Annotated in this window: 51 protein-coding genes and 1 rRNA gene; 27 read left to right on the top strand and 25 right to left on the bottom strand. The window is 75.2% G+C overall.

What is annotated here, in order from left to right; all coding sequences use genetic code 11:
• A partial coding sequence (locus tag BUB17_RS18025) for an acyl carrier protein (RefSeq protein ID WP_175561405.1) occupies positions 1-221 on the bottom strand: 221 nt, incomplete at its 3' end.
• A gap of 1 nt (position 222) precedes the next feature.
• Complete coding sequence (gene sbnA / locus BUB17_RS18020) at positions 223-1,314, bottom strand: 2,3-diaminopropionate biosynthesis protein SbnA (RefSeq protein WP_083606412.1); 1,092 nt, start codon at positions 1,312-1,314, stop codon at positions 223-225.
• A gap of 633 nt (positions 1,315-1,947) precedes the next feature.
• Here sbnA and BUB17_RS28285 point away from each other — a divergent pair.
• Positions 1,948-2,475, top strand: coding sequence for a hypothetical protein (locus BUB17_RS28285; RefSeq protein ID WP_072920082.1), 528 nt, complete (start codon positions 1,948-1,950; stop codon positions 2,473-2,475).
• A 78-nt stretch (positions 2,476-2,553) separates the two neighbouring features.
• Here BUB17_RS28285 and BUB17_RS18010 read toward each other — a convergent pair whose 3' ends face one another.
• The 5 genes from BUB17_RS18010 to BUB17_RS17990 all read right to left on the bottom strand — a co-directional run bounded on the left by BUB17_RS18010 (position 2,554) and on the right by BUB17_RS17990 (position 8,395).
• Positions 2,554-3,330 carry a sulfite exporter TauE/SafE family protein gene (locus BUB17_RS18010; RefSeq protein ID WP_072920058.1) on the bottom strand — a complete coding sequence of 259 codons (777 nt, stop codon included), beginning with the start codon at positions 3,328-3,330 and terminating at the stop codon, positions 2,554-2,556.
• The gene (locus tag BUB17_RS18005; protein WP_072920057.1) at positions 3,327-4,073 is read right to left on the bottom strand and encodes a hypothetical protein; all 747 of its coding nucleotides are present in this window, start codon (positions 4,071-4,073) and stop codon (positions 3,327-3,329) included. The genes BUB17_RS18010 and BUB17_RS18005 overlap by 4 nt, the downstream gene beginning before the upstream one ends.
• A 54-nt stretch (positions 4,074-4,127) precedes the next feature.
• Entirely contained in the window at positions 4,128-4,907 is a 780-nt protein-coding gene (locus BUB17_RS18000; RefSeq protein ID WP_072920056.1) for a sulfite exporter TauE/SafE family protein, read from the bottom strand.
• Between the two features lie 197 nt (positions 4,908-5,104).
• Positions 5,105-5,590 carry a hypothetical protein gene (locus BUB17_RS17995; RefSeq protein ID WP_072920055.1) on the bottom strand — a complete coding sequence of 162 codons (486 nt, stop codon included), beginning with the start codon at positions 5,588-5,590 and terminating at the stop codon, positions 5,105-5,107.
• A gap of 228 nt (positions 5,591-5,818) precedes the next feature.
• Complete coding sequence (locus tag BUB17_RS17990) at positions 5,819-8,395, bottom strand: DEAD/DEAH box helicase (RefSeq protein WP_072920054.1); 2,577 nt, start codon at positions 8,393-8,395, stop codon at positions 5,819-5,821.
• 159 nt (positions 8,396-8,554) lie between these two features.
• On the opposite strand from BUB17_RS17990, the gene BUB17_RS17985 reads away from it, so the two are divergent.
• The gene (locus tag BUB17_RS17985) at positions 8,555-9,412 is read left to right on the top strand and encodes a glucose 1-dehydrogenase (RefSeq protein WP_175561404.1); all 858 of its coding nucleotides are present in this window, start codon (positions 8,555-8,557) and stop codon (positions 9,410-9,412) included.
• 41 nt (positions 9,413-9,453) lie between these two features.
• On the opposite strand, the gene BUB17_RS17980 is transcribed toward BUB17_RS17985, so the two are convergent.
• The 3 genes from BUB17_RS17980 to mmuM form a co-directional block, all read right to left on the bottom strand.
• The gene (locus BUB17_RS17980) at positions 9,454-9,948 is read right to left on the bottom strand and encodes a hypothetical protein (protein ID WP_141243080.1); all 495 of its coding nucleotides are present in this window, start codon (positions 9,946-9,948) and stop codon (positions 9,454-9,456) included.
• Positions 9,945-11,213 (bottom strand): LbetaH domain-containing protein, encoded by a 1,269-nt coding sequence (locus BUB17_RS17975; RefSeq protein ID WP_072920080.1) that lies wholly within the window; start codon positions 11,211-11,213, stop codon positions 9,945-9,947. Before BUB17_RS17975 ends, BUB17_RS17980 begins: the two co-directional genes overlap by 4 nt.
• Before the next feature lie 76 nt (positions 11,214-11,289).
• Positions 11,290-12,234 (bottom strand): homocysteine S-methyltransferase, encoded by a 945-nt coding sequence (gene mmuM, locus BUB17_RS17970; RefSeq protein WP_072920052.1) that lies wholly within the window; start codon positions 12,232-12,234, stop codon positions 11,290-11,292.
• A gap of 62 nt (positions 12,235-12,296) precedes the next feature.
• Between mmuM and yidD the strand changes: the two genes are divergently transcribed.
• Positions 12,297-12,800 carry a membrane protein insertion efficiency factor YidD gene (yidD, locus tag BUB17_RS27900; protein ID WP_244277348.1) on the top strand — a complete coding sequence of 168 codons (504 nt, stop codon included), beginning with the start codon at positions 12,297-12,299 and terminating at the stop codon, positions 12,798-12,800.
• Between the two features lie 23 nt (positions 12,801-12,823).
• On the top strand, positions 12,824-13,264 hold the full coding sequence (gene arfB, locus BUB17_RS17960) for an alternative ribosome rescue aminoacyl-tRNA hydrolase ArfB (RefSeq protein WP_072920051.1): 441 nt from the start codon (positions 12,824-12,826) through the stop codon (positions 13,262-13,264).
• Between the two features lie 85 nt (positions 13,265-13,349).
• Here arfB and BUB17_RS17955 read toward each other — a convergent pair whose 3' ends face one another.
• The 3 genes from BUB17_RS17955 to BUB17_RS17945 all read right to left on the bottom strand — a co-directional run bounded on the left by BUB17_RS17955 (position 13,350) and on the right by BUB17_RS17945 (position 15,667).
• On the bottom strand, positions 13,350-14,576 hold the full coding sequence (locus BUB17_RS17955) for an RNA polymerase sigma factor (RefSeq protein WP_072920050.1): 1,227 nt from the start codon (positions 14,574-14,576) through the stop codon (positions 13,350-13,352).
• Between the two features lie 4 nt (positions 14,577-14,580).
• Complete coding sequence (locus tag BUB17_RS17950; RefSeq protein ID WP_072920049.1) at positions 14,581-14,931, bottom strand: YciI family protein; 351 nt, start codon at positions 14,929-14,931, stop codon at positions 14,581-14,583.
• A 97-nt stretch (positions 14,932-15,028) separates the two neighbouring features.
• Positions 15,029-15,667 carry a GNAT family N-acetyltransferase gene (locus tag BUB17_RS17945; protein ID WP_244277346.1) on the bottom strand — a complete coding sequence of 213 codons (639 nt, stop codon included), beginning with the start codon at positions 15,665-15,667 and terminating at the stop codon, positions 15,029-15,031.
• 115 nt (positions 15,668-15,782) lie between these two features.
• Between BUB17_RS17945 and BUB17_RS17940 the strand changes: the two genes are divergently transcribed.
• The 3 genes from BUB17_RS17940 to BUB17_RS17930 are packed head-to-tail and all read left to right on the top strand — an operon-like array spanning position 15,783 to position 21,348.
• Positions 15,783-18,377, top strand: a complete 2,595-nt coding sequence (locus BUB17_RS17940) for a molybdopterin oxidoreductase family protein (RefSeq protein ID WP_072920048.1) — start codon at positions 15,783-15,785, stop codon at positions 18,375-18,377.
• Positions 18,377-20,932 (top strand): nitrite reductase large subunit NirB, encoded by a 2,556-nt coding sequence (nirB, locus tag BUB17_RS17935; RefSeq protein WP_072920047.1) that lies wholly within the window; start codon positions 18,377-18,379, stop codon positions 20,930-20,932. Before BUB17_RS17940 ends, nirB begins: the two co-directional genes overlap by 1 nt.
• Positions 20,929-21,348 carry a Rieske (2Fe-2S) protein gene (locus BUB17_RS17930; RefSeq protein WP_083606410.1) on the top strand — a complete coding sequence of 140 codons (420 nt, stop codon included), beginning with the start codon at positions 20,929-20,931 and terminating at the stop codon, positions 21,346-21,348. The genes nirB and BUB17_RS17930 overlap by 4 nt, the downstream gene beginning before the upstream one ends.
• A gap of 172 nt (positions 21,349-21,520) precedes the next feature.
• Here BUB17_RS17930 and BUB17_RS17925 read toward each other — a convergent pair whose 3' ends face one another.
• Both BUB17_RS17925 and BUB17_RS17920 read right to left on the bottom strand, forming a co-directional pair.
• Positions 21,521-22,495 (bottom strand): methyltransferase, encoded by a 975-nt coding sequence (locus tag BUB17_RS17925; RefSeq protein WP_072920046.1) that lies wholly within the window; start codon positions 22,493-22,495, stop codon positions 21,521-21,523.
• Positions 22,496-22,536: 41 nt separating this feature from the next.
• Positions 22,537-23,139 (bottom strand): helix-turn-helix domain-containing protein, encoded by a 603-nt coding sequence (locus BUB17_RS17920; RefSeq protein ID WP_072920045.1) that lies wholly within the window; start codon positions 23,137-23,139, stop codon positions 22,537-22,539.
• Between the two features lie 58 nt (positions 23,140-23,197).
• Here BUB17_RS17920 and BUB17_RS17915 point away from each other — a divergent pair, with 58 nt between their 5' ends.
• Positions 23,198-23,839, top strand: coding sequence for a class I SAM-dependent methyltransferase (locus BUB17_RS17915; RefSeq protein ID WP_141243079.1), 642 nt, complete (start codon positions 23,198-23,200; stop codon positions 23,837-23,839).
• Positions 23,840-23,841: 2 nt separating this feature from the next.
• Here the strand turns inward: BUB17_RS17915 and BUB17_RS17910 are convergent, their stop codons facing one another.
• From BUB17_RS17910 to BUB17_RS17895, 4 genes are all read right to left on the bottom strand, one after another.
• Complete coding sequence (locus BUB17_RS17910) at positions 23,842-24,249, bottom strand: hypothetical protein (RefSeq protein ID WP_072920044.1); 408 nt, start codon at positions 24,247-24,249, stop codon at positions 23,842-23,844.
• The gene (locus BUB17_RS17905; protein WP_072920043.1) at positions 24,246-25,055 is read right to left on the bottom strand and encodes a hypothetical protein; all 810 of its coding nucleotides are present in this window, start codon (positions 25,053-25,055) and stop codon (positions 24,246-24,248) included. Before BUB17_RS17905 ends, BUB17_RS17910 begins: the two co-directional genes overlap by 4 nt.
• Positions 25,052-25,552, bottom strand: a complete 501-nt coding sequence (locus BUB17_RS17900; protein ID WP_072920042.1) for a SigE family RNA polymerase sigma factor — start codon at positions 25,550-25,552, stop codon at positions 25,052-25,054. Before BUB17_RS17900 ends, BUB17_RS17905 begins: the two co-directional genes overlap by 4 nt.
• 110 nt (positions 25,553-25,662) lie before the next feature.
• The gene (locus tag BUB17_RS17895) at positions 25,663-26,460 is read right to left on the bottom strand and encodes a hypothetical protein (RefSeq protein ID WP_072920041.1); all 798 of its coding nucleotides are present in this window, start codon (positions 26,458-26,460) and stop codon (positions 25,663-25,665) included.
• A gap of 149 nt (positions 26,461-26,609) precedes the next feature.
• Here BUB17_RS17895 and BUB17_RS17890 point away from each other — a divergent pair, with 149 nt between their 5' ends.
• Positions 26,610-27,995 (top strand): nitrate/nitrite transporter, encoded by a 1,386-nt coding sequence (locus BUB17_RS17890; RefSeq protein ID WP_072920040.1) that lies wholly within the window; start codon positions 26,610-26,612, stop codon positions 27,993-27,995.
• Positions 27,996-28,073: 78 nt separating this feature from the next.
• On the opposite strand, the gene BUB17_RS17885 is transcribed toward BUB17_RS17890, so the two are convergent.
• The 3 genes from BUB17_RS17885 to BUB17_RS17875 all read right to left on the bottom strand — a co-directional run bounded on the left by BUB17_RS17885 (position 28,074) and on the right by BUB17_RS17875 (position 31,535).
• Positions 28,074-29,204, bottom strand: a complete 1,131-nt coding sequence (locus tag BUB17_RS17885) for a uroporphyrinogen-III synthase (RefSeq protein ID WP_083606409.1) — start codon at positions 29,202-29,204, stop codon at positions 28,074-28,076.
• Between the two features lie 94 nt (positions 29,205-29,298).
• Positions 29,299-30,777: a PP2C family protein-serine/threonine phosphatase gene (locus BUB17_RS17880; RefSeq protein WP_083606408.1), complete on the bottom strand. Its 1,479-nt coding sequence runs from the start codon at positions 30,775-30,777 to the stop codon at positions 29,299-29,301.
• Positions 30,774-31,535, bottom strand: a complete 762-nt coding sequence (locus BUB17_RS17875) for a GAF and ANTAR domain-containing protein (protein ID WP_072920073.1) — start codon at positions 31,533-31,535, stop codon at positions 30,774-30,776. Before BUB17_RS17875 ends, BUB17_RS17880 begins: the two co-directional genes overlap by 4 nt.
• A gap of 149 nt (positions 31,536-31,684) precedes the next feature.
• Here BUB17_RS17875 and BUB17_RS17870 point away from each other — a divergent pair, with 149 nt between their 5' ends.
• From BUB17_RS17870 to BUB17_RS17850, 5 genes are all read left to right on the top strand, one after another.
• Entirely contained in the window at positions 31,685-32,170 is a 486-nt protein-coding gene (locus BUB17_RS17870) for a PH domain-containing protein (RefSeq protein WP_083606407.1), read from the top strand.
• A gap of 401 nt (positions 32,171-32,571) precedes the next feature.
• Positions 32,572-33,195, top strand: a complete 624-nt coding sequence (gene infC / locus BUB17_RS17865) for a translation initiation factor IF-3 (RefSeq protein WP_072920039.1) — start codon at positions 32,572-32,574, stop codon at positions 33,193-33,195.
• A 175-nt stretch (positions 33,196-33,370) separates the two neighbouring features.
• Positions 33,371-33,565, top strand: a complete 195-nt coding sequence (rpmI, locus tag BUB17_RS17860) for a 50S ribosomal protein L35 (protein WP_072920038.1) — start codon at positions 33,371-33,373, stop codon at positions 33,563-33,565.
• 29 nt (positions 33,566-33,594) lie between these two features.
• Positions 33,595-33,978: a 50S ribosomal protein L20 gene (gene rplT, locus BUB17_RS17855; protein ID WP_072920037.1), complete on the top strand. Its 384-nt coding sequence runs from the start codon at positions 33,595-33,597 to the stop codon at positions 33,976-33,978.
• Positions 33,979-34,137: 159 nt separating this feature from the next.
• Positions 34,138-34,923 (top strand): TrmH family RNA methyltransferase, encoded by a 786-nt coding sequence (locus BUB17_RS17850; RefSeq protein ID WP_072920036.1) that lies wholly within the window; start codon positions 34,138-34,140, stop codon positions 34,921-34,923.
• 18 nt (positions 34,924-34,941) lie between these two features.
• Here the strand turns inward: BUB17_RS17850 and BUB17_RS17845 are convergent, their stop codons facing one another.
• A complete protein-coding gene (locus BUB17_RS17845; RefSeq protein WP_072920035.1) occupies positions 34,942-35,325 on the bottom strand; it encodes a cupin domain-containing protein in 384 nt (127 codons plus the stop codon).
• Between the two features lie 124 nt (positions 35,326-35,449).
• Positions 35,450-37,711, bottom strand: coding sequence for a diguanylate cyclase domain-containing protein (locus tag BUB17_RS17840; protein WP_244277344.1), 2,262 nt, complete (start codon positions 37,709-37,711; stop codon positions 35,450-35,452).
• A gap of 241 nt (positions 37,712-37,952) precedes the next feature.
• Between BUB17_RS17840 and BUB17_RS17835 the strand changes: the two genes are divergently transcribed.
• The 3 genes from BUB17_RS17835 (at position 37,953) to BUB17_RS17825 (ending at position 42,362) form a co-directional block, all read left to right on the top strand.
• Positions 37,953-39,020: a phenylalanine--tRNA ligase subunit alpha gene (locus BUB17_RS17835; protein ID WP_072920034.1), complete on the top strand. Its 1,068-nt coding sequence runs from the start codon at positions 37,953-37,955 to the stop codon at positions 39,018-39,020.
• Positions 39,020-41,506 (top strand): phenylalanine--tRNA ligase subunit beta, encoded by a 2,487-nt coding sequence (pheT, locus tag BUB17_RS17830; RefSeq protein ID WP_072920033.1) that lies wholly within the window; start codon positions 39,020-39,022, stop codon positions 41,504-41,506. The genes BUB17_RS17835 and pheT overlap by 1 nt, the downstream gene beginning before the upstream one ends.
• A 79-nt stretch (positions 41,507-41,585) precedes the next feature.
• A complete protein-coding gene (locus BUB17_RS17825) occupies positions 41,586-42,362 on the top strand; it encodes an SDR family NAD(P)-dependent oxidoreductase (protein ID WP_244277343.1) in 777 nt (258 codons plus the stop codon).
• Positions 42,363-42,368: 6 nt separating this feature from the next.
• Here BUB17_RS17825 and BUB17_RS17820 read toward each other — a convergent pair whose 3' ends face one another.
• Positions 42,369-43,250 (bottom strand): diacylglycerol/lipid kinase family protein, encoded by an 882-nt coding sequence (locus tag BUB17_RS17820; protein WP_072920032.1) that lies wholly within the window; start codon positions 43,248-43,250, stop codon positions 42,369-42,371.
• A gap of 247 nt (positions 43,251-43,497) precedes the next feature.
• Here BUB17_RS17820 and argC point away from each other — a divergent pair, with 247 nt between their 5' ends.
• The 10 genes from argC to BUB17_RS17770 form a co-directional block, all read left to right on the top strand.
• Positions 43,498-44,538, top strand: coding sequence for an N-acetyl-gamma-glutamyl-phosphate reductase (argC, locus tag BUB17_RS17815; protein WP_244277341.1), 1,041 nt, complete (start codon positions 43,498-43,500; stop codon positions 44,536-44,538).
• A 25-nt stretch (positions 44,539-44,563) separates the two neighbouring features.
• Positions 44,564-45,727, top strand: a complete 1,164-nt coding sequence (gene argJ / locus BUB17_RS17810; RefSeq protein ID WP_072920030.1) for a bifunctional glutamate N-acetyltransferase/amino-acid acetyltransferase ArgJ — start codon at positions 44,564-44,566, stop codon at positions 45,725-45,727.
• Positions 45,724-46,785 carry an acetylglutamate kinase gene (gene argB, locus BUB17_RS17805; RefSeq protein WP_244277339.1) on the top strand — a complete coding sequence of 354 codons (1,062 nt, stop codon included), beginning with the start codon at positions 45,724-45,726 and terminating at the stop codon, positions 46,783-46,785. The genes argJ and argB overlap by 4 nt, the downstream gene beginning before the upstream one ends.
• Complete coding sequence (locus BUB17_RS17800) at positions 46,782-47,969, top strand: acetylornithine transaminase (RefSeq protein ID WP_072920029.1); 1,188 nt, start codon at positions 46,782-46,784, stop codon at positions 47,967-47,969. The genes argB and BUB17_RS17800 overlap by 4 nt, the downstream gene beginning before the upstream one ends.
• Positions 47,966-48,910 (top strand): ornithine carbamoyltransferase, encoded by a 945-nt coding sequence (gene argF, locus BUB17_RS17795; protein WP_072920028.1) that lies wholly within the window; start codon positions 47,966-47,968, stop codon positions 48,908-48,910. The genes BUB17_RS17800 and argF overlap by 4 nt, the downstream gene beginning before the upstream one ends.
• Positions 48,911-48,974: 64 nt before the next feature.
• Positions 48,975-49,511, top strand: coding sequence for an arginine repressor (locus BUB17_RS17790; RefSeq protein ID WP_072920027.1), 537 nt, complete (start codon positions 48,975-48,977; stop codon positions 49,509-49,511).
• A complete protein-coding gene (argH, locus tag BUB17_RS17785) occupies positions 49,508-50,965 on the top strand; it encodes an argininosuccinate lyase (protein WP_072920026.1) in 1,458 nt (485 codons plus the stop codon). Before BUB17_RS17790 ends, argH begins: the two co-directional genes overlap by 4 nt.
• Positions 50,929-51,609, top strand: a complete 681-nt coding sequence (locus BUB17_RS17780) for a DNA-3-methyladenine glycosylase (protein ID WP_244277337.1) — start codon at positions 50,929-50,931, stop codon at positions 51,607-51,609. Before argH ends, BUB17_RS17780 begins: the two co-directional genes overlap by 37 nt.
• 229 nt (positions 51,610-51,838) lie before the next feature.
• Positions 51,839-53,122 carry a tyrosine--tRNA ligase gene (tyrS, locus tag BUB17_RS17775; protein ID WP_072920025.1) on the top strand — a complete coding sequence of 428 codons (1,284 nt, stop codon included), beginning with the start codon at positions 51,839-51,841 and terminating at the stop codon, positions 53,120-53,122.
• 475 nt (positions 53,123-53,597) lie between these two features.
• Positions 53,598-53,827 (top strand): 16S ribosomal RNA (locus tag BUB17_RS17770); the annotation flags it as partial.

Here is a 53,827-nt window from a genome sequence, read left to right as displayed (position 1 = left end):
GAGACCGCGGGCAGGTCGGCCTGCTTGCGGACGCGGGCGCAGAAGCGGGCCATGACCATGGAGTCCGCGCCGAGGTCGTCGAAGACGTGGGCGTCCGGGTCCACGGAGCCCACCTGCAGCACCTCGGCGAGCACCGCGGCGTAGCCGGTGAGCACCGGGTCGACCGCCGGCGCGCGGGCGGCCGCGCCGGCGGAGACCAGGTCCACGGGGCGTCCCAGCACGTCAGTTCCCCGACCGCGGCAGAGGCAGCGGAACGACGTCGGCGTCCGGCCGGGAGGTGACCAGGGTGCCGCGACCCGGATCGGCGCCCGCGTCGGTCGGCCGTGACAGGCTCTCCGAGAACGGGTGGGCGGCCTGGACCGGGTCCAGCACGTCCTTGCCGAAGAGGTCCTCGAGCCAGTTGGTCTGGTAGACGGTGTCCAGGTAGCGCTCGCCCAGGTCGGGGGCGATGGCCACGGCGGTGATGCCCGGGCTGCCGTGGCGGTCCAGCCAGCTCTTGGCGCCGCTGACCACCGTGCCGGTGGAGCCGCCGAACAGGAAGCCCCGGTGGGCCAGCCGGTGGCAGGCGCGGAGGGTGTCGGCCTCCTCGACCAGCACGACCTCGTCGATGTAGGACTCGTCGAGCAGCGCGGGACGGACCCCGCTGCCCAGCCCGGGGATCATCCGCCGCGCCTGCGGTCCGCCGAAGGTCACCGAGCCGACGGCGTCGACCGCGACGACGTGCACGGGGCGGTGCCACTCGCGGAAGAAGCGCGCGCAGCCCATGAGGGTCCCGGTGGTGCCGGCGCCCACGAACAGCACGTCGAGACCGGGGAAGTCGCGGGCGATCGCCGGTGCGGTCCGCTTCAGGTGGGCCCGCCAGTTGCCCGGGTTGCGGTACTGGTTCAGCCAGACGAAGCGGCTGTCGGAGGCGCACATCGCCTCGACGTAGTCGATCCGGGCACCCAGGAAGCCGCCCACCGGGTCGGCCTCGGTGATGATGTGCACCTGGCTGCCCAGCGCCTCCATCAGCCGCCGGGTGGAGAGGTTGCAGCGCGAGTCGGTGACGCACAGGAAGCGGTAACCGCGGCTGGCCGCGATCATCGCGAGGGCGACACCGAGGTTGCCGGACGAGGACTCGATGAGCACCGAGTCCCGGGTCAGCACGCCGTCCCGCTCGGCGGCCTCGACCATCTCGGTGGCGGCCTTGAGCTTGATCGAGCCGGCGAAGTTGAAGCCCTCGCACTTGAGGTACAGCGGGACGTCGAAGATCGACGCCAGGTCCACGTACAGGTCGTCCTCGTTGAAGGCCTGCGGGACGGAGATGACGGGCACAACGGTCTCCTCAAGGGTGGCAGCGCACGGGGCTGCTCGTGGGAACCGGGACTACGGGGCAGTGGGCACGGGCACGCACTCGAACGGAGGCGGCGGCTGCGCGACTGATACACCGGGGCCGGACTGCGCGGTCAGGGGAGCCCGGATCGGACCGGACCGGCGCGGCCGATCGCGCTCAGCTGTCCGGGAGGGACCCGCTCGGGCTGGGTCGGGACCATGGGGCTCCCCTGCACGCTCGGCCGGCTGCGCCGACGGCACCACGGTGTGCCGCCGAACCGGTGTGGCTCAAGAAGTCTGTGTTACGGGGAGGTTTCGTCTCCATCAGACGATCGGGCTAGTCCGGACGACCCCGGACCAGGGACCCTGTCGACCCCATCGAGGTGTCGAGGTGTCGAGGTGTCGACACCCGTACCGCCTCCCTGCTCCCGTCGGCCCCGCCGCCTAGCGTGGGCGGCGATGTCCGAGGCACCCCGCACCCCGTCGTCCCCCGTGACCACCGAGCTGCCCGCGGCTCCGCCCGCCGGTGCCACACCGTCCGGTGCCACACCGTCCGGTGCCACACCGTCCGGTGCCACACCGGCGGGGGCCGTTCCCCCGGGCGCCGCGCCCTCCGGGCCCGCGCCGTCCGGTCCGGTGCCCTCCGGGCCCGCGCCGTCCGGGCCGGTCCTGCCCGGCCCGACGGCGACCGGCCCGATCCCGGCCGGCGCCCCGCCGGCCCCGCCGCAGCCGGCCGAGGCCCCGTCTGCGGGGGGCGGCGCCGCTCCCGAGGGCGTCCAGCAGACCGGCCCCGTGGCGCGTCGGCCCAGGATCAGCGCCCGGAGTGCGTTCCCGCTGACCCGGATGGGCCCGTGGGCACCCGTCGCCGGCGCGGTGGCCGGGCTGCTCGTCGGCCTGCTCGTCGTGCTGCTCCTCGGCGGGGTCGCCGAGGCGTTCCGGGAGCGGCTGGCGCTGGTGTTCCTGACCGTCGGGCTCGGCATGCTCGGCGCGGCCGGCGCGCTGCTGGCCGATGAGGTGCGCCTGGTGCGCCGCGGCGCCCGGGAGGCCGGTATCCGGCCCGCCTGGGTCGAGGCGACGGCCAACCTCATCAACGGACTCACGCCGGCCCGGCTGCTGCTGCTGGCCAGCGCGTTCGTGCTCTTCCTCGCCGCCTACGTCAGCTGAACGGCCGTCCCGGGCGCCGGAGGACGGCGTCCGGGCCCGAGGCGGGGCTGACGTACCTCCGGCCTCGGCACGGGTCCGTCAGCCGCTCTGGCCGTAGGCCTGCACGGCCAGGTGCACCGCCAGGCCGAGCCCGGCCAGGGCGATCAGCCGGCGCACCAGGAGCTGTGGCGCCCGGCGGACCACCGGCGGGCCGAGGCGCCCGCCCACGAACAGTCCGATCGCCAGCGGGAGCGCGGCCGACCAGGCGACCGGCGCGAACACCACGAAGCCGATCGAGGCGGTCACGTTGGCCGCGAGCAGCACCACGTTGCGCAGCGCGTTCCCCCTCGCCAGGCCCTCGCCGGTCGACAGCAGGAACAGCGCCAGCAGCATCACGCCGGCGGCCGCGCCGAAGTAGCCGCCGTAGATGGCGACCGCGAAGACGACCGCGGGCAGCCACCACGGGTCGCGGTGGGTCGGGTGCGCCGCGGCTCCGCGCTCGGCCAGCTCCCGCGGGGGTCGCTGCACCAGCAGGGCGATCGAGGCCGCAGCGATCAGCCAGGGCACGATCCGCTCGAAGGCGTCCGAGGGCGTGAGCAGCAGCAGCGCCGCGCCGGCCGCGCCCCCGAGGACGGCACCGCCCGAGAGCCGCAGCAGCCGCCGTTCCTGGCCGCGCAGCTCCGGTCCGGATGCGCTGACCGACCCCACGCCGTTGAGCACCAGCGCGACGGTGTTGGTCACGTTGGCCGTGACCGGCGGCAGGCCGGTCGCGAGCAGGGCGGGGTAGCTCACCAGTGACGCCAGGCCGGCGATGCTGCCGGTCAGCCCCCCGCCGATGCCCGCCAGGACGAGCAGGGCGAACTGCGCTGGGGTCACCCGGCGTTGCCGTCGCGGTCGGGGGCGGCGCGCAGCTCCGCGGGCACGAGGCGGCCGGCGACGATGTCCTCGGCGACGTCGTCCACCACCCGGCCCGCGGAGATCGCCGAGGCACGCATCGTGGCGATGGCGTCGGAGGCGTCCAGCCCCAGGGCGATGCCGACCAGCCCCATGGCCTGCCAGACGCGGGCACGGCGCTGGGCGTCGGGTCCGTCGAGCCAGCTGCTCCCGTCGTCGGGGAACTCCGGCCCGGTCACCGTGAGCGCCAGCTCCTCGGTCGTGGCCAGGGCGACGTCGTGGATGTCCGCGCGCTTCAGCGCGGTCAGCGTCGCGGGGTCGCGCACGTAGAGGTCGAGGACCACCAGCGGTCCCATCGGCGGGGGCAGCGGCACCGACAGCACGCCGCGGAAGGTGGTCTCGTTCAGCAGCGAGGCCCACAGCTGCGGCCAGTTGCGGGCGATGTCCTCGAGCGAGAAGGCGATGACCTCGCCGTTGTCGTTCGCGCGCAGGCAGGGGCCATCGCCGACGGTGAACTGCAGGCGCTCGGCGTGGGCGGTCTCCGCGTCGCTCGCGCCGATCGGTGTCCGCAGCACGCCGACGTGCAGGCTCAGCCCGGCGCCGTCGACGCCCAGGCCGGCCGCGCAGGCCCGCGCCAGCCGGGCGGGCAGCAGGTCCGGGCTGTCGAGGGCGGGCGGCGAGGAGGCGAGGGCTCCGTCGAAGCGTTCGGCTGCACTCCCGGTCATGGGTCAAGCTTGCCGTCCGGCTCCGGCGGCTCCGACACCGGCCGGTCCGACGGGTCACCGGGTCAGCAGCACGGCGATCGCGACGCAGCCCAGGACGACGATCGCGGCGCGCAGCATGGCCGACGGCAGCCGGCGGCCGAACCGCGCGCCGACGTACCCGCCGAGCAGCGACCCGGCCGCCACCAGCCCGGCGGCGCGCCAGTCGACGCGGTCGGTCGCCACCACGATGTAGGCCCCGGCGGCGACGCCGTTGACCGCCAGGGTGAGCACGTTCTTGATCGCGTTGAGCCGGTGCAGGGACTCGCGGAGCAGCAGCCCGAAGACGCCGATCTGCAGCACGCCCTGGCTGGCCGCGAAGTAGCCGCCGTAGCTGCCGGTGGCGTAGGCGCCGGCGAAGAGGGCGGCCAGCCGGCCGGGGCCGATCCGGGACGGCGGCGCGTCGGTGGACCGCCGGCGCGCCAGGGCCCGCTGCACGAGCGGCTGGACCGCGACGAGGACGACGGCCAGCCCGACGAGGACCGGCACGATGGCCTCGAAGCTGCTCGCCGGCAGGTGCAGCAGCAGGAAGGCGCCGGTCAGCGCGCCGAGCACCGAGGCCGGGAGCAGCCGCAGCAGCAGCCAGCGCTGCCCGGCCAGCTCGCGGCGGTAGCCCAGCGACCCGGCGAGGTTGCCGGGCACCAGGCCGAGGGAGTTGCTGACCGTCGCGGTCACCGGCGGCAGGCCCACGGCCAGCAGCACCGGGAAGGTCACCAGGGTGCCCGAGCCGACGACGGCGTTGATGGCGCCCGCGGCCAGACCCGCCGCGGCGACCGCGAGCATCTCGAACACGGTCATGCGGACATCAGCCGCGAGGGTGCCACGCCGGCGGGCGACCGGGCGCAGGGGAGGGGCGAGGGAGACGTCCGGTGCGCACCCGGACCACCGGCCTGGCCGTGCTGGCCTCCGTCGTCGTCACGGGCCTGTCCGCGGTGCGCCCGGCGTGGCGGTGCGCCCGGACGGCGCCCGGACCTCGACGGTCGGCCCGGGCTCGGTCAGTTCAGGCTGAGGACACCGACGCCGAGCGCGCGGAGGCCGGATCCGTCCGGCTCGCTCCACACGGGCCACGGCACGGGCCCGGTGGGTGCCGCGGTCTCCGGCCGGGGCGGCACGGGCGCGATCCGCCACGTGCTCGTCCTGACGACCGTGCCGAACCGGCGGTCCGGGACCGCTCCCGACGTCGTCAGGCACCGGGCGGTGATGCACGGGTTCGGCCCGACGGTCGTCAGGGCCGTGCGCAGCCGCTGCAGGACCCGGTCGAGCTGCGCGAGGGGGCAGGAGTCGTCCCGGGCGGCGTGGACCTGGAGGACGAGGAGCTCTGACCCGCCACGAGCACAGCTGCGCTCGTCGACCGTCCACCTCAGGGAGACGAAGCAGGACGCCGTCCGGTCCTCCGCCGCGCCGTCCGCCTGGAGGCGCCGGGCGTAGTTGGCCAGCAGCGTCCTCAGCGTGGCGTCCCGGGCGATGAGGTTGAAAGCCACGATGCGAAGGTCCACGGGAGCCCTTCCCCGAGCCGGCGGAGTCGACGGGAGCGGGGACCCGTCGTCCGCACGACGTCGGTCCCGGCGTCCTCGACGCTAGGCGGGGGATGCCGAGCGGCAGCCCAGGAGGAGGCAAGACTTCGGTTAAACCGTGCCACGGGCCGGACGGCGGCCCCCTTGCAGGGGCCCGCCGCGAGCCTGCGAGTGGCGGGGGGCAAGGGGGTCCTTCTACCTGCGGCCGGCGTCGACCAGGCGCAGGACGACGGCGCCCTCCTCGTCGGAGGCCTCGAGGTCGACCTCGACGTCGAAGCCCCAGTCGTGGTTGCCCTCCGGATCGTCCAGGATCTGCCGGACCCGCCAGACACCGGGCTGCTTGTCCCAGATGAGCAGCGCCGGGCCGCGGGCGTCGGCGCCGGTGTCGAGCTCCGCGTGCTCGGCGAAGTAGGCCTGCACCACCTCGCCCCACCGGTCGGCGTCCCACCCGGAGCCGCGGTCGAGGTCGCCGAGGTCGTACCACCGGCGGCGGGCGAACAGCTCGACCCGGCGGAACAGCTGGTTGCGCACCATCGCGGTGAACGCCCGCTCGTTGCCGGTGAGCGGCCGCGGGCGGACCGGGACGGCGACCGGCGCGTCCAGCGGCTGGTCCGGGCTGGTCAGCTGCTCCCACTCGTCGAGCAGCGAGGAGTCCACCTGGCGGACCAGCTCGCCGAGCCACTCGACCAGGTCGGTCACCTCGTCGGTGCGGGCGGTGGCGGGGACGCCGGAGCGCAGCGCCTTGTAGGCGTCGGAGAGGTAGCGCAGCACCGCGCCCTCCGCGCGGGTCAGCCCGTAGGTGTTGACCAGCTCGCGGAAGGTGTAGGCGTTCTCCCACAGGTCCCGGACGACGGACTTCGGCGACAGGTGCGCATCCGCCGCCCACGGGTTGGAGCGGGTGTAGACCTCCAGCGCGTGCTCGAGCAGCTCCTCCAGCGGCTTCGGGTAGGAGATGTCCTCGAGCAGTTCCATCCGCTCCTCGTACTCGATCCCCTCGGCCTTCATCCGGGCCACCGCCTCGCCCTTGGCCTTGTTCAGCTGCGCGGCCAGGATCTGCCGCGGGTCGTCGAGGGTGGCCTCGATGACGCTGACCACGTCCAGGGCGTAGGTCTCGCTCTCGGGGTCGAGCAGGTCGATCGCGGCCAGCGCGAAGGTCGACAGCGGCTGGTTGAGCGCGAAGTCCGGCGGCAGGTCGACGGTCAGGTCGTAGCGCCGCCCGTCGGGCCCGGGCTCGCCGAGCCGCACCAGCACGCCGGCCTGCAGCAGCGACCGGGCGATGCCGATCGCCTCGCGGATGTGCCGCAGCTGCCGCTTGCGCGGCTCGTGGTTCTCCGTCAGCAGCCGGCGCATCGCCACGAACGGGTCGCCAGGGCGGTCGACGACGTCGAGCACCATCGCCGTCGACACCCGGAAGTTGCTGGTCAGCGGCTCGGGTTCGGCCTCCACCAGCCGGCGCATGGTGCCCTCCGACCACGGCACCATGCCCTCGGGCGCCTTCTTGCGCACGAGCTTGCGGCGCTTCTTCGGGTCGTCGGCGACCTTGGCGAACTGCCGGAGGTTCTCCACCTCGTGCTCGGGCGCCTGGACGACGACGGTGCCGGCGGTGTCGTAGCCCGCGCGTCCGGCCCGCCCGGCGATCTGGTGGAACTCGCGGGCGTTGAGCAGCCGGGTGCGGGTGCCGTCGTACTTCGACAGCGCGGAGAAGACCACGGTGCGGATCGGCACGTTGATGCCGACGCCGAGGGTGTCGGTGCCGCAGATGACCTTGAGCAGGCCGGCCTGGGCCAGCTGCTCCACCAGCCGCCGGTACTTGGGCAGCATCCCGGCGTGGTGGACGCCGATGCCGTGGCGCACCAGCCGCGACAGCGTCGTCCCGAAAGAGGTGGTGAACCGGAAGCCGCCGATCATCTCGGCGATCGCGGCCTTCTCCTCCTTGGTGCACACGTTGACGCTCATCAGCGCCTGCGCGCGCTCCAGCGCCGAGGCCTGGGTGAAGTGGACGACGTACACCGGCGCCTGACGGGTGTCCAGCAGCTCCTGGATCGTCTCGTGCATCGGCGTCGTCGCGTACCAGTGGTGCAGAGGGACCGGGCGCTCGGCGTTGGCGACCAGCGCGGTGGGGCGGCCGGTGCGGCGGGTCAGGTCCTCGCGCAGCCACCCCGTGTCGCCGAGGGTGGCGCTCAGCAGCAGGAACTGCGCCTTCGGCAGCTCCAGCAGCGGCACCTGCCAGGCCCATCCGCGGTCCGGGTCGCCGTAGAAGTGGAACTCGTCCATGACCACCAGGCCGACGTCGGCTCCGCCCTCGCCCCCGGACCCGCCCCCCTCGCGCAGGGCGATGTTGGCGAGCACCTCGGCGGTGCAGGCGATGATCGGCGCGTCCCGGTTGACCGCGGCGTCGCCGGTGAGCATGCCGACGTTCTCCGCGCCGAAGACGCCGCACAGCGCGAAGAACTTCTCGCTGACCAGCGCCTTGATGGGCGCGGTGTACCAGCTGCGCCGTCCCGTGGCCAGCGCGGCGTACTGCGCGCCGGTGGCCACCAGCGACTTGCCCGAGCCGGTCGGCGTGGCCAGGACGACGTTGGCACCGCTGACCAGTTCGATCAGCGCCTCCTCCTGCGCCGGGTACAGCGTCGTGCCGTTGCCCTCGGCCCAGGCGGCGAAGGTGCTGAACAGCTCGTCGGGGTCGGCGCCCCGCGCCCGGAGCGCGGAGAGGTCGCCGGGGTGGTCGAGGAGGGGAGGGGCGGCGGTCCCCGGAGCCGTGGACGGAGTCATCGTGGTGGACAGCGTGCCCGACGGCGCTCCTCTTCCCGTGACGTGCCCGACCCGACCCGCGCCGGTTCTGTGGCCGACGGCGGGGGTAGGGCGACCGCGACGCCGAGACCAGGCAGCCGGCCCAGCCCGCCGACCCACGCAGACCGCAGGAGGACGACCGTGTCCGAGCCCCGTCCCGAGTCCCAGCCCGCCCAGCAGCAGCAGGTCCCCGGCACGCTGGGGGAGATGGACCCCAAGCCCGACCACGGCGAGGAGAGCTACCGCGGCTCCGGCCGGCTGACCGGCAAGGCGGCAGTCATCACCGGCGGCGACAGCGGCATCGGGCGCGCCGTCGCGATCGCCTTCGCCCGCGAGGGCGCCGACGTCCTGATCTCGTACCTGAACGAGCACGAGGACGCCAAGGACACCGCGAAGCACGTCGAGGAGGCCGGCCGGAAGTGCGTGCTGGTGCCCGGTGACCTCGCCGACCGCGCCCACCAGAAGACGATCATCCCCAAGGCCGTCGAGGAGTTCGGCAGGGTCGACGTCCTGGTCAACAACGCCGCGTTCCAGATGAGCCACGACTCGATCGAGGAGATCTCGGACGACGAGTGGGACCACACCGTGGCGCTGAACCTGACGGCGATGTTCACGCTGACCAAGGACGCGATCCCGCACATGCAGCCGGGGGCGTCGATCATCAACTCGTCGTCGGTGAACTCCGACAACCCGAGTCCGAACCTGATCGCCTACGCGATGACCAAGGCCGGCATCGCCAACTTCACCGCCAGCCTGGCGCAGATGCTGGCCGAGAAGGGCATCCGGGCCAACAGCGTCGCCCCCGGTCCGGTCTGGACGCCGCTGATCCCGGCGACCATGCCGGAGGAGAAGGTCGAGAGCTTCGGGCAGCAGGTGCCGCTGGGCCGGGCGGGCCAGCCGGCCGAGCTGGCGCCGGTGTACGTGCTGCTGGCCAGTGACGAGGCGTCCTACGTCTCCGGCGCGCGGATCGCCGTCACCGGCGGCAAGCCGATCCTGTGAGCAGGGAGCCCCGGGCGCGCGCCGCGCGCCCGGGGCTCCGCTCAGCCGGCGCTGCCGACGACCACGGGCTCGCTCCACGGCGTCACCGAGCGGTCGGCCCGCGCCCCGCGGACCTGGTAGGCCAGCCGCGCCGCGTCGGACAGGGCCGCCAGGCGGGCGGGGTCGCCCTCCGGCTCGGTGCCGATGCCCTGGGCGATCTGGAGCGCGATGCACTCGTCGTCCAGCCGCTCGATCTGCGGGGAGGTCCCCTCGGACGTGAGCGTCCGGACCTCCCAGCGCTCGAGGTCCTCCTCGCCGGGCAGCGGCTCGAAGCACGCCTCCCAGGTGGTCGACCAGGTGCCGGCGGCCGCGTCGACGTCGTCGATCGTGGTCGCCGAGGCCAGCACCGGGGCCGGCCCGGCCACGGTCGCCGAGGAGGGCGCGGCCGCCAGGGGCGCCTGCACCTCGTCCTCGCTCCCGGACGAGCAGCCGATGAGCCCGGCGGCGAGGGTGAGCACGGCGGCCGCCGGGCCGCGCGAGAGCCCGAGCGAGGTCACCACTCGACCACGCCGAACACCTCGCCGTTGAGGACGATGGTGCCCGGCGGGACGAGGGCGCCGGCGGGCAGGTCGGTGCCGACGACGGCGCTGCGGTCCCCGATCCGGGCGCCGTCGCCGATGGTGCTGCGGAAGACGACGGACCCGTCGCCGAGGCGGACGTCGTCGCCCACCACGGTCTGCTCGTCGGGCTGGCCCTCGACGACGACCCGACCACCGCCGTGCACGATCGCCCCGGCGCCGTAGCGGACGTCGTCGCCGACGTGGAGGTCGGTGTGCTCGAGGGCGTGGAAGACCACGCCGTCGCCCATCTCGTCGACGTGACCGATCACGAACGGCTCGCCCTCGTCGGCGCGGATGGCGATCCGCTCGCCGGTGCGCTGCGCGAAGCGGGCGAAAGTGTCCGCCAGGTCGACGTCGCCGATGACCCGGTTGCGGAAGTCCGGCCGCGCCTGCTCCTCGCCGGCGAAGCTCGGCAGGTCGGCGTCGGGGTTGAACTCGGTGTGGCCCGGGTCGATGTTGGCCCCGTGCACGGCGCTCGGGTCCACGCGGTGCAGCTCGGTGTACTCGCGGGCCAGGGACTCGTTGACGTGGAGAACGGCCTCGTTGAACGCGATGTCGGCCTGGGTGATGTACCGGACCTTGCCCAGCGCCGGGTCCTGCGCCTCCGCCTGGGTGGTGACGTTCTTGCCCGGGAGCACGAGGTAGCCGGAGGGCAGCGTGACGCCGGGGGCGACCCGCGCCAGCGCCGAGACGCCGGAGTCGACCTCGACCGTGGCGCCGTCGACCTGCGCACCGAAGGAGAGGAAGACCGAGCCGCCCTCGGTGTCGACGCCGGCGTCGACCACGGCCTGCGGCAGTGGGCGGGACCGGACGCCGACGCTGGCCGTCCCGAGCACGGAGGAGCCGTGGGCCAGGATGACGTCGTCGCCGACCTCGATGCCCTCGCCGCCACGCGCGTCGACGGTGACGTTGTCCTGCGCGTTGGACGCCTGGCCGATGGTGATCGGCGCGTGCTCGGTGGCGAGCAGCTCGGCGAACGGGCCGACGTACATCTGCTCGCCGAGCGTGATGTGCCTGGCCCCGCGGACCGTGGCGGTCGGGTCGAGGAAGGTCGCGGTCGCGGCGGAGCCGTCCGTCGAGCACACCGGCACGTTGCCGCGGGTCGGGGAGCAGCGACGCTCGTCGGCCTCGGCCGGTGCGGGGGCGAGGGTCCCGACCACGAGGGCGGTGGCCGCGGAGCCGGTGAGGAGTGCTCGTCGCATGAGGATCCGTCCGTCGGGGACGCCCACCCGGCCGGATGGGGGCCATGGCCCACGGTCCAGTCGCGTGCGGTAGCGGTCAATGGTCGTTGCGTGCCCCAACCGGATCGCCGGACGGCGCGGGCCGCAGTGCGGCAGTCAACGCGCCGACCGCACCGGGCCCCACGCGGCAGCACCCGCCGACGAGCCGGGCGCCGGCGTCCACCCAGGTGAGCGCGTCGGCGGGGACGAGGCCGGCGGTTCCGGTCCAGCGGTGGGCGGCGGCGTCCCACCGTTCCCCGCTGTTCGGGTAGACGACGACGGGCTTGCCCGCGACCGAAGCGGCGGTCACCGCGGGCAGGACGCCGTCCGGGTCGGTGCAGTTGACGCCGACGGCCACCACGGCGTCGAGCTCGCGTGCCATCGCGAACACCTCCTCGGCCGGCTCGCCGCGCCGGGTGCGGACGACGCCGTCGCCGTGCAGCACCGTGGTGAGCGACAGCCAGACCGGCATGCCCAGCATGTCGGCCTCCTCCAGCAGCGCCTCGGCCTCGGCGGCTGCGGGCACCGTCTCGCAGGCGAGGACATCGGCGCCGGCCTCGGCCAGCCACTCCATGCGCGGCCGGTGCCACTGCCGGAGCCGGTCGACGCCGATCTCGTCGGCGTAGGCGCCGGTGTACTCCGACCCGTCCGCGAGGGCCGCGCCGTAGGGCCCGACCGACCCGGCGATCCACGCCTCCGGGGCCCCGCGCTCGGCCAGGTGGACCGAGCGGACGACGAGCCGCCGGGCCTCCGTCGCGTCCAGTCCGGCAGCGGCGAGCCCCTCCACCGACACCTGGTAGCTGGCCGTCGTCGCCACCTGGGCGCCGGCTGCGGCGAAGGCGGCGTGCGCGGCGACGACCGCCTCGGGGGCGTCGTGCAGCAGCCGCGCCGACCACAGCGCCGAGGACAGGTCGTGCCCCTGCGCCTCCAGTTGGGTGGCCAGACCGCCGTCGAGGACCACCGGTCCGGCGGCCAGCGCGGTGGCGAGGGGGAAGTCGGGCATGCCCCGATGGTGCCCCCGCGCTCGGCCTGCGGTGCCCGCCGCCCACCACGAGGATCGAACGCATGGTCTTCATCTGGAGCAGCGGCTGGGGCCCGCGGCGGCGCCGGCACGGACCGGGGTACGGCCGGAGGTACGGGCCGCGGTTCGGCTACGGCTACGGCCCCGGGTACGGATACCGGCCACGCCGCGGCTACGACCGGGACGGCTCGTGCCTGCGCGACCTGCTGTTCCTCAACACCGGGTGCTGCCTGGCCAATGCGATCGGCTGCGGCGTCGAAGGGCTGTTCCTCGTGCCGACGACGCTGCGCCACGTGCACGCCACCGGCACCGGCCGCCGCGGGACGCGGGTGCGGGACCGGCTGGTGGCCGCCGTGCGGATCTACCAGCGCGAGGTCAGCCCCCGGCGCCCGCCGTGCTGCCGGTTCGAGCCGACCTGCTCGGCCTACGCCGTCCGGGCCCTGGAGCGGTACGGCGCCGGGCGCGGCAGCTGGCTGACCCTGCGCCGGCTGGTGCGCTGCCGGCCCGGCGCGGCCGGTGGCCCGGACCCGGTGCCCGCCGCCGCCTGAGGTCCCTCCGCGACACTGGCCGCATGCCCGCCACCGACGACGCCTCCGGGGACCTGCCGGTCAACGGCTCGCTCGTCGTGCCCGCGGCCGCGCTGCACTGGCGGTTCTCCCGCTCGTCCGGGCCGGGCGGCCAGGGCGTCAACACCGCCGACTCGCGGGTGGAGCTGTCGGTCGCGCCGCTCGAGCTCCCCGGCCTGACCGAGGTCCAGCGGCGGCGGCTGGCCGAGCGCCTGGCCGGCCGGCTGGTGGACGGCGTCCTGACCGTGGCAGCCAGCGAGCACCGGCAGCAGCTGCGCAACCGGCAGGCCGCCCGCGAACGGCTGGCCGCCGTCCTGCGCGCGGCGCTGGCCCCACCGCCCGCGGCCCGCCGGCGCACCCGGCCCACGCGCGGGTCGCAGGAGCGGCGGATCCAGGCCAAGAAGCAGCGCGGCCAGCTCAAGAAGCAGCGCCGCTCCTGGGACTGACCGGCCGGGTGCTCCTCCCGGACGCTCGACCCCTGCTTCCACGAGGGAGCAGGGGTAGAGCCTCGGGAAGGCAACTCGGGCGGGCTCAGCCGGCGCCGGCGATCTCGGCCCGCCGTCGCTCCAGGAAGGCCCGCTCGGTCGCGTTGCCGGCCAGCGCGAGCGCCTCGTCGTAGGCCGCGGCGGCCTCGGCGTCCCGCCCCAGCCGGCGCAGCAGGTCGGCCCGGACGGCGGGCAGCAGGTGCGAGCGCGGCAGGTCCAGCGCGTCGACCAGCGCCAGCGCCGCCGCGGGGCCGTCGACCTCGGCCACCGCGACCGCGCGGTTCAGCGCCACCACCGGGCTCGGCGTGAGCGCCATCAGGTGGTCGTAGAGGGCGAGCACCTGGCGCCAGTCGGTCTCCTCCGGGGACGCGGCGTCGCTGTGCACGGCCTGGATCGCCGCCTGCACCTGGTACGGCCCGGGGGCGCCGCGCCGCAGGCAGCGGCGCACCAGCAGCTGCCCCTCGGTGATCAGGTCGGCGTCCCACCGGGACCGGTCCTGCTCGGGCAGCGGCACCAGCGACCCGTCCGGCGCCACCCGGGCCGACCGGCGCGACTCGCTCAGCAGGACGAGCGCCAGCAGGCCGAGGACCTCCGGCTCGTCGGGCATCAGCTCGGCCAGCTCGCGGGCCAGCCGGACCGCCTCCGCGCACAGGTCGGTGCGCACCAGCCGGTCCCCGGCGGATGCCGTGTGCCCCTCCGAGTACACGAGGTAGACGACCGCCAGGACGCCGGACAGCCGGTCGGGCAGGTCGGCCTCGGCCGGCACCCGGTAGGGGATGCGGGCATCGCGGATCTTGTTCTTCGCCCGCACCAGCCGCTGGGCCATCGTCGCCTCCGGGACGAGGAAGGCGTGCGCGATCTCCGCGGTGGACAGCCCGCCCACCAGCCGCAGCGTCAGCGCCACGCGGGTGGCCGGCGCCAGGGCGGGGTGGCAGCAGGTGAACAGCATGCGCAGCCGGTCGTCGCGCACGGCGCCCTCCTCGGCCGGGGGTCCGGGGTCGGCGAGCAGGGCTGCCGCGCGGTGCCGGTCGGTGCGGGTCGACTCGCGGCGCAGCCGGTCGATGGCCCGGTTGCGGGCGGTGGTGACGATCCACCCGGCCGGGCTGGGCGGCACGCCGTCGACCGGCCAGCGCTGCACGGCGATGAGGAAGGCGTCCTGCACCGCTTCCTCGGCGGCGTCGATGTCGCCGAGGAGGCGGGTGAGGACGGCGACCGCGCGCCCGTAGGACTCGCGGAAGACCGCCTCGATGTCATGCGTGCGGACGTCGCGCACCGCGTCAGACGCCCCCGTTGGCGATCGGGCGGACCTCCACCGGCAGGGTGGTCGCCCGGGCGACCTCGCGGCCCCAGGCCAGCGCGGCGTCGAGGTCCTCGGCCTCGACGATGGTGAAACCGCCGACGTGCTCCTTGGCCTCCGCGTAGGGGCCGTCGGTGACCAGGAAGTCCTCGCCCGCGGACCGCACCACGGTCGCGGTCTCCGCCGGGTGCAGGCCCGCGGAGAAGACCCAGGCGCCGGCGGCGCGCATCCGCTCGGTCACCGCGGCCACGTCACGCATGATCGGCTCGAGCACCTCGGGCGGGGGCACCGGGCCGTCGGGCTGGATGAGGCTGAGCAGGTACTGCGGCATGGGGATCTCCTCGGGTTCGGCGGCCGGGACCGTACCGGCCGCTCACCCCCTGTACGAACGGCCCGGCCGCAGATCGACACCCGCGGGGAGAGATGTTTCAGGACGACTGCGGGCGCACCAGCAGCCACATCGGCAGGGTGCCGTCGGAGCTCTCCATCGCGCGGTCGATGTCGAATCCGAGACGTCGCAGGAACCGGACCGCGGCCCAGGTCGAGACGACCGCGGCGGCGGGCACTCCGGTCGTGTCGCAGTGGGTGAGCGCCGGCTGCACGAGCGCGGTGCCGTAACCGCGCCGCCGGCTGCTCGGCCGGGTGCCCAGGTGGGACAGCCACCAGTGCGGCCCGGTCGGGCGGGCGGCGTCGACCAGCTCGCGGGTCCGGCGGACGGCGTCCCAGCGCGAGCCGTGCACGTGCGGCAGCTCGGTGGCCAGCGCGGCGCGGACGTCGTCCGGCACCGGTTGGGTGCCCGGTGCGCCCTCGGGAGCCTCCCAGGTGGCGACGCCGGTGACGTCCTCGGTGACCCAGCCCGTGCCGGCGGAGACCGCGCGGTGGCCGGCGTCGAGCTCGGCGAGCCGGGTCAGCCGCTGGATCCGGCCGTCGTCCGGCAACGCCCAGCGGGCCCAGCGCGACGTGGCCTGCACGAGGGTCAGGGTGGCGGCGATCCGGGGCACGTCGCGCTGCTCGGCGAGGCGGACCGACGGGGCTCCGAGGTGCACGGAGATCACGCGGTCGGCCACCCGGCCAGCGTAGGCGCGGCCTAACAACCGCAGCCGGGACGGCGTGAGGTCTCCGGAACGCAGGCTTGACGCCGATGCCGTCGCCGGGAAACCGGCACCGTCGAACCTCGTCGACGTGACCGCGACCGCCCTGCCCGGAGTGCTCGCCGGGCCCGGCCCGCGTACCCGGACGACGCAGACCCACTGCCCGTACTGCTCGCTGCAGTGCGGCGTCACGATGACCGCCGGCGACCGCCCGGCGACGCTGCAACCGGCCGACTTCCCGACCAACCGCGGCGGCCTGTGCTCCAAGGGCTGGTCGGCCCCGGAGCTGCTCGACCACCCCGAACGGCTGACCCGCCCACTGGTGCGCGCCGTTCCGGGCGACCGCAGCAGCCCGCTTGTCGAGGCCACGTGGGCGGAGGCGCTGGACCGGGTCGTCGCGGCGATCGAGCGGACCCAGGCCGCGCACGGTCGTGACGCCGTCGGCTGCTTCGGCGGCGGCGGGCTGACCAACGAGCAGGCCTACCAGTTCGGCAAGTTCGCCCGGGTCGCGCTGCGGACCAGCGCCATCGACTACAACGGCCGGTTCTGCATGTCCTCGGCCGCGGGTGCGGCCAACCGCGCCTTCGGTCTGGACCGCGGCATGCCGTTCCCGCTGTCCGACGTCGCCGCGGCCGACGTCGTCGTCCTGGTCGGGTCCAACCCCGCCGACACCATGCCGCCGGCGATGCAGTGGTTCGACGAGGGCCGGGCCCGCGGCGCCCAGCACGTCGTCGTCGACCCCCGCCGGACGGCGACCGCCCGCAACGCCGCCCTGCACCTGCAGCCGCTGCCGGGCACCGACCTGGCGCTGGCCAACGGGCTGCTGCACATCGCGATCGCCGAGGGGCTGGTCGACGAGGCGTACGTCGCGGCGCGCACGACCGGCTTCGAGCAGGTCCGGGAGGGGGTCGGGGCCTACTGGCCCGACCGGGTGGAGCGGCTCACCGGCGTCCCCGTCGCCGACCAGCGCCGCACCGTCTTCGCCCTGGCCCGGGCCGAGCGGGCCATCGTGCTGACCGCGCGCGGCGCCGAGCAGCACCGCAGCGGCACCGACACCGCGCAGGCGTGGATCAACCTGGCGCTGGCCCTCGGCCTGCCCGGCCGCGAGGGCAGCGGCTGGGCCACCGTCACCGGTCAGGGCAACGGGCAGGGCGGCCGCGAGCACGGGCAGAAGGCCGACCAGCTGCCCGGCTACCGCAAGCTCGCCGACCCCGCGGCCCGCGCCTACGTCGCCGCCGTCTGGGGCGTCGACCCCGACGACCTGCCGATGCCGGGGAAGAGCGCCTTCGAGCTGCTCGACGCGCTCGGCACCGACGGCGGCGTGCGCACGCTGCTGGTGCTCGCCTCCAACGTCGCGGTCTCCGCCCCGGACGCCCGCCGGGTGATCAGCCGCCTGACCGACCTGGACTTCCTCGCGGTCAGCGACTTCTTCCTCTCCGAGACCGCCGAGCTCGCCGACGTCGTCCTGCCCAGCGCCATGTGGGCCGAGGAGGACGGCACGATGACCAACGTCGAGGGCCGGGTGATCCGCCGCCGGCGCGCGCTGGACCCGCCCGACGGCGTCCGCGACGACCTGCAGCTGCTCGCCGAGCTGGCGGCGCGGCTGGGCGCCGGGCACCTGTTCTCCGCCGATCCGGAGACGGTGTTCGCCGAGCTCGGCCGCGCCAGCGCCGGGGGAGCGTCCGACTACGCCGGCATCACCTACCGGCGCATCGACGAGGAGCAGGGGGTCTTCTGGCCCTGCCCCGCGCCGGAGCACCCGGGCACGCCGCGGCTGTTCCTCGACCGCTTCGCCACCCCGGACGGGCGGGCCCGCTTCCTGCGCGTCGAGCACGTCGAGGCGCACGAGCGGCCCGACGCGGAGTACCCCTACGTGCTCACCACCGGCCGGGTGCTGGCGCAGTACCAGTCGGGCACCCAGACCCGCCGCTCGCGCAGCCTGCAGCTGGTCGCCCCGCTGCCGCGCGCCGAGCTGCACCCGCACCTCGCCCGCCGCCTGGGCATCGGCCCGGACGACGTGGTCGAGCTGGCCACCCGCCGCGGCCGGGCCCGCTTCTCGGCGCACCTGTCCGACGACGTCCGCCCCGACGTCGTCTTCGCCCCCTTCCACTGGGGCGGCGGCTCGTCGGCCAATGCGCTGACCGACCCGGCGCTGGACCCCACGTCGGGGATGCCGGCCTTCAAGGTCTGCGCGGTCGCCGTCACCCGCGTCGCCGGCCCGGTCGAGCGGCTGTCCGCCCCCGACGCCGCCACCCAGCCCGGGACCCGTCCCCACGAGCAGCCCGCGGCGCGCACCCCGCTCCCGCCGTCTCGCCCCGTCCCGAGGAGGACCCCCCGCGTGAAGAGCACACCCCGTTTCCTGCAAGGCGTGTACCCGATCACGGGGGAGGGCCTGGACAAGCCGGGCCCGGTCGACCCCGCGCTGCGCTACACCGTGCCGTCGGGCGCCACGGCACAGGCGCTGTACTTCCGCGGCGGCAACTCCACCGACCACCTGGTGTACGTGCTGCTGGTCCGCGACGGGGTGCCGGTGCGCTGGTTCCCGATCGGCGCCAAGGGCGACGTGCACGTCCCGTTGCGGGTCGTCGAGGACCTGCCCGGCGGCACGGTCGTCGAACTGCAGGCGGCCGCGCCCATCGGCGTCACCGGCGAGCTGGTCGTCGACCTCGGGCTGGTGGAGGTCTGATGACCGTGTTGGGTGGCCGGCCGGCCGGCCTGACGTCCCTCCACTTCGACGACGAGCTCGACCCCCGCGCCCGGCTGGTCGTGGTGGGCAACGGCATGGCCGGCGCCCGCCTGGTCGAGGAGGTGCTCGAGCGCGGCGGAGCCGAGCAGTTCCGCATCACCGTCATCGGCGACGAGCCGCACGGCAACTACAACCGGATCATGCTCTCGCCGGTGCTGGCGGGGGAGTCGCACGAGGACGACATCGTCCTCAACAGCCACGACTGGTACGCCGACAACGGCGTGCACCTGCGGGCCGGCGTCCGGGCCGAGCGCATCGACACCGCTGCGAAGACCGTGCTCGGTTCCGACGGCAGCATCACGCCCTACGACCACCTGGTGCTGGCCACGGGCAGCTACTCGTTCATCCCGCCCATGGCCGGCGTGCGCACCGCGGACGGCGACCTGCTGCCCGGCGTGTACGGCTTCCGCACCATCGACGAGACCCGCGCCCTGCTGGAGGCCACCGGCCGATGCCGGAAGGCGGTCGTCATGGGCGGCGGGCTGCTCGGCCTGGAGGCGGCCCGCGCGCTGCAGGGCCACGGGCTGCAGGTCGACCTGGTGCACGCCATGCCGTACCTGATGAACATGCAGCTCGACGCCGAGGCCGGCGCGATCCTGAAGAGGAGCGTCGAGGCGCTGGGCATCACGGTGCACTGCGACGTCCTGGCCACCGACGTCCTGGCCACCGAGGTGCTGGGCACCGAGCGCGTCGGGGGCGTCGTCCTCAAGGACGGCCGCCGGCTGGACGCCGACCTGCTCGTCGTCGCCGCCGGCGTGCGGCCGAACAGCGACGTCGCCGTCCGATCAGGGCTCGAGGTCGAGCGCGGCATCGTCGTGGACGACCAGCTGCGCACCGACGACCCCGACGTCTACGCCATCGGCGAGTGCGCCCAGCACCGCGGCTCGGTCTACGGCCTCGTGGCGCCTGCCTGGGAGCACGCGAAGGTGCTCGCCGACGTCCTGACCGGCGCCGACCCGGACGCCGAGTACCACGGCAGCCGGACGGCGACCAAGCTCAAGGTGGCCGGGGTCGACGTCGCCACCATGGGGGTCAACACCCCCGAGCGGGACGACGACGAGTTCCTGGTCATCTCCGAGCCCAGGCGCGGGGTGCACCTGTCGGTGGTCATCCGCGACGACGTGCTGGTCGGCGCCACCCTGCTCGGCGACACCCGCAAGGTCGCCTTCCTCACCCAGGCCTTCGACCGGGGCGCGCCGCTGCCCGAGGAGCGGATCCGGCTGCTGGTCGACCTGTCCGACGGCTCTGGTTCATCGGAGGGGCGTGAGCCCCGCGTCGCCGAGATGCCGGCCGACTCCCAGGTCTGCAACTGCAACGGCGTCTCGAAGGGCGACATCTGCGGTGCCGTCGCCGGCGGGTGCGGCAGCGTCGGCGCGGTCATGGACGCCACCCGCGCCGGCAAGGGCTGCGGCTCCTGCAAACGCCTCGTCGAGCAGATCGTCGAGTGGGCCGCCGACGGGGACCTCGCCGATGACCCGGCCGCCTCCTACTACGTGCCCGGCATCCCGCTGGCCAAGCCGGAGCTGATGGCCGCCATCCGCGAGCAGGACCTGCGCAGCGTCTCGGCGGTCTTCGCCGCGCTCGCCCCCGGCGGCAAGGAGGACGCGAAGTCGAAGATGGGCCTGACCTCGCTGCTCAAGATGCTCTGGGGCGTGGACTTCGTCCCGGAGAAGGACGGCGAGTTCATCAACGACCGGGTGCACGCCAACATCCAGCGCGACGGCACCTTCTCCGTCGTCCCGCAGATGAAGGGCGGCGTCACCACCCCCGCTCAGCTGCGCCGCATCGCCGAGGTCGCCGAGAAGTACGAGGTCCCGATGGTCAAGGTGACCGGCGGGCAGCGCATCGACCTGCTGGGGGTCCGCAAGGAGGACCTGCCGGCGGTGTGGGACGACCTGGGCATGCCGTCCGGGTACGCCTACGGCAAGAGCTTCCGCACCGTGAAGACCTGCGTGGGCAGCGACTTCTGCCGCTTCGGCCTGGGCGACTCCACCCAGCTCGGCATCGACCTGGAGACCCGGTTCCAGGGCATCGAGAGCCCGGCGAAGATGAAGCTCGCCGTCGTCGGCTGCCCCCGCAACTGCGCCGAGGCCTACGTCAAGGACGTCGGCGTCGTGGCCGTCGGCAACGGCACGTGGGAGGTCTACGTCGGCGGTGCCGCCGGGGCCACCGTCCGCAAGGGCGACCTGCTGGCCACCGTCGACTCCCCGCAGGAGGTGCTCCGGCTCACCGGCCGGTTCCTGCAGTACTACCGGGAGAACGCCAACTGGCTGGAGCGCACCTACGACTTCGTGCCGCGGGTCGGCCTGGGGCGGATCCGGTCGGTGCTGCTCGAGGACAGCGAGGGGATCGTCGCGCAGCTGGACGCGAACATGCAGAGGTCGGTCGACGCCTACACCGACCCCTGGGGGCAGGACGGCAAGGAGCCGGCCACCCCCGGCCAGTTCCGCAGGTCGCTGCCGCTGGTCGCGCTGCCGGAGGTGCCGGTCCGATGAGCGCCACGACACGGTTGAGGCACCTCGAGGCCGCCCGGCCCACGACGCCGGGGACCGATCCCGGGAGCCCGGCCGGCGAGGTCCGCACCCCGGGTCCGGCACCGCTCCTGCGCGGCGAGGCGTACGCCGTCGGGCGGGTCGAGGAGGTGCCGCCGGGGGAGGGGCGGGCGTTCGTGGCCGGGGGCGTGCCGGTCGCCGTCTTCCGGCTGCGGGACGGCTCGCTGCACGCCACCCAAGCCGCCTGCCCGCACGCCGGGGGTCCGCTGGCCGACGGGCAGACCGACGTCGACGTGCTCGTCTGCCCGCTGCACCTCTACGCCTACCGGTGGACCGACGGCGCCTCGACGTCCGGGGCCGCGCCGGTCCGGGTCTACCCGGTGCGTGATTCCGCCGGCGAGATCCTCGTCGAGGTGTGAGGGAGGACCCGTCTGCCCTCGCCCTCCTCACCGCGGCGGTGATCATGGGGTTGCCGCCGCCCCTGTCGGCGTGTCCGCGCGTGTCGGCGGGAACAACCCCATGATCAACTCGGCGGGGGGAGGACGTCGCCGTGCCCGTCCGTGGAGGTGCGCCGCGGACGGGCCCGGCGGCCTACGCCGGGCGCACCTCGAGCACGTGCACCCCGGCATCGGTCGGGACGTCGCGGGTGAGCCGCAGCCCGGCCGCCTCGCACAGGGCGGCGTACTCCGCGGCGGTGCGCTCGCGGCCGGGCAGCAGCACAAGCACGTGCAGGTCCATCCGCACCGCGGCCGGGTCGTCGGCGGCGCGCTCCGGCAGCACCGCCTCCACCACCAGCAGCACCGAGTCCGGCCGCATCGCCGTCCGGCACACGGTGAGCACCCGGCGTGCGGCGTCGTCGTCCCAGTCGTGCAGGACCCGGGACAGCAGGTAGGCGTCGGAGCCGGCCGGCACCTGCTCGAAGAAGTCGCCACCGACCGCGGGCAGGTCCGAGCCGGCGACGACCTCCGGCCGGTCGAACAGCAGCACGTCGGCGGACGGCGCCCGTTCCCGGACCGCCCGCAGCAGCAGGCCGGGCCCGCCGCCCACGTCGACCACCGAGGCGAAGCCGGAGACGTCGTAGGCGGCCACCACCGCACCGGCCTCCCGAGCCGAGCGGTCGGCCATCGACGCGCGGAACGCCGCCAGCCGTGTCGGCTCGGCCGCGAGGGCGTCGAAGAAGGGCTGTCCCTCGGCGAGCTCGAACGGCGTCCCGCCGTCCCGCACGGCGGCGAGGAGCCCGGCGGCGGGCCGGTAGTAGAGCCCGCCGCGGGCGGCCACCGTGCCCTGGAGCGAATCCGGCACCCCGGGCCGCAGCAGCTCGCCGACCGGGCTCAGCCCGAAGCGACCGTCGGGGAGCTCGTCGAGCACCTCCTCGGCGGCCAGCCCGCGCAGCACCCGGTGCAGGAGGCCGGGCACGGCGCCGAGCTCCTGCGCGAGGTCGGCGGCGCTGCGCGGACCGGCGGCCAGCGCGGCGGGGACCCCCAGCGCGACGGCGACGTGCAGCAGCTGGGTGATCAGATAACCGTCGGCGAGCCGGGCCAGCCGGTCGGCTGCGGAGCCGGGCACGACGGCATGGTGGCACCGCCCTCAGCAGGCGGACAACGCACTCAGCGGCGGGGACGGGCGCGCACGTGCATCCGCTCGCCCTGGGGGCCGAACAGCGCGAGCACCTCGGCCGGCTCGCCGTACGGGTTGCCGATCCAGTGCGGGGTGCGGGTGTCGAACTCGGCGACCTCCCCGGGGCCGAGGACGACGTCGTGCTCGCCGAGCAGCAGCCGCAGCCGGCCGGAGAGCACGTACACCCAGTCGTAGCCCTCGTGCGTCTTCAGCTCCGGCTCACCCGCGGGGGTGCGCGGCGCGTAGACCATCTTGAACGCCTGGATGCCGCCCGGACGCCGGGTCAGCGGGACGACGGTCATGCCCCCCGCGGCGGCGCGCGGCCGCAGGTGCACCCGCGGATCGCCGGTCTCCGGTGCACCGACCAGCTCGTCGAGCGGTACATGGTGGGCGCGGGCCAACGGGAGGAGCAGCTCCAGGGTCGGCCGGCGCTGCCCGGACTCCAGCCGGGACAGCGTGCTCACCGAGACGCCGGTCTCCTCCGACAGCTGCGTCAGGGTGAGCCGGCGCCGCTGGCGCAGCGCGCGCAGCCGCGGGCCGACCGCGGTGAGCACCCCGTCGGTCGTCGCCTCGTCCTCCACCACGGTCGTCATTTGCCAGTCTGGCAACGGCGTCTGTCAAGCCGGCGTCGCCCGGCGGAGGCTGCCGGGCATGGACACGCAGCACGGTGCACACGGCGGGATGAGGTTCGACGAGGCCTCCTGGGAGGAGCGCTACGGCGCGACGCCGGCGCTCTGGAGCGGCCGGCCCAACCCGCAGCTGGTGGCCGAGGCCACCGCGCTGACGCCGGGCCGCGCGCTGGACGCGGGCAGCGGCGAGGGCGGCGACGCGCTGTGGCTCGCCGGCCACGGCTGGCAGGTGACCGCGGTGGACTTCTCCACCGTCGCGCTGGCCCGCGCCGCCGCGCAGGCCGACCGGCTGGGCGCGGAGGTCGCCGGGCGGGTCGAGTGGGTGCACGCCGACCTCACCCGTTGGGCGCCGCGGACGAGCGCTTTCGACCTGGTCTCGGCGCAGTACTTCCACCTGCCGGTGCCCGACCGCGACTCCGCCTTCGCCCGGCTGGCCGCCGCCGTCGCGCCGGGCGGCAGCCTGCTCGTCGTCGGGCACCGGCCCAGCGAGCTGCACACCGGCTCGCCGGAGATGTTCTTCACGGCCGAGCAGGTCGCCGCGGCGCTCGACCCGGCGGCCTGGGACGTCGTGGCCTGCGAGGACCGCCCGCGGACGGCGGCCGGCCCGGCCGGGCACGAGCTTCCCGTCGCCGACACCGTGCTGCTCGCGCGCCGCCGCGCCTGAGGTCAGGGCGCCGGGACGCTCACCGTGGCGGAGTGCGGCCCGCCGCACTCCTCGCTGCCCCCGACCCGCTCCCACTCGAGGTCGGCGCTCAGCTCGGCGAGGACGGCGCTGTCCGGCCCGAGCACGGTGACGTCCACGGTCCCCGGGACGACCATGCCGAGCACCACCCGGGCCACCGCCCCTTCGACCGGGGCGGTCGCCGTGGGCGGGGCGCCGGGAACCCCCGAGGGGTCGCACGGCGTGCCGCAGTCCACCCGGACCGAGCGGCCCTCACCGGGCGGCCAGTCGCCGGCGAGCTCGACGGTGAGTCCGTTGCCCCAGCCGATCGCCGGGCAGGCCCGCTCGACGCCGTCGCAGGCGGTCAGGGCCAGGACGGCGCCGACGGCCAGGGCGGCCCGCCCGCCGCTCACCGGCTCGCGCGGATCGGCTCGACCGCCGCGAGCACCGTGCCGTCCGCGCTCAGGACCTCGACCGTCGCGTTCCCGCCGGGGACGGCCTGCACCGCGAGCCCGTCGTGGAGGGGCAGCTCGGCCAGCGGCGCGCCGTCCCGGTCGAGCACCCGGGCGGCGACGGCCGGGGACGGCGCGACGACGGCCAGCGTCCCGGTGGCGGAGTCCCACAGCGCGGCGGGCAGCCCGGGCTCGGTGGCGACCGGCGCGCCGCGCAGCCGCAGCTCCTCCGGCGCCGCGCCCCGTGGCCCGGCGAACCAGGCGAGGGCGACCGAACCCGTGCCCAGCGCCCGCTCGAGCTCGTCGTCGTCCACCAGCGGCGGCGGCACGGTCAGCGGGCGGGCGACCAGCGCCCAGCGCCCGCCGGGCACGTCACCGGCGAAGAGCACACGCGACCCTGCCGCCGGCGGCGGATCGGCCGCGACGACTCCCGGGTCGCTCCAGGACAGCTGCCGCACCGCCTCGAGGTACTCCGCGTCGTCCGCGAGCGAGCCGCGGGTCGGTCCGTCGCCCGGGGAGGGCAGGTCCCGCACGTCCGGCGCCTCGGCCACCGCGGTCGCCGGCTCCGCTGCCGGCCCGTCCGGCACCAGCACCTGGCCCACCGCCACCGCGGCGACGACCACCGCGCCGACCGCGCCCAGCCGCAGCTGCGTCCGGCGGCGGGCCCGGTGCCGGTGCGCGACCACCGCGGCCAGGTCGGCGCGCGGCGGCGGCGCGGTGGCGTCGGCGAGGGCGGTCAGGCGCGCCCGCAGCTCGTCGTCCCTCACCGCTCCTCCCCACCGGCCGGCTGCAGCGCTGCGAGCGCGGTGCGCAGCCGGGCCAGGCCACGGGCGGTCTGGGTGTTCACCGTGCTGGGCGAGCAGCCCATCAGGTCGGCGGTCTGCTGCTCGGAGAGGTCCTCGAAGTAGCGCAGCACCACCGCCGTCCGCATCCGGGCCGGCAGCTCGCGCAGCGCGGCGCGCAGCTCCTCGTCGCCGTCCTGGTGCGGTGCCGCCGGCCGGTCGGGCACCGACTCCACCACCTGCTCGGTGGTGGACAGCCGGCGCCGCCAGCTCGCGTGCGTGGTGACCAGCACCCGGCGCACGTACGCCGAGGGCGGGCCGGACCGGCTGATCCGGTCCCAGTGCCGGTAGGTCTTGAGCAGGGCGGTCTGCACGAGGTCCTCCGCGTGTCCGCGGTCGCCGGCGAGCAGGACGGCCAGGCGCAGCAGGGCGGCCTGCTCCGCGGACACGAAGTCCGCGAAGCCCCGGTCCCCGTCGCCCACCTACGCCTCCTCTGCCGGCTCCTGCTCTGTACACGCGCCGGGCCCCGCGACGGACCCACAGCGGAGGTCACGGATCGGTTCCGGTCGCCGGCCGGCGGGGGTGCGCGGCGTCAGGCGGGCGGGACGAGTTCGGCCAGCGCCGCGGCGACGTCGTCGTCGCGCACGAAGCCCAGCGCCAGCAGCCGGTGCACCAGCACGCCGCGGCGGGTCGGCCGCAGGTCGGCCGGGCGCAGCCGGGGGAGTGCCGCACCGCCGGGACGCGGCTGGGCCGGCGGCGGGTCGAGCAGGCCGGCGCGCTGCAGGTCGGCGAGGTCCTCCCGAGCCCCCCACGCCATCCAGCCACGGGGGTCGTCGGCCAGCGGGGTCATCGGCAGCGGTGCGCGGTCGCGGCGGCCGACGCCGGCCAGCAGCACCAGCTGCCGCCAGGTCAGCCCGGCGGCGAGGGTCAGCGCCCGCTCGACGAGCGCGGCGTCCAGGTCGGGGGAGGAGGCCACCTCGGCCAGCAGGTAGCCCAGGTGCCGCACCCGCCGCTCGTCGTACGAGGCGCGGGCGGCGGCGACCACGGCCTCGGCGACCGTGTCGGCCGCCGAGCGGCCGCCGGCCCGCGGGGTGAAGAAGCCGTCGGCGCGCACCGGGCGCCCGCTGTGGGCGAGGGTCACACCGTGCTCGACGGCGAAGGCGAGGACGGCGCCGGCGCGGGCCCGCTCGCGGGGGACGGCGGCCTCCGCCGCCTCGTCGGCCGCCGCCCGCAGGCACCGGGCCAGCCGGTCCTCCAGCCGCACCGCCGCGCGGCCGGCCGGGTCGGGCCAGACCAGGGTGGCGGCGTTGCGGCTCATGGTGCCCGCGACCGCGGCACCGGCCTCGAACAGGGCACGGCCGGCCGCAGCAGGGTCCTCCGTCACGGTCACGTCGCCGATCCTCTCCGCTGGCCGGGTCGGTGCGCACGCCGGTGGAGCGTGGCCTCACCACAGGGAGTGTGCGCCGGTGAGCACAACGGAACACGGGTTCTCCCCCGCAGCAACGGCGGGGGAACGACCGGGCACCACCGTTCTGGCCCATGGCCGCCACCAGCCCTCCCACCCGACAGCCGACCGCGCCGCTCGCCGTTCCGACGCGCCCCGGCCGCTGGATCGACGACTGGCGCCCGGAGGACCCCGCCTTCTGGGCGTCCACGGGCGAGCCGGTCGCCCGCCGCAACCTCTTCTTCTCGGTGTTCTCCGAGCACATCGGCTTCTCGATCTGGAGCCTGTGGTCGGTGCTCGTGCTCTTCCTGCCCGAGGCCGTGTACGGCATCGACCCGGCCGGGAAGTTCCTGCTCACCACGCTGCCGACGGCGCTCGGGGCGTTCGTCCGGCTGCCGTACACCTTCGCCGTCGCGAAGTTCGGCGGGCGCAACTGGACCATCGTCAGCGCCGCGCTGCTGCTCGTGCCCACGATCGCCACGGCCGTCGTCCTGGAGCCCGGCGTGGACTACGCGACGCTGCTGGTCGTCAGCTGCCTGGCCGGCGTCGGTGGCGGCAACTTCGCCAGCTCCATGGCCAACATCAACGCCTTCTACCCGAACCGGCTCAAGGGCTGGGCGCTGGGCCTCAACGCCGGCGGCGGCAACCTCGGCGTCCCCGTCGTCCAGTTGGTGGGCCTGCTCGTGCTGGCCACCGCGGGCGTGCAGCACCCGCGGCTGGTGCTGGTCGTGTACATCCCGCTGATCGTCGTGGCCGCCGTCGGCGCGGCGCTGCTCATGGACAACCTGACGACGGCGCGCAACCAGCCGCGGGCCATGCGCGAGGCCACCCGCGAGCCGCACACCTGGATCATGTCGTTCCTCTACATCGGCACCTTCGGCTCGTTCATCGGGTTCGGGTTCGCCTTCGGCCAGGTGCTGCAGAACCAGTTCACCGGCGACTTCGCCACCCCGCTGGCCGCGGCGTCGCTGACCTGGCTCGGCCCGCTGCTGGGCTCGCTGATCCGCCCGCTCGGCGGCTCGCTGGCCGACCGCTTCGGCGGCGCCCGCATCACGTTCTGGAACTTCGCGGCGATGGCCGTCGGGGCCGCGATCGTCTGGACCGCCAGCCAGGTGGGGTCGCTGCCGCTGTTCGTCGTCGGCTTCGTGTCGCTGTTCGTGCTCAGCGGCCTCGGCAACGGCTCGACCTACACGATGATCCCGGCGATCTTCCGCACCCAGGCGCAGCAGCGGGTGGCCGCCGGGGCGGACACCGCCGACGCCGACCGGCACGCCCTGCGCATGTCCGGCGCGCTCATCGGCATCGCCGGCGCGGTCGGCGCCTTCGGCGGCGTACTGGTCAACCTGGCCTTCCGGCAGTCGTTCCTGACCACCGGCACCGGTGACTCGGCCTACCTGGTCTTCATCGCCTTCTACCTGGTCTGCCTCGCCGTCACCTGGGCGGTCTACCTGCGGCCCCGGACCCGGATGTCCGGCGTCTGAGGGCCTCGCCGCTCCGCGCCAGATCTGCACAGTGGCGGCCATCGGGCTCGCGATGGCCGCCACTGTGCAGATCTCGCCTCAGGCCTCGAGCCGGTAGCCCCGCTTCACCACCGTCTCGACCACCCCGGGGCCGAGCGCGGAGCGCAGCCGGGTCACGGCCATCTCGACGGCGTGCGCGTCCCCGCCGCCCGGCAGCCCGGCCACGAGGTCGGTCTTGGGGACGACGGTGCCCGGCCGCGCGGCCAGCGCCCGCAGCACCGCCATCGGGCCCGGCGCCAGCTCCACCACCCGCCCGTCGAGCAGGACGGCGTGCCCGCGCACCTGCAGGTCCCGTCCGCCCACGCGCAGCACCGGGGCGCGCTCGGGCAGCCGGGCGACCACCTCGCGGGCCAGGGCACCGAGGCGGGCCCGCTCGGGCTGCACCGTCGGGACGCCCGCGGCGTCGAGGGGCGCGGCGGTCACCGGGCCCACGGTCACCGGGAGGACGCCGGAGCCGAGCGCGGCGACCAGCTCGGCCCGCAGGCCCAGCTCGTCGGCGACCGTGAGCAGGCTCCCCGCGGCCGGGGCGCTGGTGAAGGTCACCGCGTCGACCGTGCCGGCCACCACGGAGCGGACCAGGCGGCGCACCGGCTCGACGTCCTCGGGCAGCACCCAGCGGTAGACCGGCACGGTGAGCACCTCGGCGCCGGTCGCCCGCAGGGCCGAGACGAAGTCCGGCAAGGGGTCGCCGTGCAGCTGGACGGCGATGCGGCGTCCCTGCAGCGGGCCCTCCGCCCCCGACAGCAGGTGCTCGAGCACCTCGGCCGACGACTCCGACGCCGGCGACCAGGCGTCGACCAGCCCGCCGCCGCGGATGGCGCCACGTGCCTTGGGGCCACGGGCCAGCACCCGGGCGCCGCGCAGGTGCTCGACCAGGGGCAGGTCCCAGGCCTCGGCGGCCTCCAGCCACCCGCGGAAGCCGACGCCGGTGGTGGCGACGACGAGGTCGACCGGCTGCCTCAGGACCTCCCGTGTCGCGGCGACCAGCTCGGTGTCGTCGGCCAGCGGCACGATGCGGATGGCCGGCGCGTAGACCACCCGCGCGCCGCGGCGGGCCAGCAGCGCACCCAGCTCCTCGCGGCGCCGGGCCGCGGTCACGGCGACGGTGTACCCGGCCAGGGGCAGCGGTGCCTCGGTCCCCGGCGGGGCCTCGGGCAGGACATCGGTCACGGTTCCCCCTCGACGACGGCGCACGACGAGCTCGGCGCAGGACCATGGTGCGTCGGCCACGTTGCGGGAGCGTGTCCTGCCGGGGTCGGGCGCCTCACGGTCCCTGCGGCTCCGGTGCCCACCGCGCGAGCAGCACGCTGGCGTCGTCCTGCAGCAGCCCCTCCTGGTGGGCCAGGACGGCGTGCATGAGCCGGCGGGCCGTCTCCGGCGGGGACTGGCCACCGGCGACCTCGCGGGTGAGCAGGTCCACCAGCCGCTCCTCGCCGAACCAGGCGCCGGCCGCGTCCCGGGCCTCGGTGACGCCGTCGGTGTGCACTGCCAGCCAGTCGCCGGGCTGCAGCGCCTCCTCGGCCACGGTGAGGACGCCGGTGCCCAGCCCGAAGGGCATGCGCCGTCCACCGGCGAGCGACTTGACGACCTTCCCACCGCGTAGCAGGTGCGGCGCGGGGTGCCCGGCGTTGACGTAGCGGAGCCGGCCACTGGGGACGTCGAGCTCGGCGAGCACCCCGGTGACGAACGCGCTGCCGGGAAAGGTCTCCGCCACGACCTCGTCGATCGCCCGCGCCTGGTCGTGGATGTCCCGGCCGTCCCGGCGGGCAGTGCGGTAGGCCGACACGGCGGCCGCGACGAGCACGGCGGCGGGCAGGCCATGACCCATGGCGTCGAACGCGGCCAGGGAGACGGTGGTCTCCGACAGCGAGTAGTCGAAGGCGTCCCCGCCCGCCTCGTAGGCCGGTTCCAGGACCCCGGCCAGCACGAAGGAGCCGCTGCCGGCCGTCAGCGGGGGCAGCAGCTGCCACAGCAGCTCGGCCGAGGGCCCGCGGGGCCGGGTCCTGCGGGGCCGCTCGAGCGCGTCGCCGTACTGGCCCATCGACGTGATCAGGGAGCCGACGAGCTCCGCCAGCCACCGGCACTCCTCCCGCAGGCCCGGGTCGTAGAGCTCGGCCGGTGTCCCGACCCGTACCTCGAGGACGCCCACCCGGTGGTGGCCGTCCACGAGAGGCAGCCACAGCCGGAGCAGGCCCTCGGCGTCAGAGGGCAGTGGCCGCACCGTCTGGAAGACCCGGCCGGGCAGGGAACCGTCGATGGGCACCGAGCCGGGGGGCGCGGCACCCCCCGGCAGGAGCGGCCACAGCCGGCACTGCTCGTGGTCGGCGACGTGGACGGACGCCTTCACGCCCAGGGCGGTGCCGGCCTCCGCGACGAGTTCGGGTAGCCGGTCCGGAGGAGCGGCGTGGGCCGCGTCCACCAGGTGCAGCAGCGCGGCGAACGGCCCGCTGGCGCGGCTTGCGCGCAGCGGCGGGCGGTAGGGGACCCGGTGCTGGGTGAACAGCTCGTCGAGCCGCTCGTTCAGTGCGTGCGCGAGCACGTTGACCTCGGCGGGTGGCAGCGACATGAGCCCCTGCACGTGGCCCTCGACCTCGAGGAGGTCCGAGGAGCCGCCGAGCGCGAAGAACCGCGTCCAGAGCTCGTCCATGGTCAGGTCGGCGATCTCGAGGGCCGACCGCAGCGCCCGGCGCTGTTCCTCGTCGAGGAAGTCCTCGGGCCCGGGCGGCCCGGGGCGGAGGCTCACCGTCGTCGGCGGACGGCGGAGTCGACCACCGCCCGGGCGACGTCGGCCAGCGGCACGCCGTCCTCGGAGGAGCGGGACACCAGGATGCCGAAGGCCACGTCCTCGGGCACCCCGTGCCGGGCCATGACGACGCCCTTGGCGGTGCTCACCAGGTCCCGGCTCCGGACCGCCCGCCGCAGCCCCTCGCTGAGCTGCCGGGCGCGCTCGCGGGTCTGGACGTTGGCCACCAGGATCGCCGCCTGCGCCGAGGCCAGCGTCAGCAGACGCTCGCTGTGGGCGTCGAAGGTCCCCGGCTGCCCCGCGTAGACCTTGAGCGCACCCAGTGAGGTGTCCCCGGCGACCATCGGCGCGCTCATGGCGGCCCGCAGCCCGAGCGGGGCCACGGCCGCCGCCCACCGGGGCCAGCGGCGGTCGGTCGTCAGGTCGTCGACACGGACCAGCTGGCGGCCCGCGGACGCGGCCAGGCAGGGCCCCTGGTCGAACTCGTACTGGAGGGCGTCGGCGCGCTCGACCCGGGCGTCGGTGGATCCCGAGCTGCGGCGGCCGCGCTCGTCGACGATGGAGACCCCCGCACCGACCGCGCCGGGGACGGTGTCCAGCGCCATCGAGCTCACCAGGCCGAGTGCGGTCGCCACCGTCTCCTCCGACAGCAGCAGCCCGGCCACGCGGGCGGAGACCGCGGACAGCTCGTCGGCGAGGGGAAGGTCCCGAGCGGGGTCGGGGAAGGGGCGGTCGGGCCCCGGGGGGTCGTGGTGCACGAGCACCTCTCGGCGTTCGGCCGCACGCTCCGCCGGATCTGGACGGGCCTGCAGCGCGAAGCCAGCGTAGTCCCGCGGAGGGGACCCGACCGGCCGGTCCGCGGCCGCGGGGTCGTCCGGCGTCGGCGCCGGCCTGGGAGCATGGGGCCGTGCCGTCCGCTGGTCCGCCCGCCGTCTCCGCCGTCCCCCGCCGGTGGCGGCTGCTCTGCGCAGCGGCCGCCGTCGTCGTGGCCGCCGTCCTGACCTACGTCGGCGTGACCCTGCAGGAGAACGCGACCGGCGTGGCGCGGTTCGACGTCGCCGACCAGGTGGCCGTGGTCGGGCTGGGGCTGGTGCTGGCCGCCGGGCTGCTGGCCCTGGGAAGGCCGCGGGTGGAGGCCGACGCCCGTGGTGTCCGGGTGCGCAACCTGGCCGGCGAGCGCGAGCTGCCCTGGACGGCGGTGCAGGCGATCCGCTTCGACCGTCGCTTCCGCTGGGCGACGCTGCTGCTGGCCAACGACGACGAGTTCGCCGTCCTGGCCATCCAGGGCGCCGACGGCGACCGGGCCGTCGAGGCCGTCGAGGGCCTGCGGGCGCTGCTGGCCGCCGACCGCGCGCAGCAGCCGCCGCCCCCGCCGCTGCTCTACGACGACTGAGGAAGGACCCCCTCCTCCCCACGCCTCGCAGGCTCGGCGTGGGCCCCTGGAGGGTGGCCGTTCCAGCACATCACCGGCCTCGCGGCGGGACCTGCAGGAGGGCCGTTCCAGGTCCTCACCCCGGGGCCGGGACCGGGAATGACTCCGGCCGCCGGGACGCTGTAGCATCGGCGTGCCTCCCCGCTACACGAGGCGCGCGAACCACTGAGCGGCCCCGCCCCGGGCCGCTCGACCAAAGAGGAGCCCGCTCCCACCTGGCGCCGTCGAGGCGTCCAGGTCCCGGATCGCGGAGCCCGGCCACCGGCCGGGCCCGCGGCGTGCACGAGCCCCCGGGCCCGTGCACCCCGGCGAGTGGGCCCCACGAGCAGCTGCTCGTGGGGCCTGTCTCATGTCGGCGTCCGGTGACCGAGCGGGCCCTCCCACGCAGCAGCAGAGGAGAGGCCATCACCGAGCCCCGCATCAACGACCGTATCCGCGTCCCCGAGGTCCGCCTGGTCGGCCCCGAAGGCGAACAGGTCGGCGTCGTGTCGATCGGCGAGGCGCTGCGCCTGGCCCAGGACTCCGAGCTCGACCTCGTCGAGGTCGCGCCCATGGCCAAGCCACCGGTCGCCAAGCTCATGGACTACGGGAAGTTCAAGTACGAGTCCGCCCAGAAGGCCCGCGAGGCCCGGCGGAACCAGGCACTCACCGTGATCAAGGAGATGCGGCTGCGCCTGAAGATCGACCCGCACGACTACGAGACGAAGAAGGGCCACGTCGAGCGCTTCCTGCGGGGCGGCGACAAGGTCAAGATCACCGTGATGTTCCGTGGCCGCGAGCAGTCCCGTCCGGAGATGGGCTACCGGCTGCTGCAGCGGCTGGCCCAGGACGTCTCCGAGCTCGGCGTCGTGGAGTCGAACCCCAAGCAGGACGGCCGCAACATGGTCATGGTGATCGCTCCGCACCGGAACCAGGCCGCGACCGACGCGGCCCGCCGCTCCGCGAAGGCCGAGAGGGCCGCCGAGGGGCAGGGCCCGCAGGCCTGAGGAAGGACCCTCCTGCCCCCACCACTCGCCAGCTCGCGGCGGGGCCCTGCAGGAGGGCCGAGGACCGCACCACCAGACGCACCGGCGCCGGAACCGGTGGACGTCGCGGTAGCTCCCGGGCTGCCGCGACGTCGACGTGCCACGGCGCCGCCACACACGAACGAGGACCGAGGACATGCCGAAGCAGAAGACGCACAAGGGCACCGCGAAGCGAGTGCGCGTGACGGGCAGCGGGAAGCTCATGCGCGAGCAGGCCAACAACCAGCACAAGTTCGAGCACAAGTCCTCGCGTCGCAAGCGCCGGCTCGACCAGGACCAGGTCATCTCCCCGGCCGACACCAAGAGCCTCAGGAAGCTGCTCGGGCTCTGAGCGCCCCCTAGACGAGAAGGAGCCCTTCCGTGGCACGCGTGAAGCGGGCGGTCAACGCCCAGAAGAAGCGCCGGACGACCCTCGAGGCGGCCAGCGGCTACCGGGGCCAGCGGTCCCGGCTGTACCGCAAGGCCAAGGAGCAGATCCTCCACTCGGCCACCTACCAGTACCGCGACCGCAAGGTGCGCAAGGGTGACTTCCGCAAGCTGTGGATCACCCGCATCAACGCCGCGGCCCGCCAGAACGACATGACCTACAACCGGTTCATGCAGGGTCTCAAGCTCGCCGGCATCGAGCTCGACCGCCGCGTGCTGGCCGAGCTGGCCGTCAACGAGCCGGCCGCCTTCGCCGCGCTGGTGGAGACCTCCCGGGCCGCCGTCGCCGCCGCGCCGGCCGGCGGTCAGGCCGCCTGAGCCCGGTCAGCAGCACCCGCGACGCCGCCGGCGTCCGGCCCTCACGGGGGCCGGCGCCGGCGGCGTCGTCGTGTGCGCGGACCGCGAGATCTGCACACTCGCGGTCTTCGGACCCCTGATGACGACCACTGTGCAGATCTCGCGGGAGGAGGGACGACCGTGGAGCCGCTGACCGAGCGCTCGGCGCGGGTGGTGGCCGCGCGCAAGCTGACCCGGCGGGCCGGTCGCGATGCCGCGGGGCTGTTCCTCGCCGAGGGGCGGCAGGCCGTCGCCGAGGCACTGGCCGATCCGGCTGGGGTCCGCGAGGTCTTCGCCACCGAGTCCGCCGCCGCGGCGCACCGGGACCTGCTCGCCAGCTCGCCGGTGCCGGTCCGGGCGGTGACCGACAAAGCGGCCGCGTCGCTGTCGGAGACGGTCACCCCGCAGGGCCTGGTCGCCGTCTGCGCGCTGTGTGACGTGCCGGCCGACGTGCTGGTGGCCCGGCCGCCGACCCTCACCGTGGCGCTGGCCGAGCTGGCCGACCCGGGCAACGCCGGCACCGTGCTGCGCACCGCGGACGCCTGCGGCGCCGGTGCCGTGGTGTTCGGGGCGGGCTCGGCCGACCCGTACGGCGGCAAGGCGGTGCGCTCCAGCGCCGGCAGCCTCTTCCACGTCGACGTGGTCCGTGGGGCGCCGCTGCCCGGGCTGCTGCCACGTCTGCAGGCGGCCGGCGTCACCGTGCTGGTCGCCCATGGCGGGGGCGAGGTGACGCTCCCCGAGGCGGCCGACCGGCTCAGCGGCCCGGTGCTGTGGCTGTTCGGCAACGAGGCCCGCGGTGTGCCCGCCGACCTCGCGGCGCTGGCCGACGCCCGGGTGCGCATCCCGATGCGGGGGCGGGCCGAGAGCCTGAACCTGGCCGCCGCCGCGGCGATCTGCCTCTACACCACCCAGCTCGCCCAGCGCTGATCGGCGCGCATGCGGAGCTCACCCCGGAGCGGGACCGTCGACGTTGACCACCGGCGGGCCGGTGCCGCCGCGGACGACGACGATCGCCGACTCCTCGTCCGTGGGGTTGCCCTCGCGGTGGATGGCGTGCGGGGGCACGTACAGGAAGTCGCCCGCGCCGGCGTCGAGCACCTCTCGGCCCCCGGGGCCGAACTCCATCCGCACCGCGCCGGACACGACGTAGATCGTCGACTCGTGCTCGCCGTGGTGGTGCCAGCCCGAGACGGCGCCGGCCTCGGTGGTCACGTAGCCGGCCCACGTGCTCCCGGTGTCCAGCGCCTGCTCGCGGTGCATCCCGGATGTCGGCTGGCCCTCGGTCCGCTCCTCGGGCCGGACCAGCCGCACCGCCGCGTCCTCGTCCATGATTCCTCCCGTCCGATCGGGACGAGCAGAGGTTCTCGCGCCGGGACGCCGGACTCAACCCGCGCTCGGACCAGGCCGGCGCGCCGCCGGAGCCGCTCCGGGTGAGCCCTCGGCGCGGTGGTGCTCAGCCGGTCGGCCGCATCCGGGTGGCGTACATCCGCATGTCGGCCGAGTGCAGCAGCGCCGGGAAGTCGGCGCCGTCCTCGGGCCAGACGCTGACGCCGGTGCTCGCCCGGACGACGACCTCCTGGTCGCGCAGCGTCACCGGGCGGGCGACCACCGCGGCCAGCTCGTCGGCGATGCGGCCGGCCTCCGCGCCCGCGGTGGCCTCCGGCAGACCGGTGAGCGCCACGAGGAACTCGTCGCCACCGAGCCGGGCCAGCAGGTCGTTGCGTCGCAGCCGGCCGCGCAGCCGCTCGGCGACCGCGACCAGCAGCTCGTCGCCGACCGCGTGGCCGAACCGGTCGTTGACCCCCTTGAAGCCGACCAGGTCGACGAACAGCAGCGCCACCGCCTCGCTCCGGACCCGGGCGTTCCAGATCGCGGTGTCCACCTGCTCGGCCAGGCGCCGCCGGTTGGGCAGGCCGGTGAGCGGGTCGGTGCAGGCCAGCTCCTCGATGCGGGCCAGGTGGCTGCGGGTGCGGTCGCGCTCCTGCACCAGTGCCCGCTCGGCCTCCACGCGGGCGGTGACGTCGACCTGGGTGCCGATGTAGTGGGTGACCGTGCCGTCGGGGCCGGTGACGGGCGCGAGGTGCAGCTCGTTCCACCACGGCGTCCGCTCGGGGCCGCGGTGGTTCAGCATCGCAACCCGGCACTCCTCCCCGGCGTCGACCGCGCGGCGGACGGCGGCGACCGCCGCCGGGTCGGTGTCCGGGCCCTGCAGGAACCGGCAGTTGCGGCCCAGCAGCTCGCTCGTCGGCAGCCCGGCGAGCCGTTCGAAGGCCGGGTTGACGTAGACCAGCGGCTGGTCGGGCAGCCGGACGTCGACGATCGACACCCCGCTCGGGGTGGCCGCCAGCGCGCCGTGCACGAGGGTGTCGCCGGTCGCGCTGACGAGGACCCCGACGTCGACCTGGCCGGCCACGGGCGCGGCCGGCTCCGGACGTGGTGGCGACGGCAGCGGCTCCTGCGGCGGGGCGACCCGGGCCAGCAGCGCCGCGGTCGCCCGGACGACGGTGTCGCGGTCGTAGGTCAGGGCGTAGGCGAACCGGCGCTGGGCGTCGGGGCCGTCGTCGCCCAGGTCACGGGCGAGCAGCGCGGCGGCGAAGTGCGGGCCGAGCACGGTGACGTCCCACTCGCCACGGAGCGGGTCCGCCGGGTCCAGCGCCGCACCACGCAGGCCCGGCAGCGGCTCGGCCGGCAGGTCCTCGCCCAGGGCGCACACGAAGCCGGTGCGCTCCACCAGGTCGCGGTAGCGCAGCGTCGTCGCCGGCGTGAAGTGCCGGGCCTCCTGGAAGGTGGCCGCCACCACCGAGGCGGCGCCCAGCCGCAGCGCCTCGCGCTCGAGCTGCTTGGACAGCTCGATGAGCAGCGCCTTGGGCGCCTCGCGCAGCGGGACGTCGATCGGCAGGCAGGCGAAGGGCGAGACGTCGGCGTCCTCGCTGACGGTGTCGGGTAGCTGCGAGGGCAGCACCAGGGAGCCGTGGACGGCGCCGTCGACCGGCCCGGGGTCGGGGCGGCCGAAGAACCAGCCCTGGCCGAGGGTCGCACCCAGGGCGCGTGCCGTGGCGAGGTGGGCCTCGTCCTCGATGCCCTCGGCGAGCACCACGGAGCCGGTGCGCTCGGCGTGCGCGTTCACCGCGTTCATGATCTCGGCGATCGCCGGGCCCGGGCGCTCCTGCACCAACCGCAGGTCCAGCTTGACGACGTCGGGCCGCAGCAGCGGCATGAAGGCCAGCGACATCGCCTCGGCGCCGACGTCGTCGACCGCCACACCCCAGCCGACCGAGCGGACCCGCTCCACGGTGCGCAGCAGCTCGGCCGGCCGGGTGGCCAGCGCGCGCTCGGTGATCTCCAGGACCACCCGGAGCCCGCCGGGAGCCGTCTGCGCGATGGCCAGCAGTTCCTCCATCGGCGCGCGGTCGAGCACCTCGGGCTCGACGTTGACGAAGAGGGTGAGCGGCGCCTGCAGGCCGACCGCGAGCGCGCCGGTGAGCGCCGCGGTGCGGCAGGCGGCGTCCAGCTCGGCGAGGCGGCCGGCCTCGCGGGCGGCGGCGAAGAGGGAGTCGGGGCGCTCGAGCGGGCCCTGGGGACCGCGGGCCAGGGCCTCGTAGGCCACCACGCGGCCGGTGTCGAGCTCGACGATGGGCTGGAAGACGCTGCGCACCGCCCCGTTCCGCAGGACGTCGTCGATCGTCGTCGCGGGGGCGGTGGGGGAGATGGTCACGTCTCCCCATCGGTCCGCCGTCCACCGTGTTGAGCAGCGAGACCGGGGACTCCCTCCCCGGGGTGAGGGTCAGGCCGGCAGCACCGTCCCTCGCCCAGCGGCGAGTGCGACGAACTCGTGGTCGTCAGCCGCTGATCGCCACGAGTTCGTCGCACCCGGACGGCGGCGGCGGTGTCCGCGCGGACGCGTCCGGGGAAACCCGCCAGCAGCGCCGTCGGGACCGCGGGCAGAATGGCCTCCCGTGTCTGGCGCCAACGACCCCTACGACCCCAAACAGGTCGCCGCCCTCTCGCCGGAGGCCCTCGACGCCGCGGTCGCCGAGGCCCGGCGGGCGTTCACCGGGGCCGGGGGCCTGGAGCAGCTGGCCGCCGTCCGCCCGGCCCACCTCGGGGACCGCGCGCCGGTGCTGCTGGCCCGCCGCGAGCTCGGCGCCCTGCCGCCGGCCGCCCGTGCCGACGCCGGCAAGCGGGTGAACGCCGCGCGGGTCGCCGTCACCGAGGCGTACGAGAGCCGGCGGGCCGAGCTGGAGGGCGAGCGCGACGCGCGGGTGCTGGCCGAGGAGCGGGTCGACGTCACCCTGCCCTGGGACCGGGTGCCCCGCGGCGCCCGCCACCCGCTGACCACGCTCACCGACCGGATCGCCGACATCTTCGTCGGGATGGGCTACGAGGTCGCCGAGGGCCCGGAGCTCGAGGCCGAGTGGCTGAACTTCGACGCGCTCAACATCGGCCGCGACCACCCGGCGCGCACGATGATGGACACCTTCTTCGTCGCCCCCCAGGACTCCGGCCTGGTGCTGCGCACCCACACCAGCCCGGTGCAGGCGCGCACCATGCTCTCCCGCACCCCGCCGATCTACGTGGTCGCGCCCGGGCGGGTGTACCGGACCGACGAGCTCGACGCGACCCACCTGCCGGTCTTCCACCAGGTCGAGGGCCTGGCCGTCGACCGCGGGCTGACCATGGCGCACCTGCGCGGCACCCTGGACCACCTCGCCCGCTCGCTGTTCGGTGCCGACGCGGTCACCCGCTGGCGGCCGTCGTACTTCCCGTTCACCGAGCCGTCGGCGGAGTTCGACGTGTGGTTCCCCGAGCACCGCGACGGCCCGCGCTGGGTCGAGTGGGGCGGCTGCGGGATGGTCAACCCCCGGGTGCTGGTCGCCTGCGGCATCGACCCGGAGGAGTACTCCGGCTTCGCGTTCGGCATGGGCATCGAGCGGGCCCTGCAGTTCCGCTCCGCCGTCGGCGACATGCGGCACTTCGCCGAGGGCGACACCCGGTTCACCACGGCATTCGGAGTGGAGCAGTAGTGAGGGTCCCCATCGGCTGGCTGGCCGAGCACGTCGACGTCCCCGCCGGCGTCGGCGTCGAGGACCTCGACGCCGCCTTCGTGCGCCTGGGCCTGGAGGTCGAGGAGGTCCACCGCCCCGCGGAGGTCACCGGCCCGCTGGTCGTCGGCCGGGTGCTGGAGATCGAGGAGCTGGCCGGCTTCAAGAAGCCGATCCGGTACTGCCAGGTGGACGTCGGTGAGGCGGAGCCGCGGGGCATCGTCTGCGGCGCCAGCAACTTCGCCGTCGGGGACGCCGTCGTGGTCGCGCTGCCCGGCGCCGTGCTGCCCGGCGGCTTCGCGATCGCCGCGCGCACGACCTACGACCGCGTCTCCGACGGGATGATCTGCTCGGTCCGCGAACTCGGCGTCGGCGAGGACCACGCCGGGATCCTGGTGCTGGGCGACAGCACGACCGGCACGACCCCGGCCCCGGGCACCCCGGCCGGCCCGGTGGTCGGCCTGGACGACGTGGTCGTCGAGCTGGCCATCACCCCCGACCGCGGCTACTGCCTGTCGATGCGCGGCATCGCCCGCGAGCTGGGCACCGGCCTCGCCGTCCCGTGGCGCGACCCCGGGGCGGTGACCCCGCCGGCCTGGTCGGGGGAGCCCGCGTGGCAGGTCACGGTCGAGGACGCCGACCGCTGCGACCGCTTCTCCATGATCGCGCTGGAGGGCCTGGACCCGACCGCGCCGACCCCGTGGTGGATGCGCCGGCGGCTGGCGCAGTCCGGCGTCCGCAGCATCTCACTGGCCGTCGACGTCACCAACTACGTGATGCTCGAGCTCGGCCAGCCGATGCACGCCTTCGACCGCGACCGGGTGCGCGGGCCGATCGTCGTCCGCCGGGCACGGGAGGGCGAGCGGCTGACCACCCTCGACGGCGCGGAGCGGCGGCTGGCGTCCGACGACCTGCTCATCACCGACGACTCGGGCCCGATCGGGCTGGCCGCGGTCATGGGTGGCGCGTCGACGGAGATCGGCAGCGGCTCCGAGGGCAGGGCCACGTCGAACGTGCTGCTGGAGGCGGCGCACTGGGAGCCGACCGGGGTGGCGCGCACCGCCCGCCGGCACCGGCTGCCCAGCGAGGCGGCCAAGCGCTTCGAGCGCGGCGTCGACCCGGAGATGACGGTGGCCGCGCTCGTCCGCGCCGCCGCCCTGCTCGCCGAGTACGGCGGCGCCCGCGTCGTCGGGACGCCGGTGGACGTCGACACCCGTGGTCCCCGCCCGACGATCGCGCTGGACGCCGCGCGGCCCGGCCGGGTCGCCGGCGTGCCCTACCCGCCGGCGCAGGTCACCGAGCTGCTGGAGGCGGTCGGCTGCACGGTCGACGGGGACGCCTCGCTCACGGTCACCCCGCCGTCCTGGCGGCCCGACCTCACCGACCCGGCCGACCTGGTCGAGGAGGTCGTGCGGCTGGCCGGCTACGACGGCGTCCCCTCGGTGCTGCCCACGGCCCCGCCCGGGCGCGGGCTGACCGAGCGGCAGCGGCGGCGCCGTGCCGTCGGGCGCGCCCTGGCGGAGTTCGGCTACGTCGAGGCGCCGTCCTTCCCCTTCGTAGGAACGGCGGCCCTCGACGCGCTGGGCGTGCCTGCGGACGATCCGCGCCGGCAGGTCGTGCTGGTCCGCAACCCGCTGTCGGAGGAGGAGCCGGCGCTGCGGACGACGTTGCTGCCGGGGCTGCTCGCCGCGCTGGCGCGCAACCTCTCCCGCGGCATCCGCGACGTCGCCCTGTTCGAGCACGGCGCCGTCTTCCCCGGCGGGGAGCGGTCGGCGGCTCCGCTGCCCGGCGTCGACCGGCGTCCGGACGACGAGACGCTGGCCGCGCTGCTGGGCGCGGTGCCGGAGCAGCCCTGGCACGTCGGCGTCGCGCTGGCCGGCCACCGCGAGCCGCGCGGCTGGTGGGGTCCAGGCCGTCCGGCCGGCTGGGCCGACGCGGTGCAGGCCGCCCGTCGGGTCGCCGAGGCCGCGGGGGTCGAGCTGACCGTGCGCGCGGGGGAACGGGCGCCGTGGCACCCGGGCCGCTGCGCGGAGCTGCTGGTCGACGGGCGCGGAGTGGGTCACGCCGGGGAGCTGCACCCGCGGGTGTGCGCGGCGCTGGACCTCCCGGCGCGCACCGCGGTCATGGAGCTGGACGTCGATGCGCTGCCGCCGGCGTCGGTACCGGTGGGACCGCGCCTGTCGAGCTTCCCGCCGGTCTTCGTCGACCTGGCCTTCGTGCTGGACGCGGCGGTGCCGGCGGCGGCGGTCGAGGAGTCGATCCGCGAGGCCGCCGGGGACCTGCTCGAGGCGGTTCGGCTGTTCGACGTCTACACCGGCCCGCAGGTGGGGAAGGGTCGGCGGTCGCTGGCGTACTCGCTGACCATGCGCGCGCCGGACCGGACGCTGTCCGGCGAGGAGGCCGCCGAGGTGCGGCAGCGCGTGGTGGCGTTCGTCGAGCAGGCGCTGCAGGCCGAGCTCCGTGGGTGAAGGACCCCCCGCCCCCCGCCCCTCACAGGCTCGCGGCGGGTCCCTGCAGGGGGCCGCACTCTCGGGTTCCGTAGCGCTGGTGACCGGCGCGTCCAGCGGGATCGGCCGGCACCTCGCGGAGGGCTTGGCCACCCGCGGCATGGCCGTGGCCGGTATGGCGCGGAACGGCGAGCGGCTGGCGGCGACGATGGACGAGGTCGCCGCCGCCACCGGCGCGCGGACGCTGGCCGTGCCCGCCGACGTCACCGACCGGGCCGCGGTGGAGGAAGCGGTCGCGCGGGTCCGGGAGGAGCTCGGGCCGGTCGACCTGCTCGTCAACAACGCCGGGGTGATCGATGCGGCCGAGGAGCCGCTGTGGGAGGCCGACCCCGACCAGTGGTGGTCGGTCGTGGAGAGCCACGTCCGCGGCGCCTTCCTGCTCGCCCGCGCCGTCGTCCCGTGGATGGTGCTGCGCAACCGCGGTCGCGTGGTCGACCTCGCCAGCGGGATGGGCGTGCGCGCCCGCCCGGAGTACTCGGCGTACTCGGTGGCCAAGACCGGCCTGATGCGGATGACCGAGGCGCTGGCCGGTGCCCTGGAGGGCCTCGACGTGCGGGCGTTCGACGTGGCGCCCGGCGTCGTCGACACCCCGATGACCCGCGCGATGCCGATGTGGCACGGCTTCACCGACTGGACGCCGCCGGAGCGCGTCGTCGAGCTGGTGGCAGCGATCGCCGCCGGGGAGCTCGACCAGTGGTCCGGCCGGTTCCTGCGGGCCGGCGCGGACGACCTCGCCGTCCTGCGGGCCACCACCCCGCAGGACGCCGCCCGGCAGCTGCGGCTGCAGCCCTACGGGGACGACGACCCGCTGGCCTGACCGGCGTCAGACGACCGTGGCCAGCGCACCCGGTGCGATGTCGACGGCGACCGGGGTGTTCGCGTCCAGCTCCACCAGCTCGCCGTCCAGCTGCAGCGGCATGGGGGCGAGCGCCGTGAACGCGTAGTGGGTGGCGCTCGGTTGCGGCCCGAGCCCCCGGGTCGCCGCCCTGATGAGCGTCCCGAGCACGCGCAGCTTGCCGGTGCGCCGCTGCGTGATGACCTCGAACCGGCCGTCGTCGGGGCGGCCGCCCTCGCTGAGCGTCGCGTACTTGGCCATCTCGTCGATGTTGGCGAACACCAGGCTGTCGATCGTCCGCCGTCTGCCGTCCTCGAGCCGGATCGGGAACGGCCGGAAGCGGGAGAAGGACCGCACCACGGTCACGATCTCCCGCCACGACCCCTTCCCGCCCTCCTCCAGGTCGACGGCGACGACGGGTGTCAGCCCGACGCCGATGTAGGAGTGCGCGTACCGGGTCCGCGCGGTGGCCCCGGTGCCGATGGTCAGCCGGAGGAGGTCTATCCGGCGCACGTCCCCGGCCACGATGGCGTCGGCCAGTGGCCGCTCGCGCGTCACCCGGCGGTGGTCGTTGGCGTTGCCGGCGGCCCGGACAGCGCAGACGGCCTCGGTGTCCCCGGCCTGCAGAACGCCGTCGACGACCTCGTTGTACCCGCCGTCGCCGCTCACCGAGACCAGCAGCGGGCGCCCGGCGCCGGCCACCTCTCTCGCCAGGTCGCGGGCGTGCCCCGCGTACCGGGTGGGGCAGAGCTCCACCGGCACGTCCGGCAGCCGCCGGGCCAGTTCGGCGCGCAGTTCCTCCGCCGACCGCGGCGCGTCGCCGGTGCTGTGCGGGTTGAAGATGACCACGATCCGGTCGAACGGACTCACGTCGGTGCTCCTCGGATGGGCGGGGCCCGTTGACGGCCGGGTACGTGCCCCGGAGCCGCGGTCAGCACGCGTGCTGACCGGAGTCGGGTGCCGGTTGGTCCGGGGCGTCGGATCGAGGTCGGCCCCGGCAGGTGGTCTGCGCACTGTCCTCCCTTGCTCCGCACTGCAAGCAGGGGGTGAGTGTTCCGGAGGTCCTCGCCGCCGGCCCTCGTGAACAGTCATGCATGGCCGTGTATGGTCATGCATCGTGAGCGGATCGCAGACGTGGACGGTCGGGGTCACCGGCGCCACCGGGTACGCCGGGGGAGAGGTGTGCCGGCTGCTCGCCGGACACCCCTACCTCCGGCTGGCCGGAGTGCACGCCAACTCGAGCGCCGGCCGACGACTGGGGGAGCTGCAGCCGCACCTGCTGCCCTACGCCGACCTCGAGGTCCGGCCGAGCGGTGCGGCGGACCTCACCGGCTACGACGTCGTCGTCCTCGCCCTGCCGCACGGGGAGTCCGCCGCGATCGCCGCGCAGCTGCCCGGCGACACGCTCGTCGTCGACTGCGGCGCCGACCACCGGCTCAACGACCCCGCCGCGTGGGCGCGCTGGTACGGCTCGGAGCACGCCGGCACCTGGCCCTACGGCCTGCCCGAGCTGCCCGGCCAGCGCGAGCAGCTCGCCGGCGCCCGGCGGATCGCCGTCCCCGGCTGCTACCCGACCTCGGTCACCCTGGCCCTGGCCCCGGCGCTGGCCGCCGGCCTGGTCGCGCCCGACGTCGTGGTGGTCGCCGCCAGCGGCACCTCCGGCGCCGGGAAGTCGGCCAAGCCGCACCTGCTCGGCAGCGAGGTCATGGGCTCGGTCAGCGCCTACGGCGTCGGCGGGGTGCACCGGCACACGCCGGAGATGGTGCAGAACCTCTCCCACGCGGCCGGCGCGCCCGTCACCGTGAGCTTCACCCCGACTCTGGTGCCGATGAGCCGGGGCATCCTCGCCACCTGCTCGGCCCCCCTGGCCGCGGGCAGCGACGAGGCCGCCGCCCGGGCCGCCTACGAGAAGGCCTACGCCGACGAGCCGTTCGTGCACCTGCTGCCCGAGGGGCAGTGGCCCACGACGGCACAGGTGCTGGGCGCCAACACCGTCGCCCTGCAGCTCGCGGTCGACCCCGACGCCGGCCGGCTCGTCGTGGTCGCCGCGGTGGACAACCTGACGAAGGGCACCGGGGGAGCGGCGGTCCAGTGCGCCAACCTCGCCCTCGGCCTGCCCGAGACCACCGGCCTGCCGGTCGTGGGGGTGGCACCATGATCATCAGCGCACCGGAGGATGCCCTGTGAGCGTCACCTCCCCTCAGGGCTTCTCCGCCGCCGGCGTCGCCGCCGGGTTGAAGTCCTCGGGCGCCCCCGACGTCGCCGTCGTCCTCAACCACGGTCCGGACGACGCCGCGGCGGCGGTCTTCACCACCAACCGCTTCCCGGCCGCGCCGGTGCTCTGGAGCCGTCAGGTGCTGGCCGGCGAGCGGGCGCGGGCGGTCGTGCTCAACTCCGGCGGCGCCAACGCCTGCACCGGGCCCGAGGGTTTCCAGGACACCCACGCGACCGCGGAGCACGCCGCCGCGGAGCTCGGCATCGGCGCGATCGATGTCGCGGTCGCCTCCACCGGGCTCATCGGCGTCCGGCTGCCGATGGACAAGCTGACCGCCGGCGTCACCGCCGCGGTCGAGGCGCTCAGCGAGGACGGCGGCCCGGACGCCGCCCGCGCGATCATGACCACCGACAGCGTGCCGAAGACGACGGTGCAGGCCCGCAGTGGCCCCGACGGTGGCTGGACCGTGGGCGGCATGGCCAAGGGCGCCGGCATGCTCGCGCCGAGCCTGGCCACGATGCTCGTCGTCCTCACCACCGACGCGGTGGTCGACTCCGGCACCCTGCAGACCGCGTTGAAGCAGGCGACCAGCGTCTCCTTCGAGCGGGTCGACTCCGACGGCTGCCTCTCCACCAATGACACGGTCGTCGTCCTGGCCAACGGCGCCAGCGGGGTCACGCCGAGCGCCGAGGAGGTCACCGAGGCGCTCACCGCCGCGGCGACCGACCTGGCCATGCAGCTGCTGGCCGACGCCGAGGGCTCGACCAAGGACATCGCGATCACCGTCCGGAACGCCGCCAGCGTCGAGGACGCCCTGACCGCCGGCCGCGCCTGCGCCCGCAACAACCTGCTGAAGACCGCGCTGTTCGGCAACGACCCCAACTGGGGCCGGGTGCTGGCCGCGATCGGCACCACCGACGCCGCCTTCGAGCCCGACCGGGTCGACGTGACCATCAACGGGGTCACCGTCTGCCGGGGCGGCGCGATCGGCGACCCGCGCGAGGGCGTCGACCTCACCGGCCGGGAGATCACCATCGACGTGGACCTGGACGCGGGTACCGAGCAGGCGACGATCTGGACCAACGACCTGTCCGTCGCCTACGTGCACGAGAACTCGGCCTACTCCACATGAGCGACCTCACAGCACCCGACCCCGGGCCGCACGGAACCACCGCGCACGACCCGGCCGCTCAGGACCCCACCCCGCCCGACGTCCGGGTCGACGAGGCGCCGCCCACGGTGCCCGTCGTCCGCAAGCGGATCGGCACCAGCCGGGTCATGCGCACCTACGACCCCGAGGGCGACGCCCGCAAGGTCGCCGTCCTGACCGGGGCGCTGCCGTGGCTCAAGGAGTTCCACGGCAACGTCGTGGTGATCAAGTACGGCGGTCACGCGATGGTCGACGAGGCGTGCCGCCGCGCCTTCGCCGAGGACATGGTCTTCCTGCGGACCTGCGGCATCCTCCCCGTCGTCGTCCACGGCGGCGGCCCGCAGATCACCGAGATGCTCGGCCGGCTGGGCATCGCCAGCGAGTTCCGCGGCGGCCTGCGGGTCACCACCGAGGAGACCATCGACGTCGTCCGCATGGTGCTCACCGGTCAGGTGACCCCCGAGGTGGTCGGGCTGATCAACCAGCACGGCCCGCTGGCGGTCGGCCTGTCCGGTGAGGACGGCGGCCTGTTCACCGCCGAGCGCACGCTCGCGACGGTGGACGGCGAACCGGTCGACGTCGGCCTGGTCGGGGACGTCGTCGCGGTCGACCCGGCCCCGGTGCGGGCGCTGCTGGAGTCGGGGCACATCCCGGTCATCGCCACCGTCGCCCCGGACGCGGACGGCGTGGTGCACAACGTCAACGCCGACACCGCCGCCGCCGCGGTCGCCGTGGCCCTCCGTGCGGTGAAGCTCGTGGTCCTCACCGACGTCGAGGGGCTCTACGCCGACTGGCCGGACCGCGACTCGCTGGTGCAGCAGATCGACGCCGGCGAGCTCGCCGAGATCCTGCCGACCCTCGACTCGGGGATGGTCCCGAAGATGGCCGCCTGCCTGCGGGCGGTCGAGGGCGGGGTGAAGCGGGCGACCGTCGTCGACGGCCGCACCCCGCACGCCCTGCTGCTGGAGATGTTCACGTCCGAGGGCACCGGGACCATGGTGGTCCCGGCCCGCAGCACCACCGGAGAGGAGCCGGCATGACCCACACGGAGGAGCTGGCCACCCGCTGGTCGGCCGTGATGATGCACAACTACCGGACCCCGCCGGTGGCGCTGGCCCGCGGCGCGGGGGCGACCGTGTGGGACGTCGACGGCTGCGAGTACACCGACCTGCTCGGCGGCATCGCGACGACGATCCTCGGCCACGCCCATCCGCGGGTCGTCGAGGCGATCACGAAGCAGGCACGGACGCTGGGCCACGTCTCCAACCTGGCGATGCACGAGCCCGGGGTCACCCTGGCCGAGCGGCTGCTCGAGCTGGCCGGGCGGCCCGGCCGGGTCTTCTTCTGCAACTCCGGCGCCGAGGCCAACGAGGCCGCGTTCAAGCTCAGCCGGCTCACCGGGCGCACCGAGGTCGTCACCGCGGAGGGCTCCTTCCACGGTCGGACCATGGGCGCGCTCGCACTCACCGGCCAGCCGGGCAAGGCTGATGCGTTCGCCCCGCTGCCCGGCGGCGTCCGGTTCGTGCCCTTCGGCGACGCCGAGGCGCTGGCCGGCACGGTCACCGACCGGACGGCGATGGTGCTGCTCGAGCCGATGCTCGGCGAGGGCGGCGTGCAGCCGGCCCCGCCCGGCTACCTCGCCGCCGCCGCGCGGACCGCTGCGGACTCCGGCGCGCTGTTCGCCGTCGACGAGGTGCAGACCGGCACCGGCCGCACCGGGCACTGGTTCGCCCACCAGGCCGACGGCGTGGCCCCGGACGTGGTCACCCTGGCCAAGGCGATCGGCGGCGGACTGCCGCTGGGCGCCACCCTCGCCTTCGGCGACGCCGCGGACCTGATGACCGCCGGCTCGCACGGCTCCACCTTCGGCGGCAACCCGATCGCCGCCGCCGCCGCGCTCGCCGTCCTCGACACGATCCGCGACGAGGGGCTGCTGGAGCGGGCCAAGGAGCTCGAGCACCGGTTCACCGCCGGCATCGAGGGCCTCGGCCACCCGGGCGTCTCCGGCGTGCGCGGCAAGGGCGCGCTGCTCGGCGTCGTCCTCACCGCGCCGGTCGCCGGGGCGCTCGAGGCCCGGCTGCGGGAGGCCGGGTTCCTCGCCAACGCCGTCGCTCCGGACGTGCTGCGGCTGGCGCCGTCCCTGGTGCTCACCGACGCGCAGGTCGACGCCTTCGTCGCCGCCCTGCCGGCCGCCCTGGACGCCGCGATGGGAACCGCCCCGTGACCCGGCATTTCCTGCGGGACGACGACCTCACGCCCGCCGAGCAGGCCGAGGTGCTGGCGCTGGCGGCCGAGCTCAAGCGCACCCGGCACACCGCGGCCGCGCCCACCCCGCTGCGGGCCCCGAACGGCGTGCCCCGCGCGGTCGCGGTGCTGTTCGACAAGCCCTCGACCCGCACCCGGGTCAGCTTCTCCGTCGGTGTGGCCGAGCTCGGCGGGTACCCGCTGGTCGTCGACGGCGGCGCCAGCCAGCTCGGCCGCGGGGAGTCGGTCGAGGACACCGCCCGCGTGCTCGACCGGCAGGTCGCCGCGATCGTCTGGCGCACCTTCGGCCAGGACCGCATCGAGGCGATGGCCGCGGTCAGCCGGGTGCCGGTGGTCAACGCGCTCACCGACGCCTTCCACCCCTGCCAGATCCTCGCCGACCTGCAGACCGTCGCCGAGCGCAGGGGCGCCCTCACCGGCCTGACCATGAGCTACCTGGGCGACGGCGCCAACAACATGGCGCAGTCCTACCTGCTCGGCGGCGCCACGGCCGGCATGCACGTGCGCATCGGCTCGCCGGCGTCCTTCTCGCCCGACCCCTCGGTCGTGAAGCGCGCCGAGGAGATCGCCGCCGAGACCGGCGGCTCGGTGCTCTGGACCGATGACGCCGCGGCCGCCGCCGACGGCGCCGACGTCCTGGTCACCGACACCTGGGTGTCGATGGGGCAGGAGGAGGAGTACGACGCCCGCGTCGCGCCGTTCCTCCCCTATGCGGTGGACGACGCGGCACTCGCCCGGGCGGCCGGCGACGCCGTCGTCCTGCACTGCCTGCCCGCCTACCGCGGCAAGGAGATCGCTGCGTCGGTGATCGACGGCCCGCGGAGCGCCGTGTGGGACGAGGCGGAGAACCGGCTGCACGCGCAGAAGGCGGTCCTGATCTGGCTGCTGGAGAACTCGTGAGACCGGCCGCCGCCCGCCGCGCCCCGGCGGGAGCGCACTCCTGGCGACTGCCGGAGCGATCCGGGTGACGACCGCGCTGACCCGTCGGGCGCGCCAGGCGCGCATCCGCGAGCTCATCGAGGTCCAGCCGGTCACCTCGCAGACCCAGCTGGCCGCGCTGCTCGCCGGATCGGGCATCGAGGTCACCCAGGCGACGCTGTCGCGGGACCTGGAGGAGCTGGGGGCGGTCAAGCTGCGCGGGTCGGACGGCGCCCCGGCGTCCTACGTGGTGCCGCCGGAGAACGCCCCCCTGCGCCCCGCGCAGGCCGCGCCGGCCCGGCTCACCCGGCTGCTGGGCGACCTGCTGACCTCCGCCGAGGGCAGCGCCAACCTCGCCGTCGTCCGCACACCGCCGGGCGCGGCACAGTTCCTCGCCTCCGCCCTGGACAAGGTCGGCCTCCCCGAGGTCCTGGGCACGATCGCCGGGGACGACACTCTGCTGGTCGTCTCCCGCCGTCCCGACGGGGGAGCGGCTCTGGCCGACCGGCTGCGCGCGATGGCCGAGCGCGCCCCGGCCCCGACGAGCGAGCCCGGAACCGACCTGGAGGACACCGCACCGTGAGCCCGGCCGACCCTCCCGTCGCCCCACCCTCGTCGCACACCCGGCTCTGGGGCGGCCGCTTCGGCGGCGGCCCCTCCCCGGCGATGGCCGCGCTGTCGAAGTCCACGCACTTCGACTGGCAGCTGGCCCCCTTCGACCTGGCCGGCTCCCGCGCGCACGCCCGCGTCCTGCACCGGGCCGGGCTGCTCACCGACGAGGAACTCGACCGGATGGTCGGCGCGCTGACCGAGCTCTCCACCGAGGTGGCCGACGGCCGCTTCCTGGCGATCGAGTCCGACGAGGACGTGCACGAGGCCCTCGAGCGCGGCCTCACCGAGAAGCTCGGCGCCCTCGGCGGCAAGCTGCGCGCCGGCCGCAGCCGCAACGACCAGATCGCCACCGACCTGCGGCTGTACCTGCGGCACTCCGTGCGGGCGCTGGTCGCCGAGCTGTCGTCCTTGGAGTACGCGCTGGTCGGCCTCGCCGAGCGGTACGCCGACGTGGCCGCCCCGGGCATGACCCACCTGCAGCACGCCCAGCCGGTGCTCATCGCCCACCAGCTGCTCGCCCACGCGCACGCCTTCACCCGCGACGTCGACCGGCTGCGGGACTGGGACCGGCGGACGGCGGTCAGCCCCTACGGATCCGGCGCACTGGCCGGCTCGTCACTGCCGCTGGACCCCGACGCGGTCGCCGCCGAGCTCGGGTTCGACCGCGCGTCGGACAACTCCATCGACGGCGTGAGCGACCGTGACTTCGCGGCCGAGTTCTGCTTCGCCGCCGCCCTGATCGGCGTCCACCTCTCCCGGCTGGGGGAGGAGGTCGTCCTCTGGACGTCGACCGAGTTCGGCTGGGCCCGGCTCGACGACGCCTGGGCGACCGGGTCGTCGATCATGCCGCAGAAGAAGAACCCGGACATCGCCGAGCTGGCCCGGGGCAAGTCCGGCCGGTTCGTGGGCAACCTGACCGGCCTGCTCACCATGCTCAAGGGCCTCCCGCTGGCCTACGACCGCGACCTGCAGGAGGACAAGGAGCCGGTCTTCGACTCGATGGAGCAGTTGCTCCTGCTGCTGCCCGCGGTCACCGGGATGATCGCGACGCTGACGCTGCGCCGCGAGGTGCTCGAGGCGGCGGCGCCGCAGGGCTTCGCGCTGGCCACCGACGTCGCCGAGTGGCTGGTCCGCCAGGGGGTGCCGTTCCGCTCGGCGCACGAGATCTCCGGCGAGATGGTGGCGTTCTGCGAGCAGGCGGGCCTGGAGCTCGACCAGCTCGACGACGACCAGCTGGCCGGGATCGACGAGCGGCTCACCCCCGAGGTGCGGTCGGTGCTCTCGGTCCCCGGCGCGCTGGCGGCCCGCAAGGCCCGCGGCGGAACGGCGCCCGAGCAGGTGGCCGGGCAGCTGACCGCGCTCAAGGCGCTCGCCACCGAGCACGCCGGGTGGTCGACGGCCTCGCCCGTGGCGGCGGCGCTCTGAGCGCTCCCGGTCCGCTGCTCACCGCTGAGGACCTCCTCGGGCCGGCGGACGCGGTCGCGCCGACGCTGCTCGGCTGCTGGGTGGTCACCGACCGCCCGGAGGGGCAGGTGGCCGTGCGGCTGACCGAGGTCGAGGCCTACGCCGGCAACGGCACCGACCCGGCGGCGCACTCCCACCGCGGTCCCACGCCCCGCGCAGCGGTCATGTTCGGCCCGCCCGGGCGGCTCTACGTCTACTTCAGCTACGGCGTGCACTGGTGCGCGAACGTCGTCGTCGGCGCGGAGGGCCAGGGGTCGGCGGTGCTGCTGCGCGCGGGGGACGTCGTGGCAGGGGCAGAGCTGGCCGCGTCCCGCCGTCCCGCCGCGAAGGTCGCCCGCGACCTCGCCCGCGGACCGGCGCGGCTCGCACAGGCGCTGGCCATCGGCCCCGACGACAAGGACGCCGAGCTGCTCGACCCGTCGTCCACCGTGCGGCTGCACCGCGGCGACCCGCCGGCGCAGGTCTCGGCCGGCCCGCGAGTCGGGATCAGCGTGGCCACCGAGCTGCCGTGGCGGTTCTGGGAGACCGGTGCGGCGTCGGTCAGCGCCTTCCGCCCGGGTGGGAAGCCCCACCGGAGGACCGGCGGGCAGGATCGGGACCGGTGACCGGCCCCGCGGGGTCACGCGTGGACGGAGCACCCCGGGCACGGAGCCGGCGAGCGCCAGCGAGGATGGACCCGGTGACCGAGCTCGCGAGGTCACGCAGGGACGGAGCACCCCGGGCACGGGGCCGACGAGCGCCAGCGAGGATGGACCCGGTGACCGAGCTCGCGAGGTCACGCAGGGACGGAGCACCCCGGGCACGGGGCCGACGAGCGCCAGCGAGGATGGACCCGTGACCGACGTGATCTCCGAGCTGCACCGCCGCGGGCTCATCGCCCAGAGCACCGACGAGGACGCCCTGCGCGCCCACCTGGCCGCCGGACCGGTCACCTACTACGCCGGCTTCGACCCGACCGCGCCCAGCCTGCACGTCGGCCACCTGTTGCAGTTCACGGTGCTGCGGGCGCTGCAGCGGGCCGGGCACCGGCCCGTCGTCCTGGTCGGTGGCGCGACCGGCCTCATCGGCGACCCCCGGCCGACCGCGGAGCGCCAGCTCAACGACCGCGGGACCGTCGCCGGCTGGGTGGACAGCATCCGCACCCAGGTCGCGCCCTTCCTCGAGGTCCCGGCCGAGCGGGAGGGCCTCGAGGCCCCGGTCTACGTCGACAACCTGCAGTGGACGGCGCCGCTGAGCGCCATCGACTTCCTCCGCGACCTCGGCAAGCACTTCCGCGTGGGCCGGATGCTGGCCAAGGAGGCGGTCGCCGCCCGGCTGAACTCCGAGGCCGGCATCAGCTACACCGAGTTTAGCTACCAGATCCTGCAGGCCAACGACTACCGCGAGCTGTACCGGCGGCACGGCGTCACGCTGCAGACCGGCGGCTCGGACCAGTGGGGCAACCTCACCGCCGGCATCGACCTGGTGCGCCGGACCGAGGGGGCGACGGTGCACGCGCTGTCCACCCCGCTGGTCACCAAGTCCGACGGGACGAAGTTCGGCAAGAGCGAGGGCGGCACGGTGTGGCTGGACCCGGAACTCACCTCGCCCTACGCCTTCTTCCAGTTCTGGCTCAACGCCGACGACGCCGACGCCCGCGCCTGGCTGCCCCTGTACTCCGAGCGTCCGGCCGAGGAGGTCGAGGCGCTGGTCGCCGAGTCCGTGGACCGCCCGGCCGCCCGCGTGGTCCAGCGCGCACTGGCCGAGGAGCTCACCCGTCTGGTGCACGGCGAGGACGAGCTCCGCCAGGCCGAGGCCGCCGGCCGGGCGCTGTTCGGCCGGGACGACCTCCGGGCCCTGGGCCCGGAGACGCTCGGCGCCGCCCTGCGGGAAGCCGGCAGCGTCACCGTGGACGGCGGGACGCCGACCGTCGCCGCTCTGCTGCAGCAGACCGGACTGGTCTCGAGCCTGTCGGAGGCCCGCCGGACGGTGAAGGAGGGCGGCGCCTACCTGAACAACGAGCGGGTCACGGACGCCGACGCCGTGCCGGCGGAGGGGGATTGGCTCCCGGGTGGCTGGTTGGTCCTGCGCCGGGGGAAGCGCTCGGTGGCCGGCGTCCAGCGCGCCGAGGGCGTCTGAGCTGAAGGTGAACAGCGTGTTACGCCACGCTTCCGGACCGGTGTCGGGCGTCACGCCGTCAGCGGTTTGACAGCCCGGACGACACGCACGTAACTTTCTCCCTGCGCCCGGCGAGACCGGAGCGGGGCACGGGGACGAGTTCCCGCCCCGCAGGTCGGACCAGGCGCCGCCTGTCCAGTCGCCGAGCGGGCTTCGGGAACACAACCCCGGAGGTCGCCGGTTGCACTGGGCGCCGCCGCTCCGAGCGCCGAGCCCGGGTCCTGGACCCGCCGCTTGACGGACACAGGGAGCGGCGTAACGTGGAACAGCCGCCGCGATCGAAGGCCCACCAGCCGGGTATCGCGAGCGTCCGCTCCTTGAGAACTCAACAGCGTGCCGAAAGTCAGTGCCAAGTTTGAACCCCTTTTGTGGGTTTCTTTGGGTTGATTGACATCAAGAGTGCTAGCTCTTGGTTCTCGGCTCGGTATCGAATTCATCTACGGAGAGTTTGATCCTGGCTCAGGACGAACGCTGGCGGCGTGCTTAACACATGCAAGTCGAACGCTGAACCCGCTTCGGTGGGGGATGAGTGGCGAACGGGTGAGTAACACGTGGGCAACCTGCCCCCGGCTCTGGGATAACTCCAAGAAATTGGGGCTAATACCGGATGTTCACTGCTGGCCGCATGGTCGGTGGTGGAAAGGGTTTCCGGCTGGGGATGGGCCC

It is taken from the genome of Geodermatophilus obscurus (assembly GCF_900143215.1).
Classification (GTDB): domain Bacteria; phylum Actinomycetota; class Actinomycetes; order Mycobacteriales; family Geodermatophilaceae; genus Geodermatophilus; species Geodermatophilus obscurus_A.
The sequence above is the reverse complement of the archived record's forward strand: the minus strand, read 5'-3'. Positions and strand labels throughout refer to the sequence as shown.

Coding starts and splice junctions, on each gene's coding strand:
- BUB17_RS18005 (WP_072920057.1), bottom strand. CDS start 4,073: ATGACCGGGAGTGCAGCCGAACGCTTCGACGGAGCCCTCGCCTCCTCG.
- BUB17_RS18000 (WP_072920056.1), bottom strand. CDS start 4,907: ATGACCGTGTTCGAGATGCTCGCGGTCGCCGCGGCGGGTCTGGCCGCG.
- BUB17_RS17990 (WP_072920054.1), bottom strand. CDS start 8,395: ATGACTCCGTCCACGGCTCCGGGGACCGCCGCCCCTCCCCTCCTCGAC.
- BUB17_RS17975 (WP_072920080.1), bottom strand. CDS start 11,213: ATGCGACGAGCACTCCTCACCGGCTCCGCGGCCACCGCCCTCGTGGTC.
- mmuM (WP_072920052.1), bottom strand. CDS start 12,234: ATGCCCGACTTCCCCCTCGCCACCGCGCTGGCCGCCGGACCGGTGGTC.
- yidD (WP_244277348.1), top strand. CDS start 12,297: ATGGTCTTCATCTGGAGCAGCGGCTGGGGCCCGCGGCGGCGCCGGCAC.
- arfB (WP_072920051.1), top strand. CDS start 12,824: ATGCCCGCCACCGACGACGCCTCCGGGGACCTGCCGGTCAACGGCTCG.
- BUB17_RS17950 (WP_072920049.1), bottom strand. CDS start 14,931: ATGCCGCAGTACCTGCTCAGCCTCATCCAGCCCGACGGCCCGGTGCCC.
- nirB (WP_072920047.1), top strand. CDS start 18,377: ATGACCGTGTTGGGTGGCCGGCCGGCCGGCCTGACGTCCCTCCACTTC.
- BUB17_RS17930 (WP_083606410.1), top strand. CDS start 20,929: ATGAGCGCCACGACACGGTTGAGGCACCTCGAGGCCGCCCGGCCCACG.
- BUB17_RS17920 (WP_072920045.1), bottom strand. CDS start 23,139: ATGACGACCGTGGTGGAGGACGAGGCGACGACCGACGGGGTGCTCACC.
- BUB17_RS17915 (WP_141243079.1), top strand. CDS start 23,198: ATGGACACGCAGCACGGTGCACACGGCGGGATGAGGTTCGACGAGGCC.
- BUB17_RS17890 (WP_072920040.1), top strand. CDS start 26,610: ATGGCCGCCACCAGCCCTCCCACCCGACAGCCGACCGCGCCGCTCGCC.
- rpmI (WP_072920038.1), top strand. CDS start 33,371: ATGCCGAAGCAGAAGACGCACAAGGGCACCGCGAAGCGAGTGCGCGTG.
- BUB17_RS17845 (WP_072920035.1), bottom strand. CDS start 35,325: ATGGACGAGGACGCGGCGGTGCGGCTGGTCCGGCCCGAGGAGCGGACC.
- argB (WP_244277339.1), top strand. CDS start 45,724: ATGAGCGACCTCACAGCACCCGACCCCGGGCCGCACGGAACCACCGCG.
- BUB17_RS17800 (WP_072920029.1), top strand. CDS start 46,782: ATGACCCACACGGAGGAGCTGGCCACCCGCTGGTCGGCCGTGATGATG.